The following is a 46,399-nucleotide window of genomic DNA, read 5'->3' on the forward strand; positions in this document are numbered from 1 at the left end:
ATCGCCTTTAGTCCCCCGACCAAATTCCATTCCGTGAAGCTCAAGTAGAGCGAAAAAAATAACGGGAACACGCCCAGCAGCACGATGCCCAGAAACTCCGGCGCCGCGAACGCAATGCCGATCGCCGCCTCCTTGCGCCTGTTCGTCCAGAACGGCCGCCTGCGCGCCGCGACTGCCCCCGTATCCCTTGAAACGGATGCCATGGCCACTCACCTCATCTTCTTTTGACCTCATTATAGGCAAACGGCAAAAACTCCCGTACGGACGATTTGTACGGGAGTGTGCACTATTTTTACTTGTTGGAAGTAGGGCAATGCTGTCAGGTTAAGGGAAAACGTCCGTCGAAGCCACCTTAGGTTGGCCTTCAAAACTCACTGAAGCTTTGTCCGCAAGGACAAAAGCGTGCCAACTCGAAGCAACACGCCGACTGCGAACAAACGTGCCAGCACGAAAAAGGGAGTCCAGAGGTAAACGTTTTCCGGATGGAAAACGACATCGGAAGCATATGCTCAGCCCTTTGGTTCCCCTCAGCGGAGGGCAATGCTGTCAGGTTAAGGATAACGACCGGTGAAGCCATAATGTCTTAGAATGGCCTTCAAGACCCACTGAAGCTTTGTCCGAAAGGACAAAAGCGTGCCCGCTCGAAGCAACCCGCCGACCGCGAACAATGGTGGCTGCACGAAGAGGGGTGTCCAGAGGGCGAAGCCCTTTGGTTCCCCTCAGCGGAGGGGGAAGGGGGAGGGAACAACAGGGGCGAGGGGGCAACCAAAAGCGGGGTCAAAGGGGCAGAGCCCCTTCTGCGTCTACTCGTCCTTGTATCGTAACCCAAGCCCGCCCATCGCGGACAGCGGGCCGGCATCCTTTAACCGTTCCTCTTTATTCGTCAGCACGTTCAATTCGATGACGGCGCCAATCGCAAGCAAATAACCGAAGACGAGCACGGTGGCGAGCATTAGGAATAGGGGCAGAGGCAGCACCTGCAGCACGCCCAGCGACAAGATGAATATGGCGAGAATCGCGGTCCAGACCCATCTGGCCTTCGCGCAGTCGCGGCCGTGTCTGCGGATAGCGGTCCGGAGCGTCTTGGCATCGCCTAGGCTTGCAATCGCGAGCTTCAGCGCTTCTTCTTCGTTGTACCCCATGGCCGCATAGTCTTCCAGCGCATCTTCCAAATGATGCCGGAGCTCGCTGCGCATCTCGAGCCGCTTAGGATTGCTTGGGTACGGGAACAGTGTGTCCAGGTAGTCGTCGATCTTCCGGTTAGACATGTCCGAGCACCTTCTTTACCGAGTTGATAAGCGAGAACCACTCGTTTTGGCGTTTCAGGAAATCTTCCCGCCCCGCCGGAGTGAGCGCGTAATAGCGGCGCTTGCGGCCTTCAACGACCTTCCACTCCGTAACGAGCATTCCCTCTTCTTCCAGCTTGTATAGCGCCGGGTACAGAGTACCTTCCTTGAACGATAACTCATGGTCGCTTCGCTCGTCGATCAGCTTGGCGATCTGATACCCATAGAGCGGACCTTCCTTGTACAGCAGCGACATGATGAGCATGGACGTGCTGCCTTTGATCATCTCCCGGTTGAAAAGCATGCCGTCACCTCCTTATTTAGAATTTCTAAGTATAATTATATACTTCGAAATTCTAAATACAAGAAAAAGTTTCCATCGGAACCCTGGTTCGGCTTACCTGATCCACACCCGCAGCGGTCCGATCGTCGTCCAGCCCGCCCGCAGCGCGGCGTCCAGCGTCTCGCCATGCTCGTAACCGACCAGCGGAAGTTCGGGGAACTGCGCTGAAGCCGCGCCGGCAATGGAAGGCCATAGGGTATTCCGGCCGAGATTCGCAGTCTCGAACACATTGGAAATCCCCACCGCGCCTTCGCTGACGTTCGCGATAAAGCCGAACACTTCGCCGTCTGCCTCACGCATGAATACCTTCACGTCCTGCCGTTGCAGCAGGGCCGGCTTCATCAGATGGGGCATCTCGCTGGCGGCAGCCCATTGCGCCAGCTCGTGTTCGGAGGCGACGATCGTCCATTGCGGCTCATCAGCAGTCGCATGGCGGGCAGACAGCGGCGGATTATGCGTTATCCACTGCGCCTCGAACAATAGCTTGAAGCCGAGCGGCGTCATGTCTAGGTTCGCGTAGCTGTCCTTAAGGCTGTTGACGTTGCGGCTGGCTAGCCATTGCTTTACGTCATCGGTCGTCGCGCCGCTCGTGGCCGTAATAAGATCCGGGTAAAATGGCGGCGCTGGCGCTACCGTCCCCCATAACTGCCCTTCTGCGGTATGGGCAACTCCATACAGCTCGCATACGGTGGCGCACCAGTCGATGTTATTTTGCACGGCCATATCGATTCGTGTCATGGATCTTTCCTCCTAATATGAAATTATCAGTTGACATTCCCCTTAGGGGAAGGCGCAAAGTAGAAGCAGACATCGGAATGCAATTTCTATGAAAGCGAGGTGTGACGTTGCTATCGATCGGCGAATTCTCGAAGCTGTGCGAGGTCTCGACCAAGACGCTTCGCTATTATGACGAAATCGGTCTGATCACGCCGGATGAGATTAACCAAGACAACGGGTATCGGTACTATGCCGTCGGGCAATTGAAGACGATGCTGATGATCAGCCGTCTCAAATCCTATCATTTCTCGCTCGACGAGATCAAAGCGATTATGGAGACGGAAGCGGATCAAGCCGAGGAGCGGCTAAGCGCAGCTCTCTATCGCAAACGGCGCGACATGCAGGAGCGGCTCGGCGCGCTAGAGCGCACGCTCCACCAAATGAACGAGGATCTGGCGAACTTGGAGCGCGGCATCCCGATCTTGGCACACCTCGACCGGATCGGCGTCCAGCTGGTCACGACTCCGGCCATGACGACCCTGTCCATCCGCCGAATGATCCGCAGCGAGGATTATGCGGCCGGATACGGCGCTTTCTTCGGCAGGCTCTATGAACGGATCGCAGCCGACAGGCTCACCCTCCGCGGCACGCCGATGACGATCTACCATAGCCCCGAGTTTGACCCCGCCGGCAACGATACCGAATTCGCAATCCCGATCGAGGAGTCCGTGAGCGGAACGCGCGTGCTACCGGGGGGATTAAGCGCCAGAGCCATCTTGAACGGGGCTTATCCGGAATTGCGCGGCGTGTACGCAAGGCTAAGAGAGTGGATCGAGCAGGAAGGCTACGTCGTCGCGGACGCGCCTTATGAGGTGTACCGGACAGACCCCGCGCAGGTGGAGGATCCGGAAGCCAGCGTCACCGAAGTTTATTTTCCGATCCGAAAAGGATAACCACCTTTGCAGCATTCAGGCTTCCTGCGCCATCCGGGGTGTGCTTACCGCTGCGCCTATCGCATCGTCTACGAACAGACTTAAGGGCTCGGGCGGCCCTCCAACGCTCGCTATCGTCTAACAAAGGAGGCACTCTGCCATGCAGCGAATCGACCAATTCGCTCCCGCTTGGCCAACCGCGGATCCGGCCGCTGCTGGTTTCGACGCACAGAAGTTAGCACAATTGGAGTCTGTCATAGCATCTGAGTTTGGGAATATGAACGCCATCGTGGTAGTGAGGAAAGGCAAACTCGCTTACGAACGGTATTGGCGCGGCGCCTCTCCCGAGCGGGCGCACCATGTGGCCTCCGTGACCAAAAGCATCTTGTCCGCGCTGATCGGCATCGCCATCGACCACGGCCATATTCGCGACGTCGACCAGAAGGTGCTCGATTTTTTCCCGGAGCGTCAGCCTGATCCCGCTAATCTATTGATTCGCGATATTACGATTCGCCACCTGCTCACGATGACCGCTCCCTATCCGTTCGAGGATTGGCGCGAGCCGCTAGATCAGCTGTGCATGCAGCCGGACTGGGCCGCATATACGCTGAATAAAGCGGGGCTGGGCGGCAAGCTCGGCGATTTCAAATATTCCACGTCGGGGGCGCACCTGCTGTCGGTCATCCTTACCCGGAGCACGGGCCGCAGCGCACGCGAATTCGCCAATGAACGCTTGTTCCGGCCGCTCGGCATGCGCGAAATTCCCGCCTATGGGATGACCGCCTACGGATTCGACGAGCTGTTCGGGCAGGCCGTGCGCGGCTGGGTCGAAGACCCGAACGGCCATTCGACCGGCGGATGGGGACTTACGCTCACGACTCGGGATATGGCGCGTTTCGGGCTGCTTTATTTGAACCGGGGACGGCGGGGCGAAGCGCCAATTCTCTCGCCGGCGTGGATCGACGCCTCCACGGCCATGAACGAGCATGGCTACGGCTATCTGTGGTGGGTACGCGAAGAGGACGGAGTGCGCGCCTACATGGCGCTCGGCGATGGCGGGAACGCGATTTGCTGCCTGCCGGATCAAGAGCTTGTCGTCGCGGCAACATCCGACTTCATGCCGCAGCCTCGGGATCGGTGGACGTTGATTAAAGATCATATTTTGCCGGCTGTGACGGACTGAGCGGGACTGCTGCAATTGCCAGCGACTTTTGGCGCGAACGGTGTATAATAGAATGATGATCAAGGGGAGCATCCCCGCGGAATTTCGTATGAGGTGAGTACACTTGAGCACATTCGATCACATCTATAAAGACATCGTAACCGATATTATGGCCAACGGGATTTGGGACAAGGACCAGAATGTCCGCGCCAAATGGGCAGATGGCACGCCCGCGTACACGAAGAGCGTCATCTCCAAACAAATCGTGCTCGACAACGCCGAGGTGCCGATTCTGACGACCAAGAAGGTCGCGTGGAAGACGGCCATTCACGAGCTGATCTGGTTCTATATCAAGCGCACCTCCGACGTCTCGTATCTGCGCGAGAACAAGGTGAAGATCTGGGAGGAATGGACGCGCGACGACGATACGATCGGGCGGGCCTACGGCTACCAACTGGGCAAAATGTTCCCCGAAGACGGCTCGCCGGACGGCAAACGCCCCTCCGACAAGACGACCAACCAGGTGGCGAAGCTGATCGACGGGCTGAAGAACAACCCGGCGTCGCGCCGCCATATTATCTCGCTGTACAACATCGACGACAATCACGACATGGCGCTCTATCCGTGCGTGTGGCACAATCAGTGGCTCGTCAAAGCGAACAAGCTGCACCTGATCGTCGGCATCCGCAGCAACGACGTCGGGCTCGGGCATCCGTTCAACGTGTTCCAATATTACGTGCTGCAGCGGATGATCGCGCAGGTGACCGGCTACGAGCTTGGCACGCTCACGTTCAACATCAACGACTGCCATATCTACGAACGCCATCTCGAGCCGCTCGCCAAACAGATCGAGCTTGAGCCGTTCGAAGCACCTACCTTGTGGATTAATCCTGAGGTGAAAGACTTCGACGATTTCACGATCGACGACTTCAAGCTGCTCGACTACAAGCATCACGAGAAGATTCCGATGGAAGTGGCCATATAATATCCCTCCCCCTTCCCCCTCCGCCGAGGGGAACCAAAGGGCTGCGCCCTCTGGACACCCTTTTTCGTGCTGACACGATTGTTCGCGGTTGGCGGGTGGTTTCGAGTTGGCACGCTTTTGTCCTTGCGGACAAAGCTTCAGTGGGTTTTGAAGTGATTCCGAGAGCATTTGTCCTCTGGATGTCCGTTAATGGATGCAAGTGACTGCGCGAAATGTAGGAATCAGCCAAAAGACGGCTCGCCCTGAACAGGCTTGCCGTCTTTTACATGCACTGCGTATTTGCTCCTAGTATAAGTCTCATCAGATTAATATGAGTGAAACAACCTTGTCTATTAAATGAAAGACAAGGCTGTTTCTTTCAAAGAAGAATTAATCCTCCGACGGCAAATCCTCCTTGAAATAAAGGCGATACCCCTCCGGTGCTTGCGCCTTCAGTTCATTGTATAACCGGCGGCGGAAATCCAGAAACCCTCTACGGAATGACTCGTAGGTCATCGGCACGCGTTGCCAACCTTCCATCGGTTCACCGGGTTCAAAGGGATCACGATCATGGGCACGGAAAACGGACAAATAGAGCATTTCCCCCTCGCGTTCGAAGAGATAAACCGCGCCGCCCTGTTCCCCCGTACACAATGAGTAGGTGGGTTCTCCTTCTTCTAGTCGTGTAAAGGCCGTAGTTAACCAATATAGCCAAACATCGATTTTCATTTGTTCGGGAGCGGAAGCATTCCCAATGATCCACAGTTTTCGGTCGCCAATACGGATTTCGAATTCCCCGGATATACTCACTGTATCGGTCTTCCGAAGCTTGGAAATGGGCAGCTTCTCGATTCGCGGCTCAATCTTTGCTTTCATTCTTCTCGTCATTTCCGAGCCGGAAAAAGTCCATAAATTACGGTACACGATCTGCATCGTTTGGCTCCTGTCCTTGTCTATGTCGGCGCACTAGTCCTCCGACGGCAAATCCTCCTTGAAATAATGGCGATACCCCTCCGGTGCTTGCTCCTTCAGCTCGTTATACAGATGGCGCCGGGAATCTGCTTAATAGTTCCTTTACTTCCGTTTCATTAGTGTAATAAAAACAATTATCCCCACAAATATCATCACAGAAAGAAACAAAGCACCTAACTTTACTATGAACTTTCTTTGTTCAGGATCGTGGCTTGATTGTTGATACGCTCCTATAATGAGAAATGGAATACCAATAAATCCAATGAAGGGTAACTTATCAACATACCCCAATTGTCGAGTAAATAAAGTGTATTCATTACTTAATCTCACTATCCCTGACATGATTGATGTCAAGCTAATAAAAACCATACCAATGACGAACTGAATTGGGTATCTCGATCTCCTGTAAATAAAGAAAGCTATTAATAATGAACCTAAACCGATCGATAGAATTAAATATAGTGGTAACGGTAAGTTCTCATAAAATGTAATAAACCTCAGTCATCTCCCTTCTAATCGAATAGATAGACTTTCGACGTATTTGCTACAGATGAGGGACCAAGTCCAATTACTACACAATAAGAAAACCACATGGAGTTGTTACACCCGCAAATGGTCTCATAAAATTTATGTTGATCTTCTTACGCCGGACAAATAAAACTGTTCCATTAAACGGATGAATCGTGCGTCAGTAATAATTGGGGTCTCTATGTCTGAATGTATGTCCAACGACTCAACTCCATGCAAAGTTACTAATGTATTACTTAGTAAATCCCCCCAAAAATGCAACAATCACCAATGTAACACCCACAATTAAGAAAACATATCCACTTACTTTGCAACGTCTAATATCAGAGCGCGAAGGATTTTTCTTTAAAGTATTCATAGCGGTAGTTCGGTACATAAATACTGGAAATAAAATAAATAAAAGACCCCACACAACTGGAATCAAACATGCCAATGCCGCTAGTAGCCTATCCTCCACTTACTTCACTCCTAGATGGTAATGCCAGTCCATGTACGTCATCGGGTAAGAAGGCTCAACCAGATTTATAGATACCAGGACTTTTTCATTCAATTCTCTTTTTCTTACGAAAGAAGAATTAATCCTCCGACGGCAAATCCTCCTTGAAATAAAGGCGATACCCCTCCGGTGCTTGCTCCTTCAGCTCGTTGTACAACCTGCGCCGGAAATCCAGATAGCCTCTGCGGAACGACTCGTATGTCATTGGCACGCGCTGCCAGTCTTCAATGGGCTCTAACGAATCACGATCATAGTCGCGGAATACGGACAAATAAAGCATTTCCCCTTCACGTTCGAAGAGATAGACCGCTCCGCCCTGCTCCCCTGTGCTCATCTTATAAGAAGTATGGCCAGCTTCAAGTCGCGTGAATAACCGATTTAGCGTGTAGAGCCAGTCATTGATCATCATTTCTTCGGGCGCAGAGGCATTTCCGATAATCCACATCTTCCGATCATTGACGTAAATCTCGAATTGGCCGCGAATTGGGATCGTATCGGTCATCCGAAGCGCGGAAATAGGTAAACGTACGACTCGAGGTTCGATCCTTTTATCGACTCGCTTGCTCATGTCTAGTATGGAGTAGGTCCATAAATCTCGATAAATGATACGCATAAGCAATCTCCTTTTTTCGGTGATCCTCGGGTGCAAATGATGCACGTGCAGCGCTACTCAACCCATGCTGCCTCGGCCTTTTCATACTAGCCTATATTCCAATTTCAGAATAGGGTTCAATAAAAAGAAAGACGGCTCGCCCCGAACAGGCTTGCCGTCTTTTACATTCGCCGCGTTTATTCCGCCAACGCCACCTCATCCAAATACAACGTCGCCTGCCCGGTTCCCCCGGCCGTCTCCAGCTTGATCCCGATCGCGTTCACCGCATCGCGGCCCGCGATAGCGGCAAGCGGGATGGTCAGCGTCGTAAAACCGTCCGCGCCGATAGCCTGCGACGTTCCGCTGTCGTACCATGTCCAATCCGACCCGACCTTGATGTACAGCCGCGCCTTGGCCGCGCCGCTGGACAGCTTCACCTTCGCGCTGATCGCGGAGACGCCGGACAAGTCAATCGGCTCGACTTTGGTCAGCTCGAAATCGCCGCTTAAGTCGAACGTCGAAGCGAGGGCGTGCGTCCCTTCCGCCGCCGCATCTGCGGTCGCGACCGGTGCCGTTGCATTCGCGTGGTTCTCGCTTGCCGCCCAGCCCTGCGTGCCGGACTCAAAACCGTAGAGCGTACCCACCGGCGCCGGCATACTGCCCGCTCCCGTACCGCCGTTCGGCACGCCGCCGGTGCCGTCGTTGATGACCCGAATATCGTCGAAGTAGAGAGAACCGCTCGTCATCGGCACCTCGTCCACCGCATTGACATAGATCGAGAAATCGCGCACATCCTTCAGGTTCGTCTTCGTGATGACCTTGCCCGCGTTTGCCGTGTCCCACGGCGCCGGCTTGAACGCGCTGAACGGCAGCGTCACCCAGCCCGCTTCGCTCGCTGCGAGCGACGGATAAGCCTCGAACGAGATCCCGCTCATGTTGATTTGGATGACGAGCTTCTGGTTTGAACCGTCTGGTTTCAAATAGAATTTCAGCTTGTTGAAACCAGACCAGTCGACGCCGCCGAGCGATTTGGTGATGCCCGCGTATTTGTTGCCGGCCAGCGTATAGTCGTATTTCATCGCGTAGCTGCCTTCGGCTTTGTTGGACGACGCCAGCGAGACGTTCGTCGCGTCGCCCCCGGCATACTTGAAGCTTGCGGCCAGCTGCGCGTCGCTGCCCGAGTACGATTCGAAATCGTCCACGAGCGCCGGGTCGCGCGGAGCCTCGACATACATGCTGTACAGCCGGATGTTGTCCACGAGAATCGCGGCGCTGCCGGACAAGCCGCTGCCGATCAGCGAGACGGCCAGACTTGTCGCCGCCGCGGATTTGGCCGCGTCGTTCACGTCGATGACCGGGTTGTAGTGCCAGTACGACTTGCCGCCGATCGTGACCTTCTCCAGGTCGGACAGCTTCTGCTGCGTCGAAGACATGCCGTACTTCGTATCCCAATCCGGCGGCAGCATCACGACGCCGCGCAGCGATGCCTCTTCGCTCTGCTGGTCCGTCACCGGCACGTAGACGTCCATCGCGACCCGCTTCACGTTGGCCAAGCCTACCGTCTGGACTGCCGTCGGAATTTCGAGCTTCAGTTCCTGCCACGTGTCCGCCGCGTCGAGACCGGTAACGTTCATTTCCAGTATGCCGTTGCCGTCCTCCGTCTTGTGCGAGAGGGTAAGACCGATGCCGTCATGAGTGCCGACGTTGGAGTACGTCCCGTTGTTTTGGATCGCCGCGATATCCGCCGCTTCGTTGAACGCGTAGGCGTGAAGCTGAATTTGCGGCACCTTCACGAACACGCTCGACTTCGACTCCAGCAGGACGGCCGATCCATTGTACGCTCTCACCGTAATCTCCGCCGACTTGCCGTTGAACGCGCCGCTCGGCGACCAATCTGCGGCATAATAACCGTCGCCATCCAGCGTCATCGGGATCTCCGGACCGTCCGAGCCAACCGAATAGACGACCTTCGTCGGCACCGCGTTCAGCACACGGGTGCGGATCGTCGCCGTATTCGTCGTGACCGTGCCATTCTGAACCGGAGATGCGATGTGCATGAACGGCTGTTCGGCCTTGGCCGCGACCGTCTGCGAGTAGATCGCATCGCCTTTGATATCCCCAGCGAACGCGGAATAGGCATCGTCGTAATAGGCTTTGAAATCCGGCAGCAGCTCATGATCGCCGAGATCCTTCGCGTTCTTGTACGGGACGAACAGATTGCCGTTCGTGCCGAAGTTCGCCCACGTCTGCATGTAGGCGATCCGCTTCGCGTCCGGGTCGGCCTTGATCGCGTTCAGCAGCCGGGTGAACCACGCCTTGTCGCCATTGCCGCTTATCTTCATGCCTTGCGGGCTGTAGCCGAATTCCGAGAACGTCGCGATCTTGCCCTTCTTGTCCGCCAGCTTCGAGATCATCGCCAGATCGCCGACCAGTCCGCTAACGAACGACTCGGACCCCGGCGCCGCCTGATTGTCGTATTGGTCCATGCCCAGGATGTCTACGTAATCGTCGCCCGGATAAGTCGTCAGATACGACGCTTCGCTTCCGCCGAACGAGCCGTTCGGGGAGTAGACGTACAAGAAGTTGTGCACGTCCTTCCGATCCCGGAGGTACTCGACCGTATAGCGGAAAATCTCGACATATTCGCTCGTGGACGTCGTCTTCGCGCCCCACCAGAACCAGCCGCCGTTCTGCTCGTGGAACGGACGGAACAGCACCGGGATCGGCTTGCCGCTGTCGTCTTTCAGCAAATGCGCGAAGGCCGCGATATGATCCAGGAACGCGTTGTACGCTTCGTTCTTCGCGCCGCCCGGCAGGATATTCGCCACCACGTTGCCCGCCGTATCGTTGAACATGCCCCCTGTGACGAAATTCGGCATATGCGCGCTAAGCGTCACAATGCCGCCCAGTTCATGCGCTTCCTTCATGGAGGCGGCCAAATTCTCGCGGCTCTTCGCCTCGTCGCCCGCCACGCCCGGCTTCTCCTTGCCCTCGAGGCTGAGCGTATCCCAACCGAAGACGGCCGGGAAGTCGCCGACGGCGTTCTTCACGTCCGACTGCGGGCCGGCAGCGCTGTCGACGAAGGACAGCCCTTCATCGGTCGTATGCTGATGGCCGAACAACACTTCCTTTCCACGCCGTTCGTTCAAATAAGCGAACAGCGATTTCGTCTCGGCCGTCGCCTCGTAGTCGACGAAATCGGTTCCTGTCGCCGGCGTCTCGCCGCCGGGATCACCCGTGCCGCCTCCGCCGTTCCCCGGATTATCCGAGCCGCTTCCTGATCCGCCTGTACCCGAGCCGCTGCCCGGGCTTCCGGAGTCCGTACTTCCGCCTGATCCGCCAGCTGCACCCCCGCCCGTCGACCCGACGGGCTTCGCCGCACCGCCTTCGATGGTGAACTTGCCTTGCGCGAGCGGCTTGCCGCCGAGCTGAACGTCCGTTGCCCCGATGTCCGCGGACCCGATCGTTCCCTTACTCTCAATCTTGGTACCGTTAGCGCCGCTTCCGATCTGCAAGTCGCCGATCGCGGCCTGCTCGCCTACGAGAAGCTCCATCGGTGCATTCGCGTCCACCCGGTCGGCCTTCGACTCGCCGGACAATTCGAGCTTCGCCGCGCTATCCAGCGCCACTCGGCTGATCTGAGTCTTGCCGTCCGCCAGCACGCGCACCTTGCCGTCCTTGCGATTCACCGCCACGTCGCCAAGCACGGCGTCCGTCAGCGTTACGGTATGTTCGCCGCCGCCCTGTATGAACGTCGTTCCCTTGACGATCACGCGATCGAGCGTTACGTTCCCGTTCCCGATGCCAGCGGTCAAATAAAGATTCCCGTTGATCGTCGTGTCCTTCAGGACGATATCTGCCTCGTTCACGACGACGTTGCCGTTGATCGTACCCGCGGTTACCGTGCCTGCACCGTGGTAATACCCCGTAACGAGCCGGTCGACGAATGCGATCGCCTCCGCTCGGGTGATCGGGGAGCCTGGCCGGAAGGTGCCGTCGCTATAGCCTTTGACGATGCCGGACAGCGCTGCTACCGCGTCTTTCGCATACGTATGAATGGTTGACGCGTCCGCAAATGGAATGTTAACGTTTCCATTTTGATTCAAGCCGAACAATCTCGCCAGCAGCGTAACTGCATCCTCGCGCGTAATTGGCTCAAGCGCTTTGGCGGTCCCATCCGGGAAACCGGTGTAATAGCCAGCTTGCTTGGCAATCGCCAGCTCGTTCGCATACCAAGCGTTCGGGTTAACATCCGCAAAGTTCGACGATGCTTCGATGCTTAGACCGAATACCCGGTTCAGAATCGTTATGTATTCCGCCCGCGTAATCGCCCTGTTCGGCATGAGCACGCCATCCTTGTCGCCGGTCAATACGCCATTGTCTACCCATCTGGCCAGACTGTTCTTCGCCCAGCCTGCAGCCTCTGAGTTCACCGCTGTTACCGCTGTTGCCACTGTTGCCGCCGGGCCTAGCTCGCCGCCTGCCGCGCCATATACCGGCATGCCGCTCGATAACGCGACCGCACCGCTCAAGGCAGCCGTCAACCACTTCCTCTTCCGCTTCATCGTTCGTTCCTCCCACAGTTGCTTATGATAGGCCAAACCTCTTCATGCATACGCCAATCGCATTTGACTACTGAACTTAAATTCGTTAGCCTAACAATTTGTTGTATGCGTTTACAAGTTAGTATAAACACTGAAAGAAGCATCCTCAATGTCTTGAATTGTCATTTATAGGCTTGAATTTAACTAATGCAGTTAAATCCGCTTTTATTTTTGTTATGTTTTGTTAGTCGATATATAAAAAAGCGTACGCTGCTATCCGGAGCTTCCCGCTGAGCATGCAACTTTGGCGATGCGTGCAGCGTTAGAGGAAGAAGAGAAACTAATTACTACCTTGGGGGATTGTTGTCAGGTTAAGGAAAAACGTCCGGTGAAGCGACCCACTTCCTATAGTTGACAGGCTTATGACTTCGGGCTGACTTCAAAACCCACTGAAGCTTTGTCCGCGAGGACAAAAGCGTGCCCAGCTCAAGCCAACCCGCCGACCGCGGACAAATGTGCCAGCACGAAGAAGGGCGTCCAGAGGGCGAAGTCTGAGCGTTTTCCAACGGAAAGCGCACTTCGGAAGCATATGCTTGGTTCCCCTCAGCGGAGGGGGAAGGGGGAGGGAGCAACAAAAGGTCAAAGGGGCGGGAGGAGGTGATAATATGACGCATCGCAAGAACGTCGCGCTGCTCGTCTGCGTCGCCGTCGTGATTGCCGCGCTTGTCGGCTATGTGCTGCTGCATACGTTTACGAGGGAGATAAGCGGAACGGTAGAAGGCTCGGTCGGCAAAGAAGTGCTCGAGTTTAATTGCTCAGACCAAATTCGCAAGTGGAACGGAGGATCTGGCGATGACATTGGGTACCTCTGCGAAGCTCATATTAGCGCGAATACGACTATCGAGGATTCAGAAGGCAACCCCATTACGTTAGCCGACATTGCGAATGGAGATCGCGTGCGAATCCTGCTGTCCAAACCCTATAACAAGCGAGATATCCATGCGGTAAAGGCGAGGAAAGTCATTGTGCTCCATAACTAAACTCCGAACCGTAAAACGGGAGTCCGGCCCAAGGCCGGACTCCCGTTTCTTCGTGACTGAATACGCCGTCCGGTGCTCCCCAATCCCATCAGTTCGCCGGCAGACGGAACACCAAGGCATCCGGCGCAGATGGCTTGTCGCTGCCCCCCGACGGCTCCACGGTCAAGACGATATGCCGCGCTTGGTCGAGGGAATGGCCGCGCACGTACAGATGCGCCCGGTCCGCCTCCTCGTGGCGAAGCACGCCGAGATTCTCCCGCCCTTGCTCGTTCTCCGCCCATGCCTGGACGTCCAGATCGTCGCTCGGCAGCAGGCCTTCAAGCAGCACGAGCACTTCGCTCGAAGCCCCGTTGAACCACACGTATCCATCGCCCAGCTCGTCGCCCGCGGCATGCACCCGAAAGCTCGCCGTCCGCGGATTGTTCACCAGCACCATCGCGCGGGGTTCGTGCTCGGCCACGTATTCGGCGCGACGCTCCTCCGGCTCGTGCGCCGTCCGGATGAGGCCTGCCAGACCGACGAACAGCACGACCGCCGCCGCTGCGACAGACAGAGTCTTGCTATGACTGCGCATCGCGCTCGCGATCCGTCTGCGGACCGCAGCACGGCGGACATGCCGTACCAGCCTCAGCCGGACGTTGTCGGATGGCATCGGCGAGGCAATCCGCTCACCTGCGCCGGCATTCGGACTCCCCTCTGCCGTCGCGCCTTCATCCAGCAGCTCCGCCCACTCGTCCGCCAGCGCGCGGCAAGCGGCGCATAACGCCATATGCCGGCGCATAGCCAGCGCCTCGGCAGCCGGCTTCCGATTCGTCAACAGGTCGACGATGTCTTCTTCCGCGTATCGCCGTCCGCATCGTTGTACTCGTTCGTCGCTTGCGCTCATCTTCTCGCCTCCTTCGCCGACGCGTTCTCGTTCGTTCCCCCGCGCTTCTCCAGCTGTCTGCGCAGATGGTTCAGCCCGTATCTCACCCAGGATTTGACGGTGCCCAGCGGCACGTTCCACTGCGCGGACATCTCCCGCTGCGTTCTCGCGCCGAAGTAACTGCCGACGACCGCCGTCCGTTGATTGTCCGGCAGCGCCCGCAGCGCCTCCAGCAGCTCTTCCTTCTGCAGCCGCGTCAACACGGCTTCCTCCGTCGGCTCGGCCTCCGCGGCTCTCTCCAGCTCCTCGGCCTCCGCCTGAACGAGCCGCTGTCTGCGCCGCATCCGGTCCAGGCTCCGGCTCCGGGCCATGACGGCCAGCCATGCGGCGATCGATCCCCGTGACGGGTCATAGGCACGGCCCCGCCGCAGCACTTCCAGGAAAACGTCGTGGCAGACGTCCTCGGCCTCCATCCGGTCGCCCGTCACGCGCAGCGCGATCTTCATCACGAGCGGGGCGAACCGTTCGTAGAACGTCTCGAACGCGCAAGTCGAGCCGTCGCACATGGCCAGCAGCACCTCGCGCATGTCATCGGTTGGATGGTCCATGTTCCTTTCACTACCTCCCGGGTCAATGTCCGAATCCAGTTTCTCTTTTCCGTTGTACCAAAAAACGCGGCGGGAGAAAATATTTTTTTTCGCGGCGTAAATCCGCCGGCCGATCTCGCGCGTACCCCCAATGAATGCCATGCGGCGAACATGACTTGAGGAGGGATTCGCATGCGGTATGCATGCAGCAAGCCAATGATGTCAAGATTTCTGGTTGTTCTACTATGCCTGGGGGCCGCTCTGGCGTGCGCCTTGCCGCAGCAGGCGCACGCCGCGGGGACGGTAGAGCTGTATACGCCTTATCTCCAGCTGTCTGCCCCGCCGGGCGACGCGATCAGCTATTCGATCGAGGCTATCAACCGCGGCGAGACGACGGCCGTCGTCGACGTCGCGTTCGACGCCCAAGGCAACAAGTGGGACTACGAGCTGACCGCAGGCGGCCGCGCGGTCGACCGTCTCGCCGTCAAGGGCGGCGAATCGCAGACGCTGAACCTGATGCTTCACGTGCCGCTGGAGATTAACAAGGGCGTCTACCGGTTCGAAGTGAAAGCAGGCGGCGGCACGCTCCCGCTTGCCGTCGTCGTCTCCGAGCAGGGCACGTTCCGCACGGAGCTTACGACCGAGCAGCCGAACATGCAGGGTCACAGCGATTCGACGTTCTCCTACAGCGCGACGCTGCGTAACCGGACGGCCGAGAAGCAGACGTACGCGCTGAACGCGCAGGCAGAGCCGGGCTGGGACGTCACGTTCACCGACGGCGGCACGAGCGTGACTTCGGTCGAGGTCGACGCCGGCGGCGAGAAATCGATCAGCATCGGCGTCAAGCCGCCGGAGACGGTCAAGGCCGGCACGTACAAAATCCCGGTCGCGGCCACGAACAACGAAAGCTCCGCCGAAACGGTGTTCGAGGCGGTCGTCACCGGCTCGTACGCCTTGTCGCTCAGCACCCCGAACGACTTGCTGAGCACCGACGTCACGGCCGGATCGGAGCGCAAGCTGGACCTGACACTCGATAACACCGGCTCCGCGGAATTGAAGAACGTCAGCTTATCCGCCCAGTCGCCGACCGGCTGGGAGGTCACGTTCGCCCCGTCCACGGTCGAATCCATTAAGCCGGGCGAGACGGCGCGCGTGCAGGCGACGATTAAAGCGGACAAAAAAGCGCTCGCCGGGGATTACGTCGTGAACGTCACCGCGTCCGCGCCCGAGAAATCCGCAAGCGCCCAATTCCGCGTCGCGGTCGAAACGTCCGTGCTGTGGGGCTGGATCGGCATTCTGATCATCGTCCTGGTCGCGGCGGGCATCTACTACTTGTTCCGGAAATACGGGAGGCGGTAAGCATGGAAGCATCGCCATGGACGGCTCCTGACGCGACGGGGCCGATTATCGAGCTGAAGGGACTGAAAAAGCGGTACGGCGAGCAAATGGCCGTAAGCGGGCTTAACCTCTCCGTCGCCAAAGGCGAGATCTTCGGCTTGCTCGGCCCGAACGGAGCGGGCAAAACGACGACCATTCTCATGATGCTCGGATTAACCGAGCCGACGGAAGGCAGCGTGCGCGTATGCGGCCTCGACCCGGCGCGCAGCCCGCTTACCGTCAAGCGCCGCGTCGGCTACATGCCGGACGACGTCGGCTTCTACGAAGACCGCACGGCGCTGGATAATTTGCTGTACACGGCCCGGCTGAACCGGATTCCGCTCGAGCAGGCTCGCCAGCTCGCCGACCGCCTGCTCGAGCGGGTCGGACTCGCGGAAGCCAAGCACAAAAAGGTCGGCGCGTTCTCCCGCGGCATGCGGCAGCGCCTCGGCATCGCCGACGTGCTGATCAAGCAGCCGGACATCGTCATCCTCGACGAACCGACGCTCGGGATCGACCCCGAAGGCGTGCGGGAGCTGCTGCGCCTTATCCGCGAACTTAGCCGTCAGGATGGGCTGACCGTGCTGCTGTCCTCGCATCATTTGCACCAAGTGCAGCAAATTTGCGACCGCGTCGGCCTGTTCGTCCGCGGCGAGCTGATCGCCCAAGGCGATGTGCCTTCGCTGGCCCGCCAGCTCGATCAGGACGGCGCCGTGACGGTGGAGCTTGCGGTCGGCGGTTGGAACGCCCGCTTGGCCAAGACGCTGGCTTCGCTGCCCGGCGTGAAGGAAGTTCGCGCGTCGGAGGCGGCCGGGACGAGCGAGGAGACGGAGCCCGCGGATGCCACTCACCTCGCCGCGGCTTCCGACGAAGAGAAAGCCGGGACGACGTTCGTCCTCTTGGCGTGCGACCGGGACGTCGCCTCGGAGGCCGCGGCCACGGTCGTCCAGGGTGGCGGACGGCTGCTCGCTTTGAAACGCAAGCAATACGGCCTCGACGATATTTATCACCGCTATTTTGAAGGAGGGGCTCGCGCATGAAGGAAACGGCAATCGGCGCCGCGCGGCGGAGCTCGTGGATGGCTGGTCTGCGGCGCGGGGACGGCAGAGAAGCGTCGCTGTCGGCGGCCGCGGGAACGCCTTCCCCATTCTGGGTCATCGTGCAGAAGGAGTTCGGCGATCATATGCGCAGCTGGCGGTTCGGCATCTTGATCGGCATCATCGCGCTGGCCTGCATCGGCTCGATCTATGCGGCGGTTACCGCGCTGCAATCCGGCGTCGAAGCACAAGCGACCGACACGGAATTCCTGTTCCTCCAGATGTTCACCGCCTCCGACGGCAGCTTGCCGACGTTCGCGACCTTCGTCACGTTCCTCGGGCCGCTCATCGGCATTGCGCTCGGCTTCGACGCGGTGAACGCCGAACGGAACAAAGGCACGCTCGGCCGCCTGCTCTCGCAGCCCGTCTACCGGGACGACTTCATCCTGGCGAAATTCACGGCCTCGCTGCTGCTTATCGCGGTCGTGCTGTATGCGCTCGGCTTCCTGGTCATGGGTCTCGGGCTGCTTACCATCGGCTACCCGCCGACGCCGGAAGAGTTCATCCGCGTCGTGCTGTTTCTGTTCGTGGCCGTCGTCTACGTCGGCTTCTGGTTGAACCTGTCCCTCCTGTTCTCGATCCGGTTCCGCCAGGCCGCGACCTCCGCGCTGTCGGGCATCGCGCTGTGGCTGTTCTTCTCGATCTTCTACGGCATGATCGTCGGCTTGATCGAGAAGGCGACGGCGCCTGCGGAGACGTCGGCGCTCTCGATCCTCGTCCGCCATGCCGAGCAAATGCTGCTGCTGAACCGGATATCGCCGTCTTTCCTGTTCACGGAACTGACGACGACGCTGCTGACGCCGGGCGTGCGTTCCTTGGGTCCGCTTACGACGGCACAGGTCGTCGGGGCGATCGCAAGCCCGCTCCCGCTCGGGCAGAGCCTCCTGCTCTGCTGGCCGCAGCTGGTCGGCCTGCTCGCCGCGACGATGATCTGCTTCGGCATCTCCTACGCGCTGTTCATGCGCCAAGAGATCCGCTCGCGCGCATGATGCGCGTACGTCAAACAAGGCTGCCGTCGCCGGCAGCCTTGTCGTTCTCTATGTCGCGAATTCGGTTGCGGGTCCACCGGTTCCGCTACGCGCCAACCGCCTGGGCTTGGATGTAATCCACGACGTCGTCCAGCGACGCGAAACGCCCGACGCTGAGCAGATCCTCCGGAAATTCGATGTCGAAGGCGTCTTCCACCCCGACGAGAAACTGCAGGAACGTGAACGAATTCAGCTCCCGGTTGACGAAAATGATCGTGTGGCCCGTCTCGTAATCGACTTCCTGCTTCAGCACTTCGTTGATGATGGCCACCAGTTCCGACTTAATTTGGTCGGTCGACATAAACTACCCCTCTCACGATTCAATAGTAGACTGCCAAGTAGAATTAGACATCACTCCTTCAGAAACCACGGGCGGCTCGCTGCTAATTTGAAGTTATTTTGCATCTTTCTGTAAATTATCCTTCACGTTTTACAATAGGAGAAAAACCGGCATTTGAAAAGAGGCGATTTTCGAATCGCCTGCAGCGAAAGCGCAACAAGGCGCCGCAGGCCTTCAAGCCTGCGGCGCCTTCTTTGCCATCATGATTCGGCTGCCTTGAACGAAACGAGCACGGCCTCGAACTCTTCCTCCGTTACTTCAGGAAAAGGACATAGATGGATCCTTATTCTGGAGCACTTAAATAGAATAGAGACCAACGAGAGAGGGTATTGTCCGCCGAGATAGTAGATGTCTGCTGCAACGCGGATCGATGCAGCGTTCGATGCCGTTGTCTTGGCCGTGAAATTCAATGAAACTTGGCCATGTCACAATGAACCGCTCCATGCTCCGTTTAACTAACCGCTGCCGCCTGTCGCAGCCCTGGCTTTATCCACCGCCGCTTGCCCCTGTTTCTCGATTTCCTGCAAGGCGTCGTCGATCGGCAGCTCGCCCTTGATCACTTTCTCCGTGATCGCTTGTCCCACTTCCTTGAAAGCATTGACGATGTCATAATGCACGGCATCATACGGATTGACGTTGGTCGTCGCCGGACGCAGCATCGAAAATACCTTCGTGTCATGCCCTTCCATGACGATGTTTAATTCGCTCGTAGCCGGAATGCCGACTCCGCTATTGCTCATGTTCCGCTTGACGTTGTCCACGTCGCTCGCGGCAAATTCGAGAAACTCCCAAGCTTCTTCGGGGTATGCGCTTTTGGCGGAGATGCCGAAAATTTCGTTGAGCGAGAAGAAGTCCGACTGTTCGGGTATCAATGGATTGACCGGCGGCGTTACCACGTCCCAGTCGATGGGCTGCAGTTTGTAGTGCTTGTAAGCCGCCTCCATGTTAAGCCCGGCGTCCTGGTAATAAATCTGCATGGCTGCATGTCCCGTTAACAGCGGATCCGCTGTCAGTTGAGCGTCCTCGTCTTCCGCCTCGTTCTTAATGGCTCCCGAACGGAACGCTTCGACCGTCGTCTTATAGATGTCTCTCCACTGCGGCGTATCGATCGCGATTTTCAATGTCGCGGGGTTAATAAAGCATAGACCTTCCGTCTGTCCGTATCTCAAAAAGGTGGCGAATTCGATCTCGCGATAATAGTTCGTCACGAAACCATACATTCGCTCGCCATTGCCATTCGTCTTTGGAAAACGCTGCGCCAATTCGAGCAAGTCGCGCCAGCTCATCTGGTTTTTGGGGAGTGGGACGCCATATTGCTTGAACAAGCCTTTGTTATAATAAATGCCTTGACTGGAGTAATAAGGCGACAGCGCATGCAGCTGGCCGTCGTCATTGCGCAGCAAGTCGGTCATAATGGGCGAAAGCTTGTCCAGGTTGCCGGAATCGTCCTCGTCCGCGAACTTCTGCAAATTCAACAACGCGCCCTGCTTCAGTTGTTCTTGAAATTGCGCGGTCGTATCCATGAACACGATATCCGGCATGACGCGTGTGTTCGCCGAAGGCGTAACATCAATAGTTTCCACGCGTATCTTGATGCCGGGGTGTTTTTTTTCGAATTCATACCCGTACTTCTGGTAAAATCCGTTCTCGTCCGGATAATTAACGGTAATCTCTACGGGTTTGCCTGCTTCGGAGCTGAAGCAGCCGCCGATCAAAGGCGCGATCAAAGTGAAGGGAAGCAGCAGTTTTAGCGCTCGCATCGTGGTTAGAAACCTCCAAAAAAGGGCGGGAAGTTCCCGCCCTTGTTATTCGCGTTTATTTGCTTCTTACCAAGTAGCCGGCGTGGCGTAAGATTGCGCGCTTTGCGTGCCGTCCTTGTAGTACGTGCGGGATGCCGACGTAAGTTTAGCAGTGACCTTGCTGCTGTAGGTCGAATCTTTCGTATACCAGGCGGCTTCCGCGCCTTTGGTCGTGGAAGTCGCCGTACCGGATTCTTTTTGCACGCCGGCTACGGAGAAGACCCCGGATACGTTGATCGACTTAAAGTTGGAGTTGTTGGATAGCGCATAGGCTTTGCCTACGATGTAACTCGAGCTTTGTTGACTAGTCCCGATGAAGGCAACTACCTCCGCGCTTGGGTCTGCAACCTCGGCTGCCGAGACCGGAATTGCTGCCGTCAAGGCCACTGCCGCAAGAATGGAGACCAACATCGATTTTTTTGCCGCTTTTTTCATACTTGAACCCTCCAATAAAATATAAGTTAGATCCCTCGATTCCCTACTGCAGTTAGGAAACGCTCAGGCACCCGGACGTCGGACAAGCGATCAGCCGATTCTCCAGGCGATATATGTAGACAGGGAATATCCCCGGTTCCACCGCGATCTCATTCTTCTTGGGCGATGACCGTTTCGGCGTTCGCCTGCAATTCGGTCAGCGCCACCTTTAGCTCCTTCTTCTTGCCCGCTACTTCTTGAAGCGTGGCGTCCAGCATGCTGATGAGTTTGGGAGACAAATTGAACTCGTACGGCCGTCCCGCGTCCAGTTTGCGGAACGCCGCATTCTGCTCGTCATTGCGGCCCTGCAGCGTCGAAAAGCCGTAGACGAAACTGTCTCCCCATCGCGCCGCCTTCTCGGAGCTGAGGAATTGAAGGAGTTCCCACGCCATGTCCGCATGCTGACTCGAGCCAGCCAACGCATAGAAGCCGTCGATGGCGAATTGCCGGGTGACGTTATCGCCAGCCGTCCCAACGGGCGCCGTCACGAAGGACCACTCGAAAGATGCAGGATTACTGCGGATGGCAGAAAATTCGTCGATGGAAGCATAAACCATGGCCCGCTCTCCCTTGAGGAATGCCTCGATCGTCGGACTGTTCTCGAACGTTAAGCTCCCGGATTGCATGGCGGCAATCACGTTCTCCCATACGGGCAACCATGACTCCGAATTGAACGTCGCCTTTTTGCCTGTATCGTCAACCATCGCCAGTCCTTTGCCCCAACCGATCTCTTGAATCAATGCCGATGGCTGATACGCGAGTTGAAGCCCTTTTAGGTTCGGCTGATCGGGCGAAGAGAATCGGCTGGCGATAGTCAATATCTCCTCCCAGCTTTGTTGATCGGCGGGAGGCGTGACGCCAAATTGCTTGAATAGGTCCCGATTGACCAACAGCGCTTTGGCATAGTAATTGACAGGGATTCCGTAAAGCTTCCCATCGCCGTAATTACGAGCCAACTCGATTGCTTGAGGGACGTAGGCGGACAAATCAAAATGATCCCGTTTAATCAGGTCGTCCAGTTCCTTGATCCGCCCGCTATTAATAAACGCCTCGGCCTGATAACGAGGGACGTATATTACGTCAAGATCCTTGTTTTGCGCGAGCCAATCTTCGGCTGTCATTCTCCCTTTGATCACTTCTCCGTAGGATACGATTTGATAGCGCAGATTAGGAAACTCGCGTTCCAGCAGGTCGGTATAGCGATTATTGAACATTTGCTCGGAGTAATATCCGATTTGCAAAACCTCGCTGCTGCTCATATCTAGTAGCGAAACGTTATCGTCACTGCAAGAAACTAGCGTAACGGATAGGATAACTAAACAAACCATCTTCCAGAGCGACTTCAATTCTGCACCTCATATTTTGATATTTTGGAAATCTCTTACTGACAGGGAACATATTACACTATTATTACAAAAATATTAAATGGGTCTTTGTACCTATTTCCTAAAAGTTCCATTTTTCAACCATCTTTCCTCTCCATATAAAAAAGCAGGAACAATTACCCCTTAAATATGATTCGAATCACATTCGAAACATATTTTTCCCGAATTGTCTATCCTCGCCGATAGCCAACCTCGTTCGTTGTCTGATACATCGAATTTTATCGAACCAAAAAAAAAGCGTCACGGGTCTTGGCCCCCGTGACGCGATGATCAACATTCCATTACTTCAAGAAATCCCCCGTCCACACGCCGTCCACTAGCGTACCGTTCGCGCCGGTCAGCGTGAGATCATAGCTCTGGTCAAACGACGAGATGACATGCGTGTCGCGGTGCAGCGCGCCGTCGATCTTGAATTCCGCCGTCAGCGTGATCGACGCGATCGCGCGCGTGTCGGTCTTCTCGATGGTGACCGCCGCGGGACCCGCCGTCCGGCCGGTCTCCTTCAGGAAGTCGCCCGTCCAGACGCCGCCGGTCAGCGCGCCGTTACGCGCGTTAAGCGTCAACGCGACCGACTGGTCGAATGCGCCGATGAGCGCATCGTCGCGGTGCGGCGCGTTCTCGACCGTAAATTCCGCTTTGATCGTCAGATCGGTAATCGCGCGGCTGTCCGTCTTCGCGATTTTGATTCGCGGCGTCGTGCCGCCCCCGCCGCCCCCGCCGCTGCCGCCTACCGTCACGATCAGATCGTCGAGCACGAAGTCTCCCGCGCCGCCGTTCGCCTTCTGGATGCCGATCCACGTATTGCCGCCGGCCGATCCGGTAATCGCCTGCGTGTACGTCGTCGGTACCGTCGCTGCGGCGAACGGAATCGTCGAGATGACGGCCGTTCCCTCGCCCACGACGAACGCATAGGCGCCAGCCGTCTGATTCTCATACTGGAAGCTGACCGTATAATTCGTCCCCGGCGCGAAACGCAGCGTCTGCGGAATCGTCTGCAGCAGCAGCCCTTGCGCTTCCGAGTGCGCCTTCACCGACCAATTGCCGGCGATGACGTCGTCGATCGCTTTGCCGTTCCAGCCCTTCTGCGTATACGGCGCGTGCAGCTCGGACAGATGGGTGCGCGGATCGTTCACGCCGCCCGCCGGGCCTTTAACGAACGGATACAGTCCGCTTGGCACGTCCTCGAAATTTTGAACGAAATACGCGTTGTTGGGGTTCGGCGTGCGCCTCGCGGTTCCGATCCGAACGTCGTCGAATGTCACCGCCGCGCTGCCGCCGTCGGTCCGAAGCGCGATGACCGCCGCATTCGAGCCGCTCGGCACGTCGAACGTCACGTACATCCGCTGCATTGTCGTGTCGCGCTTGGCATCCGCAGAGATGTAGTTGCTCCACAGCGAACTGTCCGCGTAGCTGCTGGCGGTCGTCCCGCCGCTCGTCGCCTCGAGGTACGCCTTGCGCCCGCTTGCCGTGGATACGTAGACCGACGCGTAATAGGTGCCCGGCGCCAGCCCCGTTACATTCTGGCTGACCGTCGTCGCGCCAGTGGCCGTGCCGATCTTCAGCTCGTAATCGCCGCGCGCATTACGGACGACTGACGCCCCCGTACCCGTTACCGTCCAAGTATTCGTCAGACTGCCTTGGTTAAAGCCGGGATCCTTCAGCTTGCTGCCTTCGCCGTAGTTTACGGTTGGCACCGCGCCGGAAGCGGACTTCGTCACGACGTAAGCGGTATTCGCGGCCGCGTTGATCGTAATGGTCCCGCCGCTAACCGGAAGATCGCCGACCAGCACGCGGCCTTGATCGCTCAGGCGATACAGCTTCACGGCGTTTAAGCCCGACCAGCTTGCCGGAAGCGTCCATGTCGTGCTGCCGCCGCTCCCGTTCCAATGGTACAGCTTATCCTCCGTGACCGGACTCCACGGCAGCAAATAGTTGTTGCCTTCCAGCACTTTCACCCCGTTCTTCGTGATGACCCGCGTACCGGCAGCGTCGCTGACGTTCACGCCTTGCTCGAGCTGGATCGCGTTCGACGACCACTTCAGAATCGGGAAATGCTGCAGGTACTTCGTCGGAAGATTCGTCCCGAACGTCATCTTGATCGTATCATCGAAGCCGGTGCGGCCCTGCCAGCCTTCGTAGTCGTCCATCTCCGTGCCGCCGAGCAGCGGATGGCGCGCGATCCACGTGTCCTTCTGATGGTTGCGGATGAAGCGAGAGATTTGGCTGCTGTAGCCTTTGATATCCTGGCCGCCGTAATTGTAGTCGACCGCCCAATGGTTCCAGACGGCGTTGTATTCGTGATCGTCCGGGAACTCCGTCGCGAGCGTCCACCCTTGGCCGTTGATTTCGCTGGCGATTTTGCGCGCGTCCCAGCCTTTCGTATACCAGACGTCGAGGTAGATAAAATCCAGGTTCGGCGCCTGCGCCTTCAGCGATTGCAGGCGCGCGAGGCGGTTGCCCGACGTCGCGTCGTACCGCTTGTTGTTGTAATATGAAGCATCCAGCCAATCCCACCCCGGCGAAGCCGGATTGACGAGCAGCTCGTTGAACGCCTTCGCCTCCGGGTACGATTCTGTCGCGTTGATGTGCACGCCGAAAGCCGCATTGTAAGCGTGGCCGCTATTCACGAGCGCGTTCAGATCGGCCGCGCCGCCTTGGCGCTTGCCGATGTCGCCGTAATCCGGATGCCCGGAGTCGTGCCCTTCCGAGCCATAGCCCTTCAGCAGGACGAACTGGCCGAGACCGTCGGTCGCCAGGTTCATCCGTTTCGTCTCGTCGAGCGTCTTCGTGAAAGGATTCGTCGCCTGGCTGCCGAAATTCATCGGCACCCGCTGAACGACCCAGTTCTTCACGTTGTCGGCCCCTTGGGGATTGTTCATGATCGAACGGAACGCCACCGCGCCATCCTGCCAATCGACGACCGAATCCCCGTTAGCGTCGGCTGTAATCGCGACCTTCGCCTGCGGCAGCTCGGGATCCGGCACGCTCATGCCGCTCGCGCGATAAATCCACTCCCCGCTCCACAGCCCGGTTCGATAGAAACCGGCGCGCGAGACGGTCTGCTTCTTCACGCGTCCCGCCTCCGAGCTCTCCGATACCGCGTTCGTCCACAGTCCGCCGGCCAGCTGATTCGTGTTGACGAAGGCGTACAGATAGTTCTGCGCGCTCGCATTCGTCGCAGGCGTGCCGGTTACGCTCGCGAACGTGTCGCCCGATCCGGCGACGGCGGTGTTCATGACGCTCCCCGCGAAAGCAGCCCCGGTCTGCGTGCTGCGGACCGACAGCAGGCTATGATTCGGAATTTCGAACGTATTCACTTTGGTCGCGCCGCTCTCCGCTATGCCCGTTACCTTGAATTCGAGCGTGCTGCCGACGACCTTCAAAGCCGCGTTGACCGTCACGCCGATCGAAGCGATGTTCATCGCATATTGCGCCGTCGCGCCGTCCGGCTTGGAGAACGTCACAGCCGGCGTATAGGTTGTGCCGTTGATCTTCACCTGCGTCAGCGTCTCGTCTTGGCCGTACAGCTTCGCGCCCGAACCCGCCATCGTATACTCGATGACGCGCGGGAACTGGTCGTCGACCGCGACCGTCAGCTGCGAGGACGCTATCGACAAGCTGGCGGCATGCGCCGCGGGGACGGTCCCCCACCCGCCGTCGGAAGGAATGGCCGAAGCAAGCAGCATGGACCAAAGCAGCACGACAAGCAATGCCGTGCGGGAATGGGAATGTAGGGCGCCGCGTAAAAACATATAAACTCCAACTCCTTTTCGCTTGCGGAATGAATAACAAAAGACGCCTTAACAAGCGGAATATCCACGTTTTGGCGTCTTCGGCGCATCTTGCGGTGTTTGCTCCGTTCATGCGTTTACGTCTGCTGAAAGCTCACGCAGTGTTCGTCCCGGTAAGCGCTCGGGCTAACGCCGGTGACTTTCTTGAACAATCGGCTGAAGTGCTCCGGGTTCAAGTACCCCACCCGCTCGGACGCGTCGGCGATCTTGACGCCTTGCACCAGCAGCCGCTTCGCTTCCCCGATCCGCAGGTTCGTCAAGTAGGGGACGAAATTGCAGCCGACCTCCTTGGCGAACTGCTTGCTCAGGTAGCTCTCGCTCACGCCCGCCATCCGGCTGACGAGCGCCTGATTGACATCTTCTCGGAAATGTTCGTCCAAGATCCGCTTCGCCATCGCCACCGGCGGGCTATACCGCCTCCCCATCTCCGGCTGGCCGCCGTGCAGCATGCCGCGGATTTGGAGAAGCAGCTCGCGAACCGCCTGCAGCGCGCCATCCAGCGTGTCGTGGCGATGGACCGCTTCCTCCGGATGCCGCCCCCCGCCTTGCAGCGCTTCCCATCGCAAGCCTCGCTTATAGAGCAGCGAGCTGGATTCCCACAACAGATCGGTCATCCACTGACGGAGCTCCTCCCGCGTCCACGCCGCCATCGCGGCGCGGTGCTTCGCGACTTCCTCCCAGGCGCTTCGCAGCTCGGCATCGTCCGGCTTCTCCAACGCCGCGGCAATCATGCCCCGCAGCCTGGCAAGCGCTGAACGATCGGCCTGCCCGAACTCGGTCAATCGGCTGCCGTGCGTCTCATAGTAGTACATAGAGCCGAAGCCGTGGAAGTAAGATAGGGCCGCGAGCGACTTGGCTTCCCCGAACAGCGCCCGCCACTGGCCTCCGTCTTGCGCGGTGCGGCTGATGCCGATGGAGACGGAGGCGTTCATATATTGACGCAGCCGCGTCTGGGCGGTCGAGAGCACGGCCGCCAGCTTCGCGTGAATGGCCGAAGCGCTCCGATCCTCGGGGAAGGAAGCCAGCACCGCCCACCAGCCCGGCTCGACTTCGCATAGCTCGTGCGGAATCTCGGCCGCCGCGAAGAGCGAGCTCACCGTCTGGCGCAGGAAGCCGAGCCGCTCGTCGTCGCACGCCTCCCCAGGCAGCTGGATGACGGCCGCCTTGACGTTCACGGTCCAAGGGAGCAGGAATTGGGCACTGCCGCAAGCACCATCCGCATCCCCGGCCTCCGACCCGGCGACAGCTTCGGTCGAGAGACGTTCTTTGCCGGCTTCCGCGGACGTTGCGGAAGCCGGCGCCGCGTCGTCGCTAGAGGAGAAGAGGCCAGCGAGCGCGCCGGCAGGCGGATCCCCTGTCGCCGAAGCTCGCGTTTGCGCTTCCGGCGCAAGCAGCGAACGCAGCCGCTCCTCCCTCTCCCGTCGGTCCATGATCGTTGCGGCGGACGGCGCCGGTTCGGCAGCCGCCTGCCGGTTCCGGGCACTCGCCAGGTGGTCCTTGACCTTGTTCAATACCGATCCGATATGCGTCTCATCCATATCCGCCTTCACGATATAATCGAGCGCGCCGAGCAAGAAAGCCTCCCGGACGTACGCATATTCGCTGTACGCGCTCAGGACGACCGCGGCAGGTCGGGAGGGAAGGCCGTCCGCGGCTTTGATCGCTTGCAGCAGGCGAATGCCGTTCATGCGCGGCATGTTGATATCGAGGAGCAGCAGGTCGATCGGCTCCGTCTTACGCAGCTTCGCGAGCGCCTCTTCGCCGTCGGATGCTTCGTCCGCAATGCGGAAGCCGAGCCCCTCCCAGTCGATCATCCGGTGGAGCGCGAGCCGCACGAGCGGTTCGTCGTCGACGATCATGACGTTGTACATCTGGACGCTTCCCCCTCCCGTCTGTGGTCCGCCGAGGCATGCCGGCGGTGTCTCCCTCTCCATCCATAATCGCATTCGTTCAGCTTGTTTCTTCAAGTCGCTCGTGGTGGCCAGCCTTATCCGCAAGCCCGCACCGTCGCCGCGGATATCGCCTTCCGGACCTGCCGCCTATCCCTTCACCGCGCCGTCCATCAGCCCTTTGAAGATGAGCCGCTGGAACACGAGGTAGAACAGCGCGCTCGGCAGCAGTACCAGCATAATGCCGGCGCACAGCGCGGATAAGTCGGACGAGCGTTCGCCAACGAACGTCATGAGCGCGGTTGGCAGCGTCGCCAGCTCCCGCTTCGGCATGTAGAGCGTCTGTACGTAGATGTCGTTCATGATCGTCACGCTCTTCAGAATGCCGAGCGTCGCCGTCGCGGGCAGCAGCAGCGGGAAAATAATCGAGCGGAACACCCTCGTGTACGACGCGCCGTCGAGCATCGCGCTTTCGTCGAGCTGAGTCGAAATTTTCTGCAGAAATTGCGTGTAAATATAGATCTGCATGATATCCGTCCCGATGTAGATCAGCAGCGGACCGGACAACGTGTTGTACAGATTCAAGCCGTGGATGAGCTGGAACCGCGCGATCTCCGTCGTGTAGGAGGGGATGATCATCGCGAGCATGAAGAGCAGCAGCACCGGCTTGCGCAGCCTGAAATCGAACCGGTTCAGCACGTAAGCGGTCATCGTGCCGAGCAGCGCGTTGCCGATCAGGCTGCCGAACACGAGAAAGGCGGTGTTCCGCAGACCGAGCAGCATATTGCCTTCCTTGAATGCAGTGGCGTAGTTGTCCCAGTTGAACCAGTTGGCCGGGAGGGAGAACGGAGACGTCGCCGCCAGCTCCTCCGCCGTCTTGAACGAGCCGAATAAGACGAGCAGGATCGGAACGAAGACGAGCACGCACATGACGCCGAAGAACAGATAATAGCCGCCGTCCGCGAGCAGTCGACGCGCGCGCGCCGACGATCGGGCAGGAGCAGCGGCCGGCCGGACCGGCTTGGCTTGCCCCGCTTGCTGCAGTTGACTCATGCGCGTTCACTCCTGTCTTTCACGATCCAATTTTGCAGCGACGAGAAAATGACGATCAGCACGAGCAGGCTGACGGCCATCGCCGACGCGAGCCCGTAGTTGTTGTACGTGAACGCCGTCTGCAGCGAGAACAGCCCGAAGGTGCTGCTCGCGGTGCCAGGTCCGCCGCCGGTCATGACGTACGGAATGTCGTACTGAAGGAGCGCGCCGGAGACGTTCATGAACAGGATGATTTCCATGACCGTTCGGATGCCGGGAATCGTGACGTAGCGCAGCTTCTGCCAGAAGCTCGCCCCGTCCAGCTCGGCCGCCTCGTACAGATCGTTCGGAATCGACTGCAGCCCCGCCAGCATGAGAATGATGTGGACGCCGGCGAACCGCCACAGCGACACGACGATAAGCGAATAGTTGACGACGCCTAAATCGCTGAGCCATCCGGTAATGAGCGATTCCAGGCCGATCGCCTTCAGCAGCTCGTTGAGCGGGCCATTGATCGGACTGTAGATATAGCTGAACATGTAGGCGACCGCGATCCCGTTGATGATATAGGGCATGAGCACCGTGAACCGGAAGAACCCGCTCCCGCGAATCTCGCGGTTCAGCAGCACCGCCGTCAGAAGCTCCACGGGAATGAACAGCGTATGGACGACGAAATAAAGGCCGTTGTTGCGGATCGCCTGCCACGCTTCGGGAAAATCAAACAGCAGCTTCCCGTAATTGTCCAAGCCGATGTAGTGCATCGCCGGGCTGTACCCGTCCCAGTTCGTGAAGCTGTAATGGAACAGCTGGATCGTCGGGTAAATCAGGAAGTAGAGCAGCAGCGCGACCGGCACGGCCAGGAAGGAGAAAATAACCAGCCTTCTGCTGCTCGCCAAGCTCAGCTTCATGGGTTCGCTTCGACGGCCTTCGCCCACTTGTTGTTCAAGTCGGACTCGACCTTGTCGATTCTCTTGCCCGCGAAAATCTCCTGGGCGGCCAGCTTCGGATCATACTGCGCGGCGCTGCTCACTTTGGCGTACCCGGCATCCGTGCCGTCGTAGACGAACGGCTCGTACGGATTCGCCGCCGTCCATTTGTTGAAGAACGGCAGGTCGCTCTCGATTCCGTTCACCGTCGAGAATTGCTGCACCTTCGTAATGTACTCCGGATAGACCTCCGGGCTGAACATCCAGTCCAGGAACGCCTTCGCCTCTTCGACGGATTCGGACTTCTTGTTGATGCCCACGTTCATGTCCGACATCGTCAGCGACGTCAGCTTCTCGCTCGTCGCATTCCGGAAAGGCAGCGGGAATACCGCGAGGTCGTCGTCGGCTTTCACCTTCTCCATGTAGGACGCGTAGTACCATTGACCGAGCGCGATCATCGCCGCCTTCTTCGCCTCGAACTGCTGGGTGGACTGGTCGAACGAGATCGAGAGCGCATCCGGTCCCGCATACTTCTTGTCCGCGATCTCCTTGACGATCTTCGCGATCGTATCGAACGTGCTGCCGGCCGCGAACGGCGCCTTCTCCTTCGCGATCTTCGCCAGGTAGCCCGTGTCGCCGGATAGGACGTGCGGGCCGAACTCCGTCAGCGGGTAGAACGTCCAGTTGTCTTTGCCGCCGATCGAGAGCGGAGTGTACTTGCCGTTAGCTTTGATTTTCTCCATGAGGGCCATGAATTCCGGCATCGTCTGCGGTACCGCCAGATTCAGCTCTTCGAAAATGCTCGGGTGGTAATACACGAACTCCGCGAACGAGACGAGCGGCACGCCGAGCACCTTGCCGTCGATCTTGGTCGGGTACTTGTTGTTCTTCGCCGCATCCAGTTCGTCCAGCGGCAGCAGCGCGTCTTTGTAAATTTGGAAATGATTCTGCTTCAGGAAGAACAAATCCGGCAGATCCCCTGCCGCCAGCCGCACCTTCAAATATTGGCCGCTGTTGTCCGGCACCTTCTCCACTTCGACCGTCACGTTCGGCTTGATCGCCGTATACGCTTTCACTTTCTCCGTCCAAAAATCAAGGTCGGTCTTCGTGTCCCACATCGCGAGTTTCAGCTTGACCGGCTCCGCGTTGTCCGCTTCGTCGTCCGCTGCCTGGTTCGCGCTTCCATTCGCGCTTCCTTCCGTCGTGCCGTTGCCGGCGTTCGCGCCATTGTTGCCATTGCCGCCGCTGCAGCCGCTAAGCGCAGCCGCGAGTACGAGCAGCAGCGTCATCAGCGCGAGCATAACCCGCCGCTTCTGTCTGTTGTTCATCCGCATGACCCTCCGTTATGTGATAGTAGGTGATTGGAACCTGATCCCATCATAAGCAAAAGCGGGGGCCGCCTTAATGATCGTTTTTGATGTCGGCATGATCTTTTTTGAACGATGCCCAGACTCGACCGGATGACGGCGCGGGCGCCGCTTCGGCCCTATTTTGTCCGTCTGCCTCTCCCGCCTCGTCGCCATGCGCCAGCGCCGGCACCCGGATATGGAAGGCGGTGCCCTCCTCCAGCCGCTCGATGCGCAACCCATAGCCCGCGCCGTAGTGGAGCTGTATCCGCTGGTGCACGTTGTGGATGCCCATGCCGCTGAACGCGCCCGTTTGGCTTTGGCGCTCGAAAGCGCCGACCTGCTCGGCGGTCATCCCGCTGCCGTTGTCGGCGATCGTGATGGCGAGCGCGCCAGGCTCCGCATCCATTGCGATGCGAATGATGCCGCCGTCGGTCCGGCCTGCGAGTCCGTGCACGATGCAATTTTCGAGAATCGGCTGAAGCAGAAGCTTCAACACGTATAGACGCTTCGTCTCCTCCTCGACGTCCCACCGCACCTCGAACTTGCTGCCGTACCGAGTCTCCATAATGTAGATGTATTGGCGCAGGTTCTCGATTTCGTCCGCGACCGGGGACAAGCTGCCGCCCCGGTTGAACGAGGAGGAGAGGAGACGGATGAGCGCGTGCGTCATGTCGTGAATATTGCCCGCCTTGCCGATGAGCGCCATCAGCCGGATCGCGTTCAGCGTGTTGATCAGAAAATGCGGGTTGATCTGCGCCTGCAGCGCCGCGAACTCCGCCTTATGCTTAGCCTGCTCCTCCTCCTCGCGCTCCCGCATGAGCCGTTTGATCTGCTCCATCATATGGTTGAACGTGTGGCCGATCGTGACCATCTCGCGGCTGCCGGACGTCTCGATTTTCGTGTTGAGGTTGCCTTGCATGACGCGGGACATTTTGATGACGAGCAGCTGGATCGGCTTGGTAATGCGATGGGCGAAATAGAAGGAGATGACCAAGAACAGCAGCACGATCATGACGGTTGCCCCCATCGCGAACCGGAACATTCTCTCGTAGTTGGCCGTCACGTCGCGATATGGAATCTCGTACACGACGCGCCAATCGGCGCTGCCGACGGAGGCGTAGGCGAACATCGTTCCCGTCCGATCGGGATGATCGACGTAGGTGCCTGCCCGGCCGGCGAACATCCGGGCGGTCAGCTCGAGCGGCCATCTTGTCTCGCCCGTCGCGTTGCTGGAGGCGATCATCGAGCCGTCGCGGGCGATGATCGCCATCGGGGAGGAGCGGCTGTACGGATTTTGGCGGAGCAGGCTTTCGAAAGCGTCGCGGCTGAACAGCACGTACAGCATTTCGACCTCGTGCATGCCCTGCAGCAGACTCGGCGAGATGGCCGCGGCGATGCTGCGATTGTCGGTTAGACCGTACAGCACGTCCGCCTGCATGCCGAGAAAATGAACGCGGTCCGGATCGTCCATCGTCTGACGGTACCAGCTCGCGCCGCGGATCGAGGCTTCGGGCATCTTGGCGTCTTTCAAATACGCGTAGGTGCCGCCATGCTTGAACATGAACTGGATCGCCTGAACGTGGCCGGACATCGACAGCCCGTATTTATCGAGCGTCTTGAGCAGCTCGCTGGTGATCTGCTGGCGGCTGTCGTCGCTTGACCGGTGGATGATCGTCGCGCGGCCGAGCACCTCCTGGTCCATGCCGACCGCGGCGGCGAACGTCGCCGCCTTGGCAATCTCTTGTTCGGCCGTATAGGCAATGGCGCGCACGGTCTGCTCCGTCCGCTCCGTCGTCTGCCGGAGCAAGTCCTGCTTGTACGCCTGCAGCAGCACGGCGCTGATGAAGCCGATCGGCACGACGACTACGGCGAACACGAGCAAGTAGAGAAAGGTCGAGATTTTCCAAGGCTGACGGCTGAAGTGGGGCATCGGCATAATCCTCTCGCTTGGGGGTGGGAGAACGGCCGAGGCGTTGTCGGCAGGTCCTCGGTAGGTCCTCGGTAGGTACTCAGTAGGGATTTCGGCAGGGATTTCGATTATGTACGGAAATGGTAGCCATAGTCTACCATTCCCCATGGGGACCGGTATAGTAGACATGGAGATTTTGGTGCATGACGTGCCCATGGAAGACGGTTGCGCAGCTAGATTAGGCGGAGCCGCGCAAATAGTAGCACCGGCGCCGCTATTGCGCGGCTCGTTGCGCTTCCGAGCTCAATAGTGCGTGGGCGACGCTATTGCGCGGCACCACTATGCTGCCGAGTCTACTGCGGTTGCAACCGACTACGCCCAGGCCGCTGTCAACCGGGCCAAAATAACAATAGAGCAGGCCGCCTTAGCAGCCTGCCCGCTCCTTTCGTTCCGCGCTCCCCAATATGCAGTCCGCCTACCAGTAGCCCTTGATTCCGCGCTCCAGCCGAACGAGCGCTTCCAGGTAATAGTAGTCGCCCCATATCATATAGTCGTCCGGCGCCCGATCGCCGCGTACATGGTAGGACCCATGCCGAAGCAGTCCTACCGCGCCGGGTATTGCGCGCGTGGAGTAGTTCTCCGCAAGCGACGTCATCATCGCATGCAGCGCTTCCGATAATTCGCCGCGGTCCGGATCATCGGCCGGCAGCAGCTCGAGCAGCTCCAGGATGCCGCATGCCGTTATCGCCGAGGCCGAGCTGTCGCGAGGCGTGCCCGCTTCGACCGTTACGTCGAAATCCCAGTAGGCGACATGGTCCTCCGGAAGATGCGCGATGAAATACTTCGCCAATCGTTTGGAGGCGTCCAAATAGATGTTTTCGCCCGTATACCGATAGCTGAGCGCGAACCCGTACACGCCCCATGCTTGACCGCGGGTCCACGTCGATCCGTCTTGATACCCCTGATGCGTGCCGCCCCGAAGGGCGCTGCCGGTCTCCGTATCGAAATAGAACGTATGATAGCTCGAGCCGTCGCCGCGCACGAGGAAACGCAGGCTTTTGCGCACATGCTGCACGGCGATGTCGTAATACTTCCGATCCCCGGTCTGCTCATGCGCCCAGTAAAGGAGCGGCAAATTCATCAAGCAGTCGATAATGATCCGCCCGCCGTTCTGCGGATCGTCTTCCTGGCCCCACGCCTGCAGCGCGCCGTAAGTCGGCCGGTAGCGAAGCAGCAGTTTGTCCGCCGCCTCCAATGCTAGCTGACGTGCCTCCTCGCTTCCCGTCACCCGCCATTGCGCGACCGCCGAGAGCGAATAGAGAAACCCGATGTCGTGATGGTCGAGCACGATATGATGGTCCAGCCGATGCCGGTAATGGGCGAGCTGCTCCTCCGCCGATGTTTTGAAGAACGAATCCCCGCCGTATTCATACGCCAGCCACATCATGCCGGTGTAGAACCCTTCGATCCAGTCGTCGTTGCCGCCCCATTCGTATTTCTGCCCTTCGGTAATATGGGGGAATTGCCCCGGATGATTGCGGATATTGCCGCGCAGCGTTGCCAGCGCCGATTCGATTGCGTCCTGCCACATGCGATTCACCTCGTCCATGAAATAATGATGCATCTTTACTTAATAAGCGTAACCGTCACCGCGCCGCCGCTTCGCCGGATCCAGACGACTTCGCCGAACACCTGCGTCCCGTCGACCACGTACGAATCGATATGACGACCTGGTTTGCGGTGACAGATAAGTATGATATGTTCCTCCGCGCCATCGCCAGTGCTGCCGTTCGCAACATCCGGTCCTGCCAACCCGCCGATTGCCGCTGCCGGCGCGACAATGCGAACCGCCTCGGCTGCCGAATCCGCAACTTTGTCGCCCGTGTAGGTGAATACGTCCACCGGCTCTACGGAAGGCACTTCCGTTGTGCCCGGCCGCATCGGGAAAATCACCTGGAGCATGGAGCTAAAGCCGCATCCCGCCAGCTTGTAGGCAGCTGCCATGTTCGTCTCCAGCCGGTTGTATTCCCGCGATATCCGGCTCTCCCGCAGCTCGCAGGTTAGACGCGACGGGTGAACCGGGATGATGCGCACCCCCGCCGCCTCCGCAGTGGCGAACGTCCCGCACGCCAGACCTTTCGCGTCCACTGTCGCTTCATCGCCCGGCCAGAAGTGAAAATGCTGCGCGAACTCGTGCTCGCCCGCGCACGCGAAGCTGTCGCTAAGCAGCCAGAAGCCCGGCTTGATGAACACGATCCGACGAAGCGGCACCACGGGGTCCGCCAAATGCATATAGCCGTCATGACTGCCCTCGACGTAATCGAATTCCGTCTCCGATGCCCACTGCACGCCCATCGGCTGAGCTACGCGGCCGCTTGCCCACGTATCGACGTATTCGGTGAAGTCGACCCCGTCCACCGTCGTCGTGTTGTGCGCATCGCACTGTTTGAGTGCGCGTCGCCATTCGGTATGATCCCCGTAGTTGTACCGTCCGGAATCCGTGAGCAGGTCGCGCCCGTACGCATGGACGTCAACATGAAGCATATCCGCATGCCCGTGCCCGCCGCCCAGAAAGCCGCAGTGAAAATACAAATATGCCGCCTGCTCCGTCCAATCCGAACGCATGACGTAGTTGCCCGATGCCGTGAACGGCTTGGATACTACCGAAGGCTCGTGCGGCGTCAGACGGCCATAAGCGCGAACGCCTTCCATGCCGAACGTCCAGGCGTTATCGAAATCCAGCCGGTCGAACCCGCCGAAACGCAGCGTCTCGTCCTCGAACAACAGCGCGCCCGCGGTCAGCAGATCCCGCAGATCGTTGTCATCGCTGTCGCCCTGCAGCGGCTGATGATGGTTCGGCTTCGCGATGTGCAGATCGGCGTACAGCATCCGGCGCGCCGTCTCTTTGATCTTCGGCTCGGCCGCAATCCCGTTGTTCCGGGCGAGAATAAGATAATCCATATACCCATGCAGCACCTCGTTGTGGTACATTGGCGATTGTTCCCAATGCAGCCCTTCCTTCGTCGCCTGCAGCAGCGTCGACTTCAGCCGTTCCGCGCTCATCGTCCGCCAGTTCGCCGCTTCCTTCCACGCGGGCATGAAGACCGACAGCCCGAACAGCCCGTGATTCTCCAGCACGCCCCAGTTGCTGATCCGCTTCCATCCCTCGCACGGCGCGGAGGCGATATATTCGCCGTGCTCATGCAGCGATTGCAGCATCGCCGCCAGCAGCTCCGGGGTAAAATGCGGACTGCGCTTCACGTACTGGAACGCCTTGATCCAATTCTCGCATCGCAGCCCGGCTTCGATCGTGCGCCAAGCGAGTCCCGGCGCATCAAGCGTCGCCGGCACCGGATTGTTCGCGATCCAATGCGCCATCTGGCGGCACAGCGCCTCGGCATATTGCTCGTCCCCCGTCAACGCATAAGCCTGCCCAAGCGCAATCCAGTACCGGTGGCGATTCAGCATGTACGTCCATTCCGGGTCCTGAGCCGGCACATGATGCCAATCGATCGCGCCGTTCTCGAACACGACCGGCTCGTTCGCCCGCTCCATGTCCCATGGGAAACGGAACACGAACGTGTCCCTGATGACCTCGTTCGCCGTCTCCATGACGAGCGCAAGCTCGTGCGACTCCAGCTCTCTTACATAGGCGACGAGCTCCTCGAGCTCGTCATCCCGAAAATAGAGGCGAGGCGTGCCGCGGTTCGCCATATATGTATGCAGGGCGTCAAGCGCACTAGTCTCGTCTCCGGCCGCAAGCGCTGCCCGCACGGCGAGCAGCTCCCCCCGATCCAAATCCAGGCTGCCCGCCCATGCCGCGCGTTCCTTAAGTTCCGCCATTTCTATTGTTCCGCCTTCCGTAAATATCTCCGTTGTTCCATCTCCGCACGCAAATCGCTCTCCCGCACGACTCCCTGGCATGCCGAAGCAGCGCCGCGCCGATCGACGCGGCGCGCGGCAGACGCTGCCGATGTCTCCCGGGATCGTGCCGCAAGCCGGCCCGCGCGCCTTTCGTTATTCCGCGAGCTCCAGCTCCAACACCGTATTGCGCGCATCCGGCAGCTCATATGTCGCATGCACCGGCAGGGCGAAGTTGACGAACGCGTCATGCGGGAACAGCTCGGCATTCCACGGCCGCGCCAGATGCAGCTCCGAACCATCCGCCAGCAGGCGCGCTTGTTTAACTCGGCCCTCGAGCCCCTGCAGCAGGACAGCTCCGATGCTTGGCTCGAACAGATGCGCGTACAGCTTGTTCCCCCGGCAGGTATAACGTCCCCACTCCGGCTTCGCCAGATCTGCGCGGCCGCAGCCGTAGATACTTTCGCCGTTCCGTTCTAACCAAGCGCCGACCTCCCGTAGAATGGCGAGCGACTCGTCCGGGATCCGGCCTTTCGCGTCGGGACCGACGTTCAGCAGCAGATTGCCATTCTTGCTGACGCATTCGACCAGCTTGCGGATGACGGTCGTCGCCGATTTGTACGCTTTGTCCGCCGGCGCGTAACCCCAGTTATTGTTCAGCGTGATGCACGCTTCCCACGGAATCGGCCCTCCGCTGTCGCTCGTGATGCCCGCCGGCGGCACGATCTGCTCCGGCGAGGCGAAGTCGCCCGCATAGAGCGACGGATGATCGGTATAAATGGTGCTTTGGCGCTCGCCGTTCACTTCCAGCCGATTGTCGATCAGCATGTCCGGCTGCAGCTCGCGAATCATGTGCATCAGCTCGGTCGCGCGCCATTTCTCCCCGGACAGCTCGTCGTAAGAGAAGTCGAACCACATGATGTCCAGCTTGCCGTAGCCCGTCAGCAGCTCCCGAATTTGGCCGTGCATGTAATCGAGGTACCGTTCGAATTGCTCCGGTTCGCGGGCGTACGCAGGGTCGTCCCGCATCGGATGATGCCTGTCGCCGTAGGCGGGATAGTCCGGATGATGCCAGTCGAGCAGGGAATAGTACAAGCCGACCTTGAGACCTTCCGCCCGGAATGCCTCCACGAACTCACGCACGAGATCGCGCCCCGCCGGCGTGTTCGTCGCCTTGTAGTCCGTGAGCGCGCTGTCGAACAGACAGAAGCCGTCATGATGCTTCGCGGTCAGCACCGCATATTTCATCCCTGCCTGCTTGGCTGCCCTGGCCCATGCCGCAGGATCGTAGCCCGTCGGATCGAACTGGTCAAAATATGGCTGGTACGCCTCCACCGGCATGCGCTCAAAGCTGCGCACCCACTCGCCGCGCGCGGGTATCGCGTATAATCCCCAATGGATAAACATGCCGAATCTCGCTTCGCGGAACCAGGCGGTGCGCGCATCGCGCGCTTCTAGTAAGGAATGCTGCATCGTCGAACCCTCCCTTGTTTTCTTCATTATAGGGAGCGTCAATCGGGGAGCGGAATAACCAAAACGAACTTCCGCGTGCACATTCTTTACCTTTTGTCTTTGAGCGCGGGCCGAAGCGTTCGCATACGCCTGCCGTCGTCGTGTAATGAAAAAGACGTCCAGCGGACCACGCGGCCCGTTGGACGTCTCTGTTTAAGTAGTGCTTGGTTCGCTGCTTACTTGTACGGCATGCGTATTCGTCTCGTGCACACCTTGCGCGTTGCGCGCTCGGATCAGCACTTGATACATTTTGGCTGGATCCAGCCCGCTCACGGACGTTTGATAAGGGAATCGGTCCGCGCGATCGCCCGCCCCTGCATAATCCGATGGAACATCCGGACGAACGGTCTCGACGTATGCCGCGTCGCTCTGCTGCTTCAAATCGCGCGCCATATCGAAAGGAGTCCCTTCTTTGACGTACAGGGAATACCGGATCGGACGCGCTTGCGAATGAGCGAGATCCCATTGCACGATCAGCTTGCCGTCTTCGAAGAACGCCGCCTGCGCGCCTTCACGCGGCGCCTCGTACGGTTGGCCGAACGCCGGCGTCTTCGTGCTGCCCCAGACCGGCCTTTCCGCTTTCGCCGGCATGTAGTCCTTCACGAACGTATTGATATCGGTTAACAGCCGGTTCGACAGGTAGTGCACCATACCCAGTTGAACCGCGGCTTCGTTAATATCGTCGGTCAGCATCCGAGGACCGGACGCCAATGGCGAGCGATGAAGCGCCTGCTGGAGCTGTCCGCCCGCAGGGCCTTCCGCGTAACCGAGGCTGAGGACGCGGAAGCCGTCTGGCCGGTCGGCTTCGGCCAGCAGCTTCTGGGCCGCGTTATATTTGTTATCCGCGAAGAACGTGGCATTATAATATTCATCTGCGCTGTTGTTCAATCGGAAGCTCTCGAACATGACGAAGTCCACATATGGCCGAAGCGTATGCTCGTAAGCGCCCAAATCCGGATTGTAGAAGAACAGCCCGCGATTGGCCGCCAGCAGCGCCGCCGGGTATTGCTGCGACAACTTCTGGATGAACGCTCGCGTACCCGGAGCGGTCCATTCGAATTCGCTCTGATTCCAGCTGGAGGCATTCGTATACGAGTTAGGGGCCGCGGTATCCAGCGTATCGATAAACAAACCGTCGAGTCCGTACCCCGCGCCATAGTCCGTCCCTAACAGCTCTCGAATTCCTGACACTTTGTCCTGCTTGAGCGTCATGTTGGATAGAACCGTGTACCAGAGCGGGTGGCCAATATTCACGAACGCGCCGTTGAAATTCGCGTTGAAATCCGGCACGCGATTGGCGCCCTTGCCATTCGTCGTGAAATTGTCGTTTAAATAGAACGGAGCGAAACCGCCGCCTGTCAGCTTGCCGACAACGTCGATCGGCCCTTTAAGCGAGCCCCCATCCGGATAAGGCGCACCTTGACGCGGATCGACCGCCGGCCCCGTGCCATCAAGGACGAAACGCTTGTCCTTCTTCATCTGAGCCGGGGTTAAGCCGATTGTCCGCGAATCCTCGCCGGCTGAAAGATAACCGAGCACAATAACGTCGTCGTCCGCGCGGTGAGGATCTTTCCCCATTCTTAGTCTAGCGACCTGCCGGGACGTAATTCCGGCTCGGGTATCTAGGATGATGAGCTTGTACTGGCTCTTGACCCGATTCACCAGCGCATCCGTCCAAGCGCCGTAGTAAATGAGATAATTATCGATCCGCTCGCGTGCATTCGCCTTCGCCTCCGGCTTGTAGCCACGTAATTCGAACGTCTCTGTCTTGCCGCTGGCGTCCGTCACTGCAAGCTGGACATCCGCGCCATCGTTCGGCTTTAATTTGTCGGCAAGCCTATTCCAAGTCACCTGGTAGGTTGCCAAGCCGGCGGCGGCCGCGGTAATGGTTGACTTGCTCAGCGTGCCGGCACGGTATGCCGTTTGGCCGGCGGTCTTGATGCGCAGCGACACCCGGTACGTACCGGGCTTGGCCGCGCGATATTCGAAGCGCAGCTTCGTTGCGTCTTGCTGGACGCTTGGCAGCGGGTAGAGCAAGAGGCTGGCGTCACCCGACGCATCGGCATGGCCGGCCGCTCCACCCACATGGATCGGGGCCAGCGCGATCAAGCAGGCTAGCAATAAGGTTGAAAGTCGTCTGGATGTGCGCATTTACGTTTGAATATCCTTTCCGTGCGTCTATTTTCACCGAACAATACTCTACCTTTTTTACCACACTTTAGGACATAAGCGCTAGTTATTTCGGACCAGCAACCAAAGCCCGCAGCTTGTTCGCCTGTTCCGCCGGGATCGAATAGCCTTGGCTCGTATTCTCCAAGTCGACCAGCAGGCCGTTCATGGTCCGGTCGGTTCCCAGCGCGATGTGGTAGCGCTTCGTCGTCTGGTTCCGGTAGATCAGGTTCAAGTCGTACTGCGCCATGTAATTGAGCTGTCCGGCCATCCGCTCCGCGCTCTTGACCGCTTCGATGAACGCGTTGATCGGTTCCGGCTCCACGGACTGCCAGTCGACGCAGCCAGGGTTCGGCAGGCCTTGATGGCACAACAGCTCGACGGTCACGATCTCGTCTTCCCGCAAATTCTGATCCTTCGGCTCTGCCGGCGGGCCGTACCTGCTGTTCCAATTGGCGACCCACTCCTTGTAGGACAGCCCGGTGACTTCCTCCAGCGTCCGCCCCTCGACGGAGTAAGGCGCGCCGATCCGCATCTCTTCGCCCTCGTTCACCGGGAACGACGTGCCGCCGATCACTTTGCCTTCGGACATGAGCACGACCAGTTGGATATTCGCGCGATACGTGGCTTCGAGCGGATGACCGTTCACGGTAAATCCGTATTCCGTAATCTCCTTGCCGATATAAGCATCCGGCGGCACCAGCTGCACGCCCCACGTCTGCATGTTCATCGCGGACTCCAAGCCGCTCCCGTACAGCTTCTCTCGGGTCAGCACGTACTGGTTCAGCAATCCTTCCCGGGACAGGACGTTGTAACGATGGCCTTCTATATACGTCTCCGCCTTCTTCTCGTCGTTCGCCGCATTATCGGTGCAGCCCGCGATGAGCAGGATCAGCGCCCCGATAACGATACCGATCGTCCGATGTCGAATCATGTCGTTCCCCCTTCTCGATTTGCCCCTACGGCATATAGCCGCCAACCTATTCGTTCGCCATCCCACCGCCTTTACGTTCACTGTTTGTCTTGCACAAGACTTATTTTACCAAATCTTACTTTCAAGAAATAATATTTTTTGAGGCTGCCCATGAAAAAAACTGCCCTCGCAGGCAGTTTCGCTCTTAAACGTATGTAGGTTCACGCTTCATGGCGGAAGGCGCGTCAAGACTTCTTCTTCGTCGCCTGCTCCATGTTCTCGGCCACCCGGAAGCGGACGATGGCACGCACAAGATCGATCGGCAGCGGCTCTTCCAGCGGAAATGCAATCGATCCTTCGGCTCCCTTGTAAGCGGACAGCTCCTCATGGAAGGCCGCGATTCCGCTCGGCGACGGGTCGAATCCGATGTGGTTCTTAAAACCGGCGAATTGAACCAGGTTGCCGTGCAGCTCGAACGTTGGCCTCTGATCGGTCATCTTCTCCGTCGCCTCCGGTGCCGCCTCCTTGATGACGTCTCTCATTGCCTGAAGCCGCTCCCGGATACCCGTCGGGAACCCGGCGATATAGGCGTCGATCGTGCCAGGCGCGTGCTTGGTTTCTTCCATTGACTCCACTCCTTATCCGCCCTTCTACCACCGCCGATCAAGAACGGTCTTGATTGGACTGCTTGGTCTCCAATAACCGCTGGAGCGAAATATGAATCGCCCGGAGATACGAAATAATCGAGATGAAGCCGATTACGATGACGATACCGAGGAATTCCATCCTTCTCGCCTCCCGTCTTGGTGGTTCAAGGACCCCAGAATAGCGTGCCGATAAACATATACAACCCAAATGCGAAAAATGCCAACACATTCACGCCGATGACGAGAATATCCTTCGCGGAATCCGATTTCTTGAACGCGATACTGGCCAATACGACCCCGATCGGAGGCAAAAGGAAAGTGGCGAGGAGGCCGAAGCCGTCATAAGAATGCCTATCGGTGATAAGGAGGCCGTCCACGAAAAAGGCCGCAATCGCGGCCAGCGCCAGACCTATAGCGATCATACGAAGCTTGCTCAGAACGATCATCTCACTCCCTCTGCTTATTGAGGATTCATTCGTGCCAATTCCTGCATAATGCCGTTTGCCGTTATGCATACTACTTACTGGTAAATGTTGAAGAACCGCTAGTCGCTTACGAGGAGGCTTCGTCATGATAACCCGAATCTATATTTTATTCACGGCGCTAATGGCTTCGATGCTGACGCTGCTCGATACGCTGCTTAATCAACGCTCCATCTGGTTATCGGTCAAGCAGCTCTTCCCGATCGCCGTCCCTGCGGCAGGCTGGTTCATTGCCTCCCTCTTCGCGTTCGGATTCGCCTGGGTGATCGGCAGCGATGTGCGTCTGCGGAGGAAGACGCACAAGGAACCGCGATGAGAGTACCTTGACGCTTTGCGGGTGAGCATGAGAAATCGGCGATGGAAAGCCGTCCTGATTGCCGGATTGTCAGCCCGACAATCCCCGCAGCCGATCGACGGCCTGAGTGACCCGCTTATCCTTGAACGCCCCTTCCGCGTTATAGAAAATCAGCACGCTTCCCACTTCGTATCGTTCATGATCAACCACGCTTGCGGCCGCCGTTTTGTTCTCAAACTGTTGAACGGCCTTCTCTACTTCCTTGGCGGAATTCAAGATATAGACGCTTACTAGCTGATCGCCGTTCACGGCAAATCCTTCGGGCGCGACGCCGCTAAGCGTCATGCGAAAGATGCTCTTCGGTGCCAGATCCGGCGCAGGGATAAGCGGAATGCCCTCCCGATCAAAGCTATCTTTAACCTGCTCCAGCGTAATGAGATTCGGTTGCTCGTCGCACCCGGTTAGCGCGAAGCAAAGCGCGAGCAGCAGCCACATTTTTATCATGAGCTCCCTCCTTCACTTTCCTTGACGGCCGGAACGTACGATTGGTCGGTATTTCCAGAACGATCCAACCCGCCACCCATTTCAGAATTCGCTTCATTCGATCCCCTTCCTACAAATAAGGCACAACCCACTGCACCCAATAGGCCGCCGGCAGGAACAGCGCTTGCGCGAACAGCGTGCCGCACAGCCGCGAAAGCATGAGCGCGCCGAACAGCTGATTGACCGAAGCGAGCGCCGCCTCCTTTCGCAGCGCGCGATCCGTCATCAACGCCACCTGCGGATCGATCAGCACGGTGAGCAGAATCGTCGCCAGGCCGTTGATCAGTCCCGACGATTGAGAGATGCCGATACTGTATGGGCCAGGCAGCGCGGACGCGTACAACGCCGCCAGCACACCTACCGTATACACCCCCGTGACGATGGCATTCAACGTCATCAGACGGAGCGGAAGCCTACCTTGACGGAATCGCCGCACCATCGCCAGCCGCGGTCTGCGAATATGGCGCACGCTATGCCGAATCGCCTCGGCGCGAATGAGATTGCGCACCATTCCGGGAACGGAACCCGCTTTCTCCAGATGGTCGATCATCCGCGCCGATAGCTGCGTGAACGTGGGGAACAGCGCAATCGCGATGAGCGTCCCGATCGATGCCCCGCCGATAATAAGACGGAAGCCCCCGGCCAAATCAAACTCCGCGTGACGCTTCGCGAAGTCCACGATCTTCCCCGTCATCGTCCCCTGCGCAATATTCGACGTTCGCGAGACGAGCACGATCATGCCCGTCAGCGACAGCGCGATCGCCAGCCTCCCCTTTCGTATGCCGGCCATTCGGACCGCATACGACAGCGTCTCCGCCGCATGGATGGTCATCGTCAGCAGCGCGATGCCGATCAATCTCTCCGTCATGATTCGTCCTCCTATTCGCCATCACACTCCTCGATAGCATATAGAACGCGGAACCTTGCGAAAAAGAGAAACTTCCGGCGCCTCAATTTCATCTTATTGGCTGAATCCATCCAGAGACGTGCGATGAACGAGACCTGTCGTGATTTTCATATTCGGGGCATAGACGAGCGGGCTCTCGCGGTTGAATTGCTCAGAGAGGAGCAGCTCCGCCTTATACACGCGCAATGCTTCCTCTTCGGTAACGCCGCGGTTCGTTAGATTGGCCAGATAGGCCTGTTCTTCGCCGGGAGCCGACCCGATGCCCTCCTCCTTCAAAGCGCGGAATAGCGCTTCCGCCTGTACCGTCGCGCCCGCGGGATTCAAGAAATTAACCTTGTCGCTGACCCGGCAGTCGATGTCGAGCACGCCTAGCTGGCCGAGATAGACCGGAAGCTTCAAACCGATGTTGCCGTCTCGCCCGCCCCGATTCGCATCCTGCTCGTACAGCTTCTGCAGCACACCGAGCTGAACGACCTCTGACAGCGGATGACCCTCCACGTGATAGTTCGCCATGTTCCCGATCCAGTGCGGCTCGAAACAAACGATGCGTCCGCCGTCTTCCAACGTATCGACCATCTTGCGCAGCATCCCGCGGGGGTCTTCCATATGCAGCAGGAACGCGTGACAGACGGCCAGATCGAAGGTGCCTTCGATGTCCAGCGTCGTCAGATCGCCTACGATAAACTCGGCGGCGAACGGCGCGTCCTTGAACAACTCTCTCCCGTGCTCGATCAACCGGACACCCGCGTCGATGCCCGTATAGCTAGAACCCGCCGGGAGGAGCGGCATCAGCAGGGCGGCCAAATAACCGTAACCGCAGCCGAAATCGACGACGCGGACGGGACGAGTCAATTTCCATACGGATTGTACCAGGAACGCGAGATAGTCGTCGTTATAGTACAGCCCCCTTGTTTTGCGTAAGTATTCGATTTGGTTGTCCCAGAAATAATCGCTCATTCGGTTGTCTCCTTCGCATGAGGTACCGTCGGCCATTCGCGCTGCCGTACGCACAACGCCATTGGGCCAACGAATTGTTGTTTAGCGTGTATCCCATTTTTTTACATCCAATTATGCATTCTCCGCCGCCACTCCCATTCCTTCCTGCGATTAAGGAGAAGCCTCGATTTATGCGGACAATACCGGACTTGATCCTCAATAAAAAGAGGCGTCTCTCTTAAACTGGTACCCATACACTGGACACTTCAAAAAAAGTGTTTAGTGTATGGGTACCTTTTTGTATACTGATGACAACAGTGGGGGCGAACAAAATGAGCAAAAAACACTTCAATCAAATGGAACGAGAACGATTAGCTTTGAATCCTAACGTCTTACGGGTAAGCGAAAAGTCGATTACCTATGCGGATGAATTTAAACGTCTGTTCATCGATCAATATATGTTGGGACGAACGCCAAGGGAGATTTTCGAGGCAAGTGGGTTTGATGTGGAGATGCTCGGAATGAAACGAGTGGAACAGTGTGCGGATCGTTGGAAGAAGGCCTATGAGAAGGACGGTATTGTTGGATTAGCGGACTCGCGTAAAGAAGCCGTGCTGCGTCCCTCAAAACGTGTATTATCGCAAGAAGAAATCATCGCTAGGCAGGAAGCGAAAATTATTCTTCTAGAGGCTCAGTTGGCATACGTAAAA

40 protein-coding genes (1 of these 40 running past the window's edge) are annotated in these 46,399 nt (G+C 58.2%); 9 read left to right on the plus strand and 31 right to left on the minus strand.

The window, feature by feature from the left end:
* The 4 genes from ACFFSY_RS11495 to ACFFSY_RS11510 form a co-directional block, all read right to left on the minus strand.
* Positions 1-203, minus strand: the 5' end (the start) of a protein-coding gene (locus ACFFSY_RS11495) for a carbohydrate ABC transporter permease (RefSeq protein ID WP_377493944.1). The gene continues 730 nt to the left of window position 1, outside the view; only the first 203 of its 933 coding nucleotides appear in the window; its start codon is at positions 201-203; its stop codon lies beyond the left edge, outside the window.
* Positions 204-803: 600 nt separating this feature from the next.
* Positions 804-1,268, minus strand: a complete 465-nt coding sequence (locus ACFFSY_RS11500) for a permease prefix domain 1-containing protein (RefSeq protein ID WP_377493946.1) — start codon at positions 1,266-1,268, stop codon at positions 804-806.
* Positions 1,261-1,590 (minus strand): PadR family transcriptional regulator, encoded by a 330-nt coding sequence (locus tag ACFFSY_RS11505; protein WP_377493948.1) that lies wholly within the window; start codon positions 1,588-1,590, stop codon positions 1,261-1,263. The genes ACFFSY_RS11500 and ACFFSY_RS11505 overlap by 8 nt, the downstream gene beginning before the upstream one ends.
* A gap of 93 nt (positions 1,591-1,683) precedes the next feature.
* On the minus strand, positions 1,684-2,367 hold the full coding sequence (locus ACFFSY_RS11510; RefSeq protein WP_377493950.1) for a hypothetical protein: 684 nt from the start codon (positions 2,365-2,367) through the stop codon (positions 1,684-1,686).
* Positions 2,368-2,474: 107 nt separating this feature from the next.
* Between ACFFSY_RS11510 and ACFFSY_RS11515 the strand changes: the two genes are divergently transcribed.
* From ACFFSY_RS11515 to thyA, 3 genes are all read left to right on the plus strand, one after another.
* Positions 2,475-3,299 (plus strand): MerR family transcriptional regulator, encoded by an 825-nt coding sequence (locus tag ACFFSY_RS11515; protein WP_377493952.1) that lies wholly within the window; start codon positions 2,475-2,477, stop codon positions 3,297-3,299.
* A gap of 139 nt (positions 3,300-3,438) precedes the next feature.
* Positions 3,439-4,461: a serine hydrolase domain-containing protein gene (locus tag ACFFSY_RS11520; RefSeq protein ID WP_377493954.1), complete on the plus strand. Its 1,023-nt coding sequence runs from the start codon at positions 3,439-3,441 to the stop codon at positions 4,459-4,461.
* A gap of 103 nt (positions 4,462-4,564) precedes the next feature.
* Complete coding sequence (thyA, locus tag ACFFSY_RS11525) at positions 4,565-5,425, plus strand: thymidylate synthase (protein ID WP_377493956.1); 861 nt, start codon at positions 4,565-4,567, stop codon at positions 5,423-5,425.
* A 369-nt stretch (positions 5,426-5,794) separates the two neighbouring features.
* Here thyA and ACFFSY_RS11530 read toward each other — a convergent pair whose 3' ends face one another.
* The 4 genes from ACFFSY_RS11530 to ACFFSY_RS11545 form a co-directional block, all read right to left on the minus strand.
* Positions 5,795-6,337: a hypothetical protein gene (locus ACFFSY_RS11530; protein ID WP_377493958.1), complete on the minus strand. Its 543-nt coding sequence runs from the start codon at positions 6,335-6,337 to the stop codon at positions 5,795-5,797.
* Positions 6,338-7,136: 799 nt separating this feature from the next.
* Entirely contained in the window at positions 7,137-7,361 is a 225-nt protein-coding gene (locus ACFFSY_RS11535) for a DUF6199 family natural product biosynthesis protein (protein WP_377493960.1), read from the minus strand.
* Between the two features lie 118 nt (positions 7,362-7,479).
* Positions 7,480-8,013, minus strand: coding sequence for a hypothetical protein (locus ACFFSY_RS11540; RefSeq protein WP_377493962.1), 534 nt, complete (start codon positions 8,011-8,013; stop codon positions 7,480-7,482).
* A 176-nt stretch (positions 8,014-8,189) separates the two neighbouring features.
* Positions 8,190-12,557, minus strand: coding sequence for a glycosyl hydrolase (locus ACFFSY_RS11545; protein WP_377493964.1), 4,368 nt, complete (start codon positions 12,555-12,557; stop codon positions 8,190-8,192).
* A gap of 644 nt (positions 12,558-13,201) precedes the next feature.
* Between ACFFSY_RS11545 and ACFFSY_RS11550 the strand changes: the two genes are divergently transcribed.
* A complete protein-coding gene (locus ACFFSY_RS11550; protein ID WP_377493966.1) occupies positions 13,202-13,576 on the plus strand; it encodes a hypothetical protein in 375 nt (124 codons plus the stop codon).
* An 88-nt stretch (positions 13,577-13,664) separates the two neighbouring features.
* Here the strand turns inward: ACFFSY_RS11550 and ACFFSY_RS11555 are convergent, their stop codons facing one another.
* Together ACFFSY_RS11555 and ACFFSY_RS11560 are read right to left on the minus strand one after the other, a co-directional pair.
* A complete protein-coding gene (locus ACFFSY_RS11555; RefSeq protein ID WP_377493968.1) occupies positions 13,665-14,462 on the minus strand; it encodes an anti-sigma factor domain-containing protein in 798 nt (265 codons plus the stop codon).
* Entirely contained in the window at positions 14,459-15,049 is a 591-nt protein-coding gene (locus tag ACFFSY_RS11560; RefSeq protein ID WP_377493970.1) for an RNA polymerase sigma factor, read from the minus strand. The genes ACFFSY_RS11555 and ACFFSY_RS11560 overlap by 4 nt, the downstream gene beginning before the upstream one ends.
* A gap of 171 nt (positions 15,050-15,220) precedes the next feature.
* Between ACFFSY_RS11560 and ACFFSY_RS11565 the strand changes: the two genes are divergently transcribed.
* Genes ACFFSY_RS11565 through ACFFSY_RS11575 form a run of 3 tightly spaced genes read left to right on the plus strand, consistent with a single transcriptional unit; the run spans position 15,221 to position 18,491 of the window.
* Positions 15,221-16,387: a COG1470 family protein gene (locus ACFFSY_RS11565; protein WP_377493972.1), complete on the plus strand. Its 1,167-nt coding sequence runs from the start codon at positions 15,221-15,223 to the stop codon at positions 16,385-16,387.
* Positions 16,388-16,389: 2 nt separating this feature from the next.
* Complete coding sequence (locus ACFFSY_RS11570) at positions 16,390-17,445, plus strand: ABC transporter ATP-binding protein (protein WP_377493974.1); 1,056 nt, start codon at positions 16,390-16,392, stop codon at positions 17,443-17,445.
* A complete protein-coding gene (locus ACFFSY_RS11575; RefSeq protein ID WP_377493976.1) occupies positions 17,442-18,491 on the plus strand; it encodes an ABC transporter permease in 1,050 nt (349 codons plus the stop codon). The genes ACFFSY_RS11570 and ACFFSY_RS11575 overlap by 4 nt, the downstream gene beginning before the upstream one ends.
* Before the next feature lie 85 nt (positions 18,492-18,576).
* On the opposite strand, the gene ACFFSY_RS11580 is transcribed toward ACFFSY_RS11575, so the two are convergent.
* From ACFFSY_RS11580 to ACFFSY_RS11665, 18 genes are all read right to left on the minus strand, one after another.
* Positions 18,577-18,831, minus strand: a complete 255-nt coding sequence (locus tag ACFFSY_RS11580) for an acyl carrier protein (RefSeq protein ID WP_377493978.1) — start codon at positions 18,829-18,831, stop codon at positions 18,577-18,579.
* A gap of 494 nt (positions 18,832-19,325) precedes the next feature.
* Positions 19,326-20,630 (minus strand): ABC transporter substrate-binding protein, encoded by a 1,305-nt coding sequence (locus ACFFSY_RS11585; protein WP_377493980.1) that lies wholly within the window; start codon positions 20,628-20,630, stop codon positions 19,326-19,328.
* A gap of 66 nt (positions 20,631-20,696) precedes the next feature.
* Positions 20,697-21,104, minus strand: coding sequence for a hypothetical protein (locus tag ACFFSY_RS11590; protein ID WP_377493982.1), 408 nt, complete (start codon positions 21,102-21,104; stop codon positions 20,697-20,699).
* 149 nt (positions 21,105-21,253) lie between these two features.
* Positions 21,254-22,384: an ABC transporter substrate-binding protein gene (locus tag ACFFSY_RS11595; protein WP_377493984.1), complete on the minus strand. Its 1,131-nt coding sequence runs from the start codon at positions 22,382-22,384 to the stop codon at positions 21,254-21,256.
* A gap of 425 nt (positions 22,385-22,809) precedes the next feature.
* Positions 22,810-26,280 (minus strand): endo-alpha-N-acetylgalactosaminidase family protein, encoded by a 3,471-nt coding sequence (locus tag ACFFSY_RS11600; RefSeq protein WP_377493986.1) that lies wholly within the window; start codon positions 26,278-26,280, stop codon positions 22,810-22,812.
* A 116-nt stretch (positions 26,281-26,396) separates the two neighbouring features.
* On the minus strand, positions 26,397-28,190 hold the full coding sequence (locus ACFFSY_RS11605; RefSeq protein WP_377493988.1) for a response regulator transcription factor: 1,794 nt from the start codon (positions 28,188-28,190) through the stop codon (positions 26,397-26,399).
* Positions 28,191-28,358: 168 nt separating this feature from the next.
* On the minus strand, positions 28,359-29,261 hold the full coding sequence (locus ACFFSY_RS11610) for a carbohydrate ABC transporter permease (protein WP_377493990.1): 903 nt from the start codon (positions 29,259-29,261) through the stop codon (positions 28,359-28,361).
* Positions 29,258-30,148, minus strand: coding sequence for a carbohydrate ABC transporter permease (locus ACFFSY_RS11615; RefSeq protein WP_377493992.1), 891 nt, complete (start codon positions 30,146-30,148; stop codon positions 29,258-29,260). Before ACFFSY_RS11615 ends, ACFFSY_RS11610 begins: the two co-directional genes overlap by 4 nt.
* A complete protein-coding gene (locus ACFFSY_RS11620) occupies positions 30,145-31,494 on the minus strand; it encodes an ABC transporter substrate-binding protein (protein ID WP_377493994.1) in 1,350 nt (449 codons plus the stop codon). The genes ACFFSY_RS11615 and ACFFSY_RS11620 overlap by 4 nt, the downstream gene beginning before the upstream one ends.
* 73 nt (positions 31,495-31,567) lie before the next feature.
* Positions 31,568-33,445, minus strand: a complete 1,878-nt coding sequence (locus ACFFSY_RS11625) for a sensor histidine kinase (protein WP_377493996.1) — start codon at positions 33,443-33,445, stop codon at positions 31,568-31,570.
* Positions 33,446-33,899: 454 nt separating this feature from the next.
* Entirely contained in the window at positions 33,900-35,015 is a 1,116-nt protein-coding gene (locus ACFFSY_RS11630) for a glycoside hydrolase family 88 protein (protein ID WP_377493998.1), read from the minus strand.
* Between the two features lie 35 nt (positions 35,016-35,050).
* Positions 35,051-37,267 (minus strand): alginate lyase family protein, encoded by a 2,217-nt coding sequence (locus ACFFSY_RS11635; protein WP_377494000.1) that lies wholly within the window; start codon positions 37,265-37,267, stop codon positions 35,051-35,053.
* A gap of 174 nt (positions 37,268-37,441) precedes the next feature.
* A complete protein-coding gene (locus ACFFSY_RS11640; RefSeq protein WP_377494002.1) occupies positions 37,442-38,758 on the minus strand; it encodes an alpha-L-fucosidase in 1,317 nt (438 codons plus the stop codon).
* A gap of 192 nt (positions 38,759-38,950) precedes the next feature.
* On the minus strand, positions 38,951-40,948 hold the full coding sequence (locus ACFFSY_RS11645; RefSeq protein ID WP_377494004.1) for a putative glycoside hydrolase: 1,998 nt from the start codon (positions 40,946-40,948) through the stop codon (positions 38,951-38,953).
* An 85-nt stretch (positions 40,949-41,033) separates the two neighbouring features.
* Positions 41,034-41,900, minus strand: a complete 867-nt coding sequence (locus tag ACFFSY_RS11650) for a hypothetical protein (protein WP_377494006.1) — start codon at positions 41,898-41,900, stop codon at positions 41,034-41,036.
* A 224-nt stretch (positions 41,901-42,124) separates the two neighbouring features.
* Complete coding sequence (locus ACFFSY_RS11655; RefSeq protein ID WP_377494008.1) at positions 42,125-42,505, minus strand: iron chaperone; 381 nt, start codon at positions 42,503-42,505, stop codon at positions 42,125-42,127.
* A gap of 37 nt (positions 42,506-42,542) precedes the next feature.
* Positions 42,543-42,665: a hypothetical protein gene (locus ACFFSY_RS11660; RefSeq protein WP_377494010.1), complete on the minus strand. Its 123-nt coding sequence runs from the start codon at positions 42,663-42,665 to the stop codon at positions 42,543-42,545.
* Between the two features lie 25 nt (positions 42,666-42,690).
* On the minus strand, positions 42,691-42,972 hold the full coding sequence (locus ACFFSY_RS11665) for a YnaG family membrane protein (protein ID WP_377494012.1): 282 nt from the start codon (positions 42,970-42,972) through the stop codon (positions 42,691-42,693).
* 124 nt (positions 42,973-43,096) lie between these two features.
* On the opposite strand from ACFFSY_RS11665, the gene ACFFSY_RS11670 reads away from it, so the two are divergent.
* Positions 43,097-43,324: a hypothetical protein gene (locus ACFFSY_RS11670; RefSeq protein ID WP_377494014.1), complete on the plus strand. Its 228-nt coding sequence runs from the start codon at positions 43,097-43,099 to the stop codon at positions 43,322-43,324.
* Between the two features lie 69 nt (positions 43,325-43,393).
* Here ACFFSY_RS11670 and ACFFSY_RS11675 read toward each other — a convergent pair whose 3' ends face one another.
* The 3 genes from ACFFSY_RS11675 to ACFFSY_RS11685 form a co-directional block, all read right to left on the minus strand.
* Positions 43,394-43,807, minus strand: coding sequence for a hypothetical protein (locus ACFFSY_RS11675; protein WP_377494016.1), 414 nt, complete (start codon positions 43,805-43,807; stop codon positions 43,394-43,396).
* A gap of 109 nt (positions 43,808-43,916) precedes the next feature.
* Entirely contained in the window at positions 43,917-44,714 is a 798-nt protein-coding gene (locus tag ACFFSY_RS11680) for a lipid II flippase Amj family protein (RefSeq protein WP_377494018.1), read from the minus strand.
* Positions 44,715-44,807: 93 nt separating this feature from the next.
* Complete coding sequence (locus ACFFSY_RS11685; RefSeq protein ID WP_377494020.1) at positions 44,808-45,710, minus strand: class I SAM-dependent methyltransferase; 903 nt, start codon at positions 45,708-45,710, stop codon at positions 44,808-44,810.
* 311 nt (positions 45,711-46,021) lie between these two features.
* Here ACFFSY_RS11685 and ACFFSY_RS11690 point away from each other — a divergent pair.
* On the plus strand, positions 46,022-46,399 hold a 378-nt coding region (locus tag ACFFSY_RS11690), incomplete at its 3' end, for an HTH domain-containing protein (RefSeq protein WP_377493838.1).

It is taken from the genome of Paenibacillus aurantiacus (assembly GCF_042431225.1).
GTDB lineage: Bacteria > Bacillota > Bacilli > Paenibacillales > Paenibacillaceae > Paenibacillus_Z > Paenibacillus_Z aurantiacus.

Coding starts and splice junctions, on each gene's coding strand:
- ACFFSY_RS11680 (WP_377494018.1), bottom strand. CDS start 44,714: ATGACGGAGAGATTGATCGGCATCGCGCTGCTGACGATGACCATCCAT.
- ACFFSY_RS11510 (WP_377493950.1), bottom strand. CDS start 2,367: ATGACACGAATCGATATGGCCGTGCAAAATAACATCGACTGGTGCGCC.
- ACFFSY_RS11635 (WP_377494000.1), bottom strand. CDS start 37,267: ATGGCGGAACTTAAGGAACGCGCGGCATGGGCGGGCAGCCTGGATTTG.
- ACFFSY_RS11675 (WP_377494016.1), bottom strand. CDS start 43,807: ATGATAAAAATGTGGCTGCTGCTCGCGCTTTGCTTCGCGCTAACCGGG.
- ACFFSY_RS11545 (WP_377493964.1), bottom strand. CDS start 12,557: ATGAAGCGGAAGAGGAAGTGGTTGACGGCTGCCTTGAGCGGTGCGGTC.
- ACFFSY_RS11575 (WP_377493976.1), top strand. CDS start 17,442: ATGAAGGAAACGGCAATCGGCGCCGCGCGGCGGAGCTCGTGGATGGCT.
- ACFFSY_RS11625 (WP_377493996.1), bottom strand. CDS start 33,445: ATGCCCCACTTCAGCCGTCAGCCTTGGAAAATCTCGACCTTTCTCTAC.
- ACFFSY_RS11585 (WP_377493980.1), bottom strand. CDS start 20,630: ATGCGAGCGCTAAAACTGCTGCTTCCCTTCACTTTGATCGCGCCTTTG.
- ACFFSY_RS11605 (WP_377493988.1), bottom strand. CDS start 28,190: ATGTACAACGTCATGATCGTCGACGACGAACCGCTCGTGCGGCTCGCG.
- ACFFSY_RS11665 (WP_377494012.1), bottom strand. CDS start 42,972: ATGATCGTTCTGAGCAAGCTTCGTATGATCGCTATAGGTCTGGCGCTG.
- ACFFSY_RS11655 (WP_377494008.1), bottom strand. CDS start 42,505: ATGGAAGAAACCAAGCACGCGCCTGGCACGATCGACGCCTATATCGCC.
- ACFFSY_RS11540 (WP_377493962.1), bottom strand. CDS start 8,013: ATGCGTATCATTTATCGAGATTTATGGACCTACTCCATACTAGACATG.
- ACFFSY_RS11520 (WP_377493954.1), top strand. CDS start 3,439: ATGCAGCGAATCGACCAATTCGCTCCCGCTTGGCCAACCGCGGATCCG.
- ACFFSY_RS11500 (WP_377493946.1), bottom strand. CDS start 1,268: ATGTCTAACCGGAAGATCGACGACTACCTGGACACACTGTTCCCGTAC.
- ACFFSY_RS11530 (WP_377493958.1), bottom strand. CDS start 6,337: ATGCAGATCGTGTACCGTAATTTATGGACTTTTTCCGGCTCGGAAATG.
- ACFFSY_RS11590 (WP_377493982.1), bottom strand. CDS start 21,104: ATGAAAAAAGCGGCAAAAAAATCGATGTTGGTCTCCATTCTTGCGGCA.
- ACFFSY_RS11600 (WP_377493986.1), bottom strand. CDS start 26,280: ATGTTTTTACGCGGCGCCCTACATTCCCATTCCCGCACGGCATTGCTT.
- ACFFSY_RS11505 (WP_377493948.1), bottom strand. CDS start 1,590: ATGCTTTTCAACCGGGAGATGATCAAAGGCAGCACGTCCATGCTCATC.
- ACFFSY_RS11660 (WP_377494010.1), bottom strand. CDS start 42,665: ATGGAATTCCTCGGTATCGTCATCGTAATCGGCTTCATCTCGATTATT.
- ACFFSY_RS11630 (WP_377493998.1), bottom strand. CDS start 35,015: ATGTGGCAGGACGCAATCGAATCGGCGCTGGCAACGCTGCGCGGCAAT.
- ACFFSY_RS11550 (WP_377493966.1), top strand. CDS start 13,202: ATGACGCATCGCAAGAACGTCGCGCTGCTCGTCTGCGTCGCCGTCGTG.
- ACFFSY_RS11650 (WP_377494006.1), bottom strand. CDS start 41,900: ATGATTCGACATCGGACGATCGGTATCGTTATCGGGGCGCTGATCCTG.
- ACFFSY_RS11580 (WP_377493978.1), bottom strand. CDS start 18,831: ATGTCGACCGACCAAATTAAGTCGGAACTGGTGGCCATCATCAACGAA.
- ACFFSY_RS11555 (WP_377493968.1), bottom strand. CDS start 14,462: ATGAGCGCAAGCGACGAACGAGTACAACGATGCGGACGGCGATACGCG.
- ACFFSY_RS11640 (WP_377494002.1), bottom strand. CDS start 38,758: ATGCAGCATTCCTTACTAGAAGCGCGCGATGCGCGCACCGCCTGGTTC.
- ACFFSY_RS11610 (WP_377493990.1), bottom strand. CDS start 29,261: ATGAGTCAACTGCAGCAAGCGGGGCAAGCCAAGCCGGTCCGGCCGGCC.
- ACFFSY_RS11615 (WP_377493992.1), bottom strand. CDS start 30,148: ATGAAGCTGAGCTTGGCGAGCAGCAGAAGGCTGGTTATTTTCTCCTTC.
- ACFFSY_RS11670 (WP_377494014.1), top strand. CDS start 43,097: ATGATAACCCGAATCTATATTTTATTCACGGCGCTAATGGCTTCGATG.
- ACFFSY_RS11565 (WP_377493972.1), top strand. CDS start 15,221: ATGCGGTATGCATGCAGCAAGCCAATGATGTCAAGATTTCTGGTTGTT.
- ACFFSY_RS11560 (WP_377493970.1), bottom strand. CDS start 15,049: ATGGACCATCCAACCGATGACATGCGCGAGGTGCTGCTGGCCATGTGC.
- ACFFSY_RS11620 (WP_377493994.1), bottom strand. CDS start 31,494: ATGAACAACAGACAGAAGCGGCGGGTTATGCTCGCGCTGATGACGCTG.
- ACFFSY_RS11685 (WP_377494020.1), bottom strand. CDS start 45,710: ATGAGCGATTATTTCTGGGACAACCAAATCGAATACTTACGCAAAACA.
- ACFFSY_RS11570 (WP_377493974.1), top strand. CDS start 16,390: ATGGAAGCATCGCCATGGACGGCTCCTGACGCGACGGGGCCGATTATC.
- ACFFSY_RS11645 (WP_377494004.1), bottom strand. CDS start 40,948: ATGCGCACATCCAGACGACTTTCAACCTTATTGCTAGCCTGCTTGATC.